Below are 57671 nucleotides of genomic sequence, written 5' to 3'. Positions count from 1 at the left end.
GCAGCGGTTAAATGATGCCTGCAAGGAGTGGAAAGAGAAAGAAAATATTGATTTCTCCGTATATGGAACACCGCTTGAGTCTACCACCTATAAATTTGCAAAATGTTTACAGAAACGTTTCGGAGTTATTCCGGGTGTTACCGATAAGAATTACATTACCAACAGCTATCATGTGCATGTAACCGAAAACATCGATGCATTTACCAAGCTGAAATTCGAATCCCAGTTCCAGGCACTTTCACCGGGTGGAGCAATCAGCTATGTGGAAGTTCCGAACATGCAGGATAATCTGGATGCTGTTTTATCTGTAATGAAATTCATCTATGAGAATATCATGTATGCAGAGTTAAATACCAAAAGCGATTACTGCCAGGTATGTGGCTATGATGGTGAGATTCAGATTGTAAAAGATGATGATGGAAAATTAGTATGGGAGTGCCCGCATTGCCACAACCGTGACCAGGATAAGATGAACGTGGCAAGACGTACCTGTGGTTATATTGGTTCCCAGTTCTGGAATCAGGGAAGAACCCAGGAAATCAAGGAGCGTGTACTTCACTTATAAAAAGAAAGTGAAAAGAAAATGCATTATTCAGCGATTAAATATAATGATATTGCGAACGGCACCGGTGTAAGAACGGTGCTGTTTGTATCCGGCTGCCGGAACCACTGTAAAGAGTGTTTTCAGCCGGAAACATGGGACTTTAAAAATGGAGAGGAATTTACAAAAGAAGTAGAAGATGAAATTCTTGCATCTTTGGAATCTCCCTATATCAAGGGACTGACTCTTTTGGGAGGAGACCCTTTTGAACCGGAAAACCAGCATGCACTGCTTCCATTTATCAAGCGGGTGCGGACGGAACATCCGGAAAAAGACATATGGGCATATACCGGATATGTACTGGATAAGGATTTGGTACCGGAGGGAAGAAGATATACCGAGGATACGAAAGAATTATTATCCTTAATCGATGTGCTGGTGGATGGCCCTTATGTGGCAGAGCTATATGATATTACATTAAAATTCAAAGGTTCTTCCAATCAGCGTGTCATTGACTGCAGAAAATACAATGAAACAGGAGTCATTGAAGAACTGATGTAAACTGCGTGAAAGATAAAGTAGAATCCGGAAGGATTCTATTTTACTTTATGGCATTTTTATATTAAAATAGAAATAACGTGATTGTTTTAAGGAAAGATATAGGAGAAGAACATGGAAATTAGTAAAGAGCGTAAAGAAGAATTATTAGAGACCCATCTTTTGAATTATGAAATGCCGGATGAACAGGAACTTGCAAAGCTTACTTTAGAGGAACTGGAATTTCTGATTCGTTCTGCAGAAGTACATCATAAGAAGAAAACCTTTGTGGCAGATAATTTTTTAAAGAAGATAGAAGTGTTTAACAAGATTCTGGCAGATAAAATAAAGGGATGCAAAGAGCTTTACTGCGCATGGGACAGGCACACCGGTTACCCGCGTGTTATGGGGGACGGAAGTGTATTAATCTTTTCAACGAAAGAATTTGCCCAAAAGGCAATAGAACATTATAAAGAGCAGAATGTAGAACTGGAATTAAAAGGAATCAGAGGAGACAAGCAGATGTTCTTCTGGGCAAACCTCCACTGGTGGGGTATGGAAGATCTGATACTGGATGTGGGAAGCTATTCCTGCAGATTAAAAAGAGATGACTTGCTTCCACCACCGGATTTTTCCGAGCTTTCCAAAGCACAGATTCCGGTTGTAAATCCGGCTCTGATTCTTGCAATGGCAAGACACAGACAGATTTTATTTGAAGAAAAGAAAGATGAACAGTGGAAACGTGCGGAGCAGTTCTTATGTGACCGTATGTTAAAAGAGGTAGTCCGCGGGGAATTCTTATGTCCGGTAAAAGTGGTAGAGGACCCGAAGGAAGAAAAGGATGCAGACGGAAAAAAGGGAACAGCCCTTCAGTTTGCATTGTTACAGGATAGCAATGGAGCACAGTGGATGCCGGTGTATACAGACTGGCAGAGTTTCCAGAAGATTTATAATGTAAAGGAATGGAAGGGACAGAAAGTCAGTTTTGACCAGCTGATGAAGATTGCAGGAGAGCGAGATTTTGTAATCAATCCGGGCAGTATGGAACTTCGGGTAGAAGAGAACCGGAAGAAAATTATTATAGGTTATTTCAAACGCTATAAGAGGCAGGAAGCTGAGATGGCATCTGGCAATCTTGTTGAAATGAAAACGGGTGTATTTGTTGGTGAGCCAATTGCAGAGGCGGATGAACTGAAACAGATACTCAGTGAATATATGAAGAAACAGAAGAATATTAAGAAAGCATATCTGGTAACGAAGATTGAACGTAAGGATGACATTAGTTATTTGCTGGTTGTAGAGTTTAAGGGTGAGAGAAAGAGCGTCTTTGAAGGAATTGCTGAAGCTGTAAAGCCGTCCCTTGGCTATATGCGTCTTGATATGCATGAAGCAGACGAAAAGGCAATGGAGCTGATTGGTGAGGTTGCACCATTTTATAAAAAGACTTTTCTGGGATTGTAAATTGCAGGAGGAAATATGGAACAAAAAGAATTAGATGGTAAAGTCTGGGAAGTAAGTGGATTCGTATTTGAAAATGAAGAACAGGCAAAATTGGCCAAAAAGGAAGTGGAAGGAATCCAGTACATACATGATAATATGAATATGGATAATCCACAGATGGTACAGGAAATCTACCAGAGAATCATGGCTCAGGAATTGTTCCATACACCGATAGGATATGCCTATCTAAAAGAACTGCAGGATTATCTGAAAGGACTGCCCGGGGTGGATGCATCCGAAATACCAGGTATTCCGGTGAAAGATATGGGCTTAGACCTTGACCATGTAGCTGGCAAAGAAAAATCTGGTGAGCACCAGAATGAAAATGCTGATAAAAATTCAGAGGAACAACAGGAAACGAAATTACAGAAGCGCTGCCGCATCTTACTTTCTGTGAATATTGTGTTGGTTATCATTATTATTGCCATGTTTGCCATCAGCCTTACCAGTGGCAGTACCACAATCTTAAATTATGAGACGAAAATCATTAATAAATATGAAGAGTGGGAACAGGAACTGGATGAAAGAGAAGCAGCACTGGATGCTTTGGAAAAACAGAATTAAATCGCAGAAGAACACAAATTTGACATATTTATCCGTTAAACTATAGAAAAAAGAAGAGGGAAGCAAATATGGAAAAACGTAAAATTCTGGTGGTAGACGATGAAAGCCGTATGCGTAAGCTGGTGCGGGATTTCCTGGTAAAACAGAACTTTGAAGTGTTAGAGGCAGGAGACGGAGAAGAAGCCTTAGACGTATTTTATAAAAATAAAGATATTGCATTGATTATTCTGGATGTTATGATGCCGAAGATGAACGGCTGGGATGTATGCCGGGAAATCAGGGAAAGTTCCAAGACACCGATTATCATGCTGACAGCCAAGAGTGAAGAAAGTGATGAACTTTTAGGATTTGAACTTGGTGTGGATGAATATATCAGTAAACCATTCAGCCCGAAGATCCTGGTGGCAAGGGTAGAGGCAATTTTGCGGAGAACCGGCAATTATACGGAAGATGATGTGCTGGAAGTAGGCGGCATTGTAATGGACAAGGCTGCCCATATGGTAACAATTGACGGCAAAAATATTGATTTGAGCTATAAAGAATTTGAGCTTCTGGCATATTTCATGGAGAATAAGGGAATTGCTTTATCCCGTGAGAAAATTCTGAATCATGTATGGAATTATGATTATTTCGGTGATGCCAGAACCATCGATACCCATGTGAAAAAGCTGCGCAGCAAGATGGGCGAAAAAGGTGATTATATCAAGACAATCTGGGGTATGGGCTATAAGCTGGACATTGATGCACCGCAATAAAATGTGATAAGGTGGAAGATATATGGCAAAGAATAAGAAAAAACAGCATTCCATTACAACGCAGATTACATTGACTATCGTTGGATTAGTGGCCGGCACGGTATTACTGTGCTGGCTTCTTAATGTTACCCTGCTGGAAGGCTATTATACCCGCTATAAGCAGGAAGTGCTGGAAAATGGGTTCCAGCAGATTAATGCGGCAAGTGAACAGGGAATCTTAAATACATCAGATTATGATATAGATTTTGAAAAAATCTGTTCCAATGGTAACCTGACGATTTTAATCATTACATCTGATGGTACAGTAGTGCGTTCTTCTACCAATGGTGTGGAAAATCTCAGGATGCAGTTTATGGAAATTATCATGGCAAGTGTGCAGAATGATGATATGCATCTTAATATGAAAGTACTGAAAGCAAACGACAATTATGTCATGGGAGAAAAAGAGGATACCAGGCTGGAATCGGATTATCTGATTCTCTGGGGAACCCTGGCAGATGGTAATCTTTTGCTGGCGAGAACTCCATTGGAAAGTATCAAGGAAAGTGCGCAGGTGTCTAATCGTCTGCTGATGGATGTAGGAGTTGTTGCGGTAATAGTGAGTGGTATTATCATTTTTTTTGTTACACGTCGTATTACTAACCCAATTCTGCAGCTTACAGATATATCCAAGAAAATGGCAGAATTCGACTTTGATGCGAAGTATGAGGTCAAGGGAGATAATGAGATTGAACAGTTGGGCGAGCATATGAACCAGCTATCGGAAATCTTAGAGCGGACCATATCGGAATTAAAGAGTGCCAATAATGAATTGAAGATAGATATCGAAAAGAAGGAACAGATTGACGAGATGAGAAAAGATTTCCTGTCAAATGTTTCGCATGAGCTAAAGACACCGCTGGCACTGATTCAGGGTTATGCAGAAGGCTTACAGGAATGTGTGCAGGACGATCCGGAGAGCAGAAATTTCTATTGTGAGGTCATTACAGATGAAGCAGAGAAGATGAACCGCATGGTAAAGAAACTTCTTACTTTGAATCAGCTGGAATTTGGGAATGATGCTATTGTGATGGAACGGTTTGATATCACCGAACTGATCCGTGGAGTAGCTGCCAGTAATGCCATTATCTTAGAACAGAAGGGAGCTATTCTGGAATTTGACGAGCAGCCGTTTTTTGTATGGGCGGATGAATTTAAGATAGAAGAAGTTATAACCAATTATCTGAGCAATGCAATCAACCATTTGGAAGGTGAAAACCGGATTAAAATTTCTTATGAATGTAAGCAGGATGTAGTAAGAGTCAGCGTGTTTAATACCGGAAAGCCGATTCCGGAAGAAGACATTGATAATATCTGGATTAAATTCTATAAGGTAGATAAAGCAAGAACCAGAGCTTATGGAGGCAGCGGAATTGGTCTGTCCATTGTAAAAGCAATTATGGATTCCATGCATCAGCAGTGCGGAGTCATTAACCATGAGGATGGTGTGGAATTCTGGATAGAATTAGACACCAGCAATCGCGATGATAACGAGGAAGAACGTGAAATAACTATTGCCTGAAAGCCGGAAAAATGCTAACATGGGAATAGATTGATAAGTTAAGGAGTGCCTATGAGAGACAGAAAGATAAAAACAACGGCATGTGTGCTGTTGGCTGCGTTATTATTAGGCGGATGCGGAGAGCAGCCGATTGAATTAACAGAGCAGGAAGAACAGACAATTGTAGATTATGCAGCACATGTAGTATCAAAGTATAATATAAAGCAGCAGGATGGAATTGTAAGACTATCGAAGAGTGAAGAGACAACAGAGACTGCAGATACCGAGGCTGTGGAACAGCCGGATTCCACTGAGCAGATGCCATCAGAAGGTGGAGATGCAACAGGAACTCCGGAGAATGCGGCATCGGACAACAGTGTGTCCTTAAACGATGCAGTGGCAATACCGGGCATTGATGTGCAGTATACTGGGGCAGAATTTGCTTCCGTCTATCAGCAGGATTCGTCTTATATCGTAGAGCCGACCGCTGGAAATAAGTATCTGGTTTTACATTTTCATTTAAACAATGCCGGAACCGAAGCAGTTGATTGTGATATGTTAAGCCGCAAGGTGTCATTCCGCATGACATTAAATGACAGCGTGGAAGCTGTTGCACAGGTCTCAATTCTGTTAAATGACCTTGGCACATATCAGGGGACTATTGAAGCAGGAAGTGGCACAGATACGGTTTTACTCTTTGAGGTGCCGGAAGGTACACCGGAAGATTTGAGTAAAATCTCTCTGGAAGTAGTCGAAAACACGGTACATAAGACCTGTAATCTATAAAATAGTAAAAATATCTAAAGAATTGTAAAAAAACGGTGCATTTTTATGTAATATTATGTTATAATTTGAAATAGAAATATTCTAAGAAATGACCTTGGGAGGAAAACATAAATGGAGACAAATATTCTGTTAGAAAATGGTACGAACGAACTGGAAGTGCTGGAGTTTACTTTAGGGGATAATCATTACGGAATTAACGTAGCGAAGATTCGTGAGATTTTATCCTATCAGCCGGTAACCCCGGTACCAAATGCACATCCGAGTGTGGAAGGAATCTTTATGCCACGAGATACCATGCTGACGGTAATCAGCCTGAGAAGATGTCTGGGTATGCAGGATGAAGAAGGAAAAGGTTTGTTTATTATCACAAACTTTAATAAATTAAATATTGCATTCCATGTAGATCAGGTTATTGGAATTCATCGTGTCTCCTGGTCAGAGATTATCAAACCGGATGCAACGATTAATGTCCAGGACAAGGGTGTATCAACCGGAGTCATTAAACTGGATGGACAGTTGATTGTTATTCTTGACTTTGAAAAAATTATTTCTGATATCAGCCCGGAAACAGGACTTAAGGTATCTGATGTAGAGCATCTGGAAAATCGTAACCGTAATGATTCCCCGATTATGATTGCAGAGGATTCCCCATTATTAAGTAAATTGATTACAGATTGTCTGAAGAAAGCAGGTTATACCAACCTGAATGTCAATATGAACGGACAGGAAGCATGGGACAAGCTTTGTGCTTATGAGAAAGCTGGCAATGTAAAAGATAAAGTACATTGTATTATTACCGATATCGAGATGCCATTGATGGACGGACACCGGTTAACAAAACTGGTAAAAGAGAACGATAACATGCATGATATTCCGGTAATCATTTTCTCTTCCCTGGTAAATGATGAAATGAGAAGAAAAGGTGAATCACTCGGAGCAGACGCCCAATTGACTAAACCGGAGATTGGAAGTCTGGTACAGGCTATCGACAGACTGATTGACCAGACTGGAAAGTAAGGAAAGAACGTAGACAAAGGGGTGTGATGTTACATCACATCCCTTTCCTTTACGCTGTCCGGCATCTGCTGGGAGATGTTGTGGCAGACCCTGTAAGCAGATATACAGGCAACTTGGATACATGGAGGTATAAATTTGAGTAAGAGTGAAGATTATCTGGACGATTTGCTGAATTCAGTTTCAGATGCTAACAGAAGAAATAATAAGAAGGATATCGAGAATTTGATTCAATCAATGAATGAAGAAGCTGCAAAGCCAAGAGAGCGGGAGAAAAAAACGGTAGAGAAGAAACACGAGGATTACTCCGGCACAGGTTTCCTGCGTGAATTTGAACAGGAGCTGGCAACAGGAGCAGCAGATGATTTCCTGCAGGAATTCGAAATGGAATTAGACGAAGAGGCATCAAATCAGGCAGATATTGATGTCAATGAAGACCAGACATCCGATATGGAGGCAGCTTTTGCAACAAAACAGCCGGAAGCAGCAAACCAGTCAGAAGAAACCAATCAGCTGCGGGATGCTTCAGAGCCAATCTCATCAGAGGGCACAGATATGGCAACAGATGGGTCTGCACCGTCAGATATGATGGAAGATGTGGATGACATCATGGACGCTGTCCGGAAGAAAGTGGGCGATTCTGGAGAGGAAGAACATATGGATACGTCGAAAACACCGGAAGATGATGCTTCCGAGGAAGAAGAGCCTCTGGGCTTTTTTGATACGCTGGATGAAGATTCGGCGGCAGAGATACCAGAAGCATCAAAGACAGAATCTGAGGAAGAGGAACCACTTCTTTCAGAAGATGATGATGCCATTAATCTTATGGATATGTTATCCGGAGATGCTGACTTATCCGATATCGGCGATTTGCTGAAAGCAGATGAAAATGGAGAAGAATTAGAGCATTCAGAAGATGAGGACAGTGAGGTCCAGGATGAATTTGAACGCCTTGGAAGTATCGAAGAATTAAAAGATTTAAAGGAAGCAAAGGAAAAGAGAAAAAAACAGGGATTCTTCAGTAAAATTATGTCCGTTTTATTTGGACCGGATGAAGAAGAGGATGATACAAAGATTGCAGAAGATGACAGCCTTGGCAGCATTTCATCGGAGAACAGAGAAATCTTAAAAGAGATGGATGCAGACGAGGGAGCCGGTAAGAAGGGAAAGAAAGAGAAAAAAGAAAAGAAGGAAAAGGCGAAGAAGGAGAAGGCGCCAAAGGTAAAGAAAGAGAAGCCTCCAAAAGAAATAGACCGTACGCCGCCTCTTCCGAAGAAGCCGGTTATTCTGATTTTTATTATGGCACTTTCCCTTCTAATCTTGATTTTGCTGGGAAGTTCCAATTTACAGTATGGACAGGATATGCAGCAGGCAAAGGATGATTTTGCAAGCGGCTCCTATGTAACAGCATTCCAGACCGTAGCCGGTTCTTATGTAAAGGGAAAAGACGAGAATTTCTATAAGAAGGCACAGGTGCTGGCTTCCATACAGAGCGAATATCAGTCTTATGAGAGCTTAAGCGGAATCAATGAAAATGAAATGGCTTTGGATGCGTTGATTCGTGGATATGGCAGATGCGTAGATGGTGCAGACCTGGCTCAGGAATATGAGATAACAGATGAAATGGCAGGACTGAAGAATCAGATTTTGCAGCAGTTATCAGACCATTTTGGTGTATCAGAGGAAAAAGCAGCAGAATTGCATGCCATGACAAAGAGAACAGATTATACAAAGGCAATTCAGGAGATACTTGCAGCAGCAGGACTGGAATAGGAGAACATGATGATAGCAATTATTGACTATGATGCAGGAAACTTAAAGAGTGTGGAAAAAGCATTGGCATATCTGGGCGAGGAAAGCGTAATTACAAGAGATTTTCATACCATTGAACAGGCAGATAAGGTGATTTTACCGGGCGTTGGTTCTTTTGGTGTGGCAATGGATAATCTGAAACGCTATGAACTGGACAAGGTCATCCATGAAGTATGCGAAAGAAAAGTGCCATTCCTTGGAATCTGCCTCGGACTTCAGCTGATGTTTGAAGGAAGCGAAGAGTCAGAAGGAGTAGAAGGACTTGGACTTTTAGAGGGAAAGATTATACGGATTCCGGATACCTATGGACTGAAAATTCCGCATATCGGCTGGAACTCCCTGCATTTACAGAATAATGGAAGACTGTTTCAGGACGTGCCGATGGATGCTTATGTATATTTCGTGCATTCTTATTATTTACAGGCAAAGCATGAAGAAATCGTAAAAGCAACTACAGAATATGGAGTCACTATTCATGCATCTGTGGAGCAGGACAACATCTTTGCCTGCCAGTTCCACCCGGAGAAGAGCAGCTCCGTTGGACTGAAGATACTTAAGAACTTTGCGTCATTACAGGGAGGTGTGAAATAATGTTTACCAAGAGAATTATTCCATGTCTGGATGTCAATGATGGAAGAGTTGTAAAAGGTGTGAACTTTGTGAATTTAAGAGATGCCGGTGACCCGGTGGAAATTGCAGCAGCCTATGATAAAGCCGGAGCAGATGAAGTGGTATTTCTGGATATTACAGCATCTTCGGATAACCGTAATACAGTAGTAGATATGGTAAGACGTGTAGCAGAAAATGTATTTATTCCATTTACCGTAGGCGGAGGAATCCGCTGTGTAGAAGATTTTAAAGTGCTGCTTAGGGAAGGTGCAGACAAGATTTCCATTAATTCTTCTGCAATTAATACACCACAGTTAATCAGTGATGCGGCAGACAAATTCGGAAGTCAGTGTGTGGTTGTTGCCATTGATGCGAGAAGAAGAGAAGATGGCAGCGGCTGGAACATTTATAAAAATGGCGGAAGAATTGATGTAGGTATTGATGCGGTAGAATGGGCAATGAAAGTCGAGAAGCTTGGAGCCGGAGAAATTCTTTTGACCAGTATGGACTGTGATGGCACGAAAGCCGGTTACGATTTGGAACTGACCAGACAGATTGCAGAAAATGTATCTATCCCGGTCATTGCTTCCGGTGGAGCCGGAACGAAAGAGCATTTCTATGAAGCTTTGACAGAGGGTAAAGCAGATGCAGCACTGGCAGCATCATTATTCCATTATAAAGAACTTGAAATTATGGACCTTAAGAATTATCTTGCAGGTCGCGGGGTATCAGTAAGGAGATAAAACTATGGCAATGATTACCAATGACTGGCTGGACAGTGTATCTGCCGAGTTTAAAAAGCCATATTACAGAGATTTATATGATTTTGTAAAAAAAGAATACAGCACCCATGTGGTATATCCACCGGCAGATGATATCTTTAATGCCTTGCACCTGACACCGCTTTCAGAAGTAAAGGTGCTGATTTTGGGACAGGATCCATACCATAATGAACATCAGGCACATGGCCTTAGTTTTTCCGTACTGCCGGATCAGAAAGAGATTCCACCATCTTTACAGAACATCTATAAAGAACTACAGGATGACCTTGGTTGCTATATCCCTGACAATGGTTATCTGGAAAAATGGGCAAAGCAGGGTGTATTATTATTGAACACGGTTCTGACTGTCCGTGCACATCAGGCGAACTCCCATCAGGGCAAAGGATGGGAGCATTTTACGGATGCCATTATCCAGGCGGTCAATGCCCAGGATCGACCAGTTGTCTATATGCTGTGGGGCAGACCGGCACAGAGCAAAATTCCAATGCTTACCAATCCGAAGCATCTGATATTAAAAGCACCTCATCCAAGCCCGCTTTCGGCATACCGTGGTTTCTTCGGATGCAAACATTTCTCACAGGCGAATGCATTTTTAGAAGAGCATGGAGTAGCACCGATAGACTGGCAGATTGAGAATTTATAGGATGGATTTTAATGTTGACTTGATACCAATAATGTTGAATAACAAAGCATTGCAGGATTTAATAGGTTTCTATGTCAGGCATAAAATACCGCAGTTCTAAATCACATATTTTTCTTTTTACAATATAAAGTGTCTTTCCAATGTTTGACAAACTATCCGCACGGTTCGTCAAAAGGACGGATGTATGACACAATTTATTAGGGGCACTTAGAATTTCGTATTGCAACCGGCAACGCCGGCACAGGATGTGCCGGCGAGGTGCAATCTGAACATGGATGTGAATTTGCACCGGTTGCCGGGCAAAACACAATATGTTTCGAAATTCTTAGTGCCCCTTATAAATCTTGTGTAACATCCGTCTTTGGCGGACAGTGCGGATAGTCAGTCAAAGCAACGGAAAGACATTTTGTAATCAAGAAAAATATGTGCTAAGAACTGCAGGTATTTCATGTCGAATCAACATAGAACCCCATGAAATCCTGTTATTCTTCGAATTGCCAACATGGTATCCAGCCAACATAAAAAATTATTCCTAAAATGAGGAGTGCCCCGACATCTTTCGGATGCCGAGGCTATTATGAAAAAATATATCTAAAAACATGAGTTTCTTTTGATGGTTCTATAGTATGCTATAAATATGACAAAACTATGAACAAACCATAAATACTTTGTGAAAAGTTACAATAGATGAAAAAAATCACATAAAAAGTTGTGAATTTTACACAATATTGCAATCCTGTGCCTAAAATGCTATAATAGCATTAACAATAGGCAGACGTGGGACAAGGATGTTACACATCAGATATCAAAGGAGTGATTATATGATAGGCATTTCAAATTATGATTTGAATTCAATTAACACATTGTTTTCCGGATTATCAAATGGAAGCAGAACTTCAAACAGCGGTTTGTTAGGAATTAATATTGCTGATTATTCTGCAATTCGTACCGGTTCCTATTTTAAACTGATGAAGGCATATTATGGTGGAAATGATTCTGCCAGCAAGATTGTAGAGACAAACAAGAAGACTTCAACGTCTACTGCAAAGGATGATACTAAGACATTAGCAAAAATTGAAGATGCTGCGGAAGAGTTGAAGGGTGCATCCGATGCTTTACTGGATAAGACCAAGAAGTCTGTATTTAACAAAGTAACAACAACCGATGCAAAGGGTAATACCACAACAGATTATGATAAAGACGCAATTTATAAGAAAGTAAGTGCTTTTGTAGACAGCTACAATAACCTGCTGAAGAAATCAGAAGATTCCAATACCAATGGAATTCTCAATGCAGTTTCTTCCATGGTTCGGACTACAGATTCCAATGAAAAGTTACTTTCTAAGGTTGGAATTACCGTTGGTGTAGATAACAAACTCAGTATTGATGAGGATACCTTTAAGAAGGCAGATATGTCTTTGGTAAAATCTTTGTTCAATGGAAATGGTTCCTATGGATATCAGGTATCTGCAAAAGCATCTTTGGCAGATTATTATGCAGAACGGGAAGCATCCAAGGGCAATACATATGGTAATACAGGTACATATACCTACAATTATAATACCGGAGAGATTTATAATACGACAACCTAAGTGACCGGTTAATAATTATGATTCGCATAATGACGGTGTAAATGTCAGGTATAAATAATATATGCAAATAACAAGAAATGTGTGTTACAGGAAAGCAATTTTCGGTAAAGCAAAAAAGCAGGTGTTCCGATTGGAACACCTGCTTTCTATCTTAAAAGCTATTTTTAGTTATCATTCTCGTCTTCTTCACTCATGGAGTAAACCTGACGTTTTCTTGCCATTTCATCACTTTCTAAGTATTCATCGTAAGTGGTAATCTTATCAATGAGTCCGCCATTTGGAAGAAGCTCCATAATGCGGTTGGCAGTGGTCTGTGTGAACTGGTGGTCTCGGGAAGCGAAGAGTACAACACCCGGGAATTTAATCAGACCGTTGTTTAATGCGGTAATGGACTCCATGTCTAAGTGGTCGGTAGGCTCATCTAAGATTAAGACATTGGAAGCCTGAATCATCATACGGGAGAGCAGTACACGCACTTTTTCTCCTCCGGAAAGGACTCTCATTTTCTTCATGCCGTCTTCACCGGCGAAAAGCATTCTTCCTAAGAAACCACGTACATAAGTAGCATCTTTGATTTCGGAATACTGGGTCAGCCAGTCTGTGATAACAAGGTCAGTATCAAAGATTTCGGTATTGTCCTTCGGAAAATAGGACTGGGAAGTCGTAACACCCCATTTGTAAGTTCCTTCATCCGGCTCCATTTCACCGGCAAGAATCTTAAAGAGGGTAGTCTTGGCAAGCTCGTTGCTTCCGACAAAAGCTACTTTATCATCATGTCCTAAGATAAAGGATACATTGTCTAATACTTTTACGCCATCGATAGTTTTGCTTAGCCCCTCTACGGTAAGAACCTCATTACCGATTTCACGCTGTGGGCGGAAATCAATGTAAGGATATTTACGGCTGGAAGGTTTGATTTCATCCAGCTCGATTTTTTCAAGGGCACGTTTTCTGGAAGTTGCCTGTTTGGATTTGGAAGCATTCGCAGAGAAACGGGAAATGAACTCCTGTAACTCTTTAATCTTTTCTTCCTTCTTTTTATTGGCTTCTTTCATCTGCTTAACAAGAAGCTGGCTGGACTCATACCAGAAATCGTAGTTACCGGCATATAACTGAATCTTGCCATAATCGATATCGGCAATATGAGTACATACCTTATTTAAGAAGTAACGGTCGTGGGATACGACGATTACAGTGTTGTTAAAGTTAATTAAGAATTCTTCCAGCCATGCAATGGCATCTAAGTCTAAGTGGTTGGTCGGCTCGTCTAAGAGCAGAATGTCCGGATTACCGAATAATGCTTGGGCTAAAAGCACCTTAACCTTGGTAGCACCCGGAAGGTCACGCATAGTGGTGTAGTGGTCTTCTGTCGGGATGCCAAGACCATTTAATAACATGGCAGCATCGGATTCTGCATTCCAGCCGTCCATTTCAGCAAATTCGCCTTCCAGTTCACTGGCACGGATACCATCTTCATCGGAAAAATCCTCTTTTGCATAGATAGCATCCTTCTCCTTCATGATATCATAGAGACGTTTGTTTCCCATGATAACGGTATCTAAAACGGAGTACTCATCATATTTGAAGTGGTCCTGCTGCAGGAAGGAAAGACGTTGTCCCGGTGTAATAACCACATCGCCGCTGGTGGAGTCTAATTGTCCGGATAAAATTTTTAAGAAAGTAGATTTACCGGCACCATTGGCACCAATCAGACCGTAGCAGTTGCCTTCCGTGAATTTAATATTTACATCTTCAAACAAGGCTTTCTTCCCGATTCGTAAAGTTACATTGTTTGCACTTATCATAATCAAATCTCCTGACTCTTTGAATTTACGGTGCTTTCATGCTTATGCACCAATTCGTATCATACTAGAAAAACAGTGGAAAAGCAACTAAAACTTCTTATAGAAGAAATTCGTGATTGTTCTTCATTTCGTACAGTCCATAATCTTGATAATCGACAAATAAAATGCTAAAATGTGATTTAGGTCGATAAGACATAAGTTTTTTATTTAAATAAGGAGGAATAAATAATGTCCAGAGCAAAACAATCAATGGACGGTAATACAGCAGCAGCTCATGTAGCTTATGCATACACAGACGTTGCAGCTATTTATCCTATTACCCCGTCCAGTCCAATGGCTGACTCCGTAGACCAGTGGTCCGCAGCAGGTCAGGAGAATATCTTTGGAAATCAGGTTAAAGTCGTAGAAATGGAATCAGAGGCAGGAGCAGCAGGTGCCGTACATGGTTCTCTTGCAGCAGGTGCTTTAACCACTACATTTACCGCATCCCAGGGTCTTTTATTAATGATCCCTAATATGTACAAAATCGCTGGAGAGCAGCTTCCATGTGTATTTGATGTATCAGCACGTACCGTTGCAACCCAGTCCTTAAATATTTTCGGTGATCACAGTGACGTATATGCTTGTCGTCAGACAGGTTTCGCTATGTTATGTGAGACAAACCCACAGGAAGTTATGGACTTAAGCCCAGTTGCTCATCTTGCAACAATTGAAGGAAAAGTTCCATTCATCAACTTCTTCGATGGATTCCGTACATCTCATGAGATTCAGAAAATCGAGAAATGGGATTACGCAGATTTGAAAGAAATGTGCAACATGGACGCTGTAAAAGCATTCCGTGAGCATGCATTAAACCCAGAGCATCCAGCAATGCGTGGTTCTCATGAAAACGGAGACGTTTTCTTCCAGCATCGTGAAGCTTGTAATACAGCTTACAATGAGTTACCGGCTATCGTTGAGAAATACATGGGCAAAATCAATGAAAAACTTGGTACAGATTATGACTTATTCAACTACTATGGAGCAGCAGATGCAGACCGTGTTATCGTAGCAATGGGATCTATCTGTGACGTAGCAGAAGAAGTAATCGACTACTTAACAGCAGCAGGAGAGAAAGTCGGATTAATCAAAGTTCGTCTGTATCGTCCTTGGGTATCTGCTTCCTTATTAAAAGTTCTTCCAAAGACTGCAAAGAAAGTTGCTGTTCTTGACAGAACAAAAGAGCCAGGAGCATTAGGCGACCCATTATACTTAGACGTAGCTACAACATTACGTGAAGCAGGATTAAACGACGTTGTATTATGTGGCGGCCGTTACGGATTAGGATCTAAGGATACTCCTCCTTCATCTGTATTCGCTATCTACAAAGAACTGGAAAAAGATGCTCCAAAGAGCAGATTTACAGTAGGTATCGTAGATGACGTTACAAACTTAAGCTTACCAGAGGTTAAGCCAGCACCTATCACATCTGCAGAAGGAACTGTAGAGTGTAAGTTCTGGGGTCTTGGTGGAGACGGTACTGTAGGTGCTAACAAGAACTCTACTAAGATTATCGGTGACCACACAGATAAATACATCCAGGCATACTTCCAGTATGACTCTAAGAAGACCGGTGGTGTAACAATTTCCCACTTAAGATTCGGTGACAAGCCAATCAAGAGCCCATATTACATCAACCAGGCTGACTTCGTAGCATGCCACAACCCATCTTATGTAACCAAAGGATTCAAGATGGCCCAGGATGTTAAACCAGGCGGAGTATTCATGATTAACTGCCAGTGGTCAGACGAAGAGTTAGCTCATCATCTGAATGCTGAAGCAAAGAAATACATTGCTGATAACAACATTCAGTTATATACAATCAATGCAATTGACAAAGCAATTGAAATTGGTATGGGTAAACGTACTAACACAATTTTACAGTCTGCATTCTTCAAACTTGCAAACGTTATGCCTATCGACGATGCAGTAGAATTCATGAAAGCAGCAGCTAAGAAATCCTACGGTAAGAAGGGTGATGCTGTCGTAGAAATGAACTACAAAGCTATCGACGCTGGTGTAGACGCAGTACATAAGGTTGAAGTTCCAGCATCCTGGTCTAACCCAGAAGCAGATCCAGCTCCGAAGGAATTAACCGGACGTCCTGAGACTGTTAAGATGGTAAGAGACTTAATGGAGCCAATCTCCAAGATGGACGGAGACAGCCTTCCAGTATCTGCATTTGCAAAGAATCCGGATGGACAGTTCGAACATGGCGCAGCAGCATATGAGAAACGTGGTACAGCCGTAACCGTTCCTACATGGGATGCTGAGAAATGTATTCAGTGTAACCAGTGTGCATTCGTATGTTCACATGCAACCATTCGTCCATTCATGTTAGACGAAGCAGAAGTAAAAGCTGCTCCAGAGCAGACAAAACTTGCTGATACAAAGCCAAAGGCTGGCGAGTACAAATATACAATGAGCGTATCTCCATTAGACTGTATGGGATGTGGTGAGTGTATTACTGTATGTCCAGTAGGCGCAATCGAAATGGTTCCTCAGGAATCACAGGCAGATCAGCAGCCAGTATTCGATTACTTAGTAGCAAACGTTGGAAAGAAACCTGGTATGCCGGCAGACAATACCGTTAAAGGTTCCCAGTTCAATCAGCCATTGCTTGAGTTCTCAGGCTCTTGTGCAGGTTGTGCAGAGACATCTTACGCTCGTTTGATTACTCAGTTATTTGGTGAGCATATGTATATTTCCAATGCAACAGGATGTTCTTCTATCTGGGGCGGTCCTGCAGCAACATCACCATATACAGTAAACAAAGATTCCAAGAAAGGTCCGGCTTGGGCAAACTCCTTATTCGAGGATAACGCTGAGCATGGTCTTGGTATGGAAATCGGACAGAAAGTTCTTCGTGAGCAGGCAATTGCAAGCGCTAAGAAATGTGCTGAGTCTGATAAAGCAAGCGCAGAATTAAAGGCTGCATTTGACAAGTTCGAAGAGACTAAGAATGATACAAAAGCTAATACACCTGCAACAGAAGCATTAGTTGCTGAGTTAGAGAAAGCTGCAGCAGCAGGATGCCCGGATGCTAAGGATGCATTAGATAAGAAGAATTACCTTGCTAAGAAGTCTGTATGGATCTTCGGTGGTGATGGATGGGCTTACGATATCGGCTTCGGCGGATTAGACCATGTACTTGCTTCCGGTGAGAACGTAAACGTAATGGTATTCGATACAGAGATGTACTCTAATACAGGTGGACAGGCTTCTAAAGCTTCTAACATCGGTGAGGTTTGTCAGTTCGCTGCTTCTGGTAAAGAGGTTGGCAAGAAGAGTCTTGCAGAAATCGCTATGAGCTACGGCTATGTATATGTAGCACAGATCGCTCTTGGTGCAAATATGGCAAATGCTGTTAAGGTAATTGCTGAAGCAGAAGCATACAACGGACCTTCACTTATCATCGGATATGCTCCATGTGAGTTACACGGTGTTAAGGGTGGAATGAACCACTGCCAGGATGAGATGAAGAAAGCAGTAGCAGCAGGTTACTGGAACTTATTCTCATACAACCCGGCATTGAAAGCAGAAGGAAAGAACCCATTCACATTGACTTCTAAGCCAGGTGATGGATCTTACCAGGATTTCTTAAATAACGAGACACGTTACAGCAGATTAACACGTTCCTTCCCAGACAGAGCAGAAAAACTGTTCAAAGCATCTGAGGAAGCTGCAAAGGCTCGTTATGAACATCTGTTAAGATTAGTTGAACTTTACAAATAAGATTAGCTGATTAGACAGAAGAATCTGACGATTAAGTAAAATAAAAGAGACGTAATTTACAGAAGTGTAAGTTACGTCTCTTTTTTTACTTTATAAGAACGATATCAAATTAAATTAGTCTGATTATTTCGTTAGAAAAAATCAAATCTATATGCCAGAATATGACATAATTCTATACAAAAAAAATATATACTTGCATTCAACACAAAAGAAAAATCACATGCATGAAAAGACAGGGGAAGGTCATAATAAGGGCAGCAAAAGAATAACAGGGGGTGCAGTTTGTGGCAGATAAGGATTTCCGCAAGCTGAAACGCTGGGAGTTGATTGAAATTATAGAGGGACTCCAGAAGGATTTGCAGGAAACTACAGAAGAAAATGACGGGAATAAGGACAAGAAAATAGAATTAGATGTGGCACTTCAAAGTATACGGGCGGAACAGGCTCACAGAGAGAAGAAGCAGCATCTTTTCAGTGCACTCGGAATACTGCTTGTGGTGGCAGCAATTTCAGTATTGATTGCAACAAGATTAGTACCGGTATTGCAGGTTTCGGGCAAGAGCATGGAACCGGCATTAGAGAATGGTGAACTGGTAGTAATAAAGAAAACCACAAAAATCAAACAGAGAGATATCATCGGCTTTTACTATCAGAGTAAGATTCTTGTAAAAAGGGTCATAGGAACTGCAGGTGATTACATAGATATAGACGAAGACGGCAATGTATATGTAAATGGTGAAAAATTAGATGAACCATATGCAATAAAGAAAGATTTAGGGGAATGTGATATTGATTTTCCTTATCAGGTGCCGGAGGGCAAATATTTTGTGATGGGAGACCATCGTTCAGTATCGGTTGACAGCCGGAGTTCAGCCATTGGGTGTGTGGCAGAAGATCAGATAATTGGAAAGGTGGCTTTTCGATTCTGGCCATTGAGTAAAATGGGATTCCTTAAATAGGGAGAGATAGGGATATGCAGGAAAATGTAAGAAAACATGTAAAGAAAGCAGAAGAAAAGAGAAAAATCCGCAGAAGAACAAAAATTTTACTGGGAATATGCTGCGTTCTTGTGGCAGTAGGTGTAGTCTGGGGACTGATTCTTCCGGGACTTGCAGCAACAGGAAATAAGGAAACAGAGCAGACGTCAGCCGGAGGCACGATTAGTGAGCGTATTAACTTGAGTGTTTCACAGAAGAGTCCGGATGATGGGAAAAATGGACAGACTTTATATGCAACTGTTAGTGCAACCAACTCAAATCCGACAGATACAGAGCTGGTACCGGTTCGTATCCGGATTAGTGATTTGCCGGAAGGAGTTACATTGACCGGTTTTGAAGAAAGTGATGTTATGCAGGTTACTTATAAAGCGGTCAGTGAAACAACAGAAGAAACACTGGAAGTAAAACTGGTAGAAGAGGATGATGAGACCTACATAGAGTTTGAACCACCTGCAGGTTCAACCGTTTCCTTCGATTTGCAGTTTAATTCCTTAAATGGAATTATGGAAAAGGATTCCAAGGTAACATTGACACCGGAGATTCCGGATCAGAAAGACAATGATGTGATTTCTGAACCGGCAGAATTAATCTGGCATGGAACAAATCTCTGGCAGGATTTGAAAAAAACTGTCAGCAAGGAAATTATTCCGGTGAATGGAAAGACCAATAAGCTGGAAGGAACATTGGATTATAGAATCACTGCAAACAGTATGAATCCATGCGGAGTTGGTGATACTGGGGCAATCTGGACAGATCATGTAGAGTTGAGTGATGTATTGACATTACCGGATGGAATCAGCTTTCCGGAAGGAACCAGGGTCAGTGAAGATGATGTTTCCATTGTGGATAGCAATGGAAATGTGATTTTCCAGTTTACTGATCTTCAGGGAGGAACCGTTACAAGCCTGACATTGGATGGAAAAACTGTTACATATAAGATTAGTGTGCCGAACCAGTATATGACAAATGGTGTGCCAACAAGAGAACAGGAGCATCTGAATGTAAGTGCAAGTCTGAATGTATCAAAATTAGTATTAACAGATAATTATATTACAGCAGCCGCAGAAAAAGTTAAAGAAGATGTAATTACAAATCATGTTGATTTTGAATCTGTTCCCTATAAAGAATATGAACACACAAAATTGTCTGCAGATGTAAAGTCAAGACCGGAAATAAAAGAGGACTTTAGGATTGTTAAGACGGCGGATAAGAAAGAAGTAATTGCCGGAGATACCATTAATTATACGATTACGCTAGAAAATACGGGAAACAATCCGATTAAAGGAGAAGCTTCAGATGGAAGCGTTTATAAGGTGACAGATAGATTGCCAGAGCATCTGACATTGACATCGGAGCAGATACAGGCAATCCGTGATAAAGGAGCAGAGTATGACGAAGCAGCAAGAACAATAAGTTTTACACCTGGTACATTAAAAGCTGGTGAAAAGGTTACATTTACTTTTGCAGCTAATGTAAAAAGCCAGGAAGAAATGGCAAAGTATAAAAATAATACTTCCATTCATAATAAAGCTTCTTATAAAGATAAGAGTTCAACAATGACGGTTGTTTATAAAAAACCGGAGCTCAATATTGTAAAGAAAGTGGAAGAACCAGGTGACGGGTTACATGTAAAGAATGGTGATTTAGTTACTTATACGATAACGATTGAAAATATGGAAGATTATAAAACCATTGAGCAGACGTTAGAAGATACTCTGCCAAAAGGACTTATTTTCCAGTATGTTATAGATAAGAATGGAGCACAGGTTCCGGAGGGCGAGACGGATTTTGTGGCAGAGTCAACCAATGCGACCGGTGGATGCCGCAATGTTGGCTTACAGATAAATGATAAAACACTGACATTTTCTCTTGGCAGGCTGAATGCAAAGGAGAAGGTGACCATTAAGTATGTATGTAAGGTTGATGTTAATGAACTGCCGGAGGCTTCTGATTATCATTTTAAGAATTATGTAGAGAGTACTTCAACCGGTGAGAATTCTGAAATTGTAATTGAGACTGAAAATCCGATTACAGTAGATAAGAAGGTAAATGGCGGGGAAGGTGGAGAAACCTTTAAAGCAGAGGAATTATTTAAATACAGCATAACGATTACAAACGCTGATGGAGATGCCGCATATAAGAAAGACGGACTGTCATTGACAGATGATATGCCATATCATGTTTTTCCTTCGGATGAATACAAGATTTATAAGGCAAAGCAGGCAGGAACGTTAAATTCCAGATATCCAAAAAATGATGAGGAACTGGTAGAGGCTGGTATCAGCTGGAAAGAGTATGTAGAAAATACATCTGACTGGGGAACTTATTATACAAAGATAAATGGTGAATATGTGCAGATAAGGAGATACTGGATTGGCAAGAGCAATGGAATGAATATCAGTGCACATAAAGGAATCCGTTTAATCTGGAAGATTGGCACCATGTCACCGGGTGAAGTAATTGAAAAAGAATTCAATGCTTACATTTATATGGATGATAAAGAGAATGAACAGACGGGAACTTTTACTTATACCAATAGTGCAACCGTAAACGGAATGAAGGATACAGTAACGGTAAAAGGGGAACCGGAAGGAAAACAGGAGCTGGATCAGGCGGTAGATGTGCAGAAGAGTGTGTGGGCAATTCTGGATCAGTTCCATCAGTGGAAGACCAGCCAGTTAAAAGATAAGTCCATATTCTCTAAGAGTGTAAATGAAGGAAATTATCTCGGAAATTATGTGATTTATAATATTACAGTAACAAATACAGGAGAAGATCCGGTTCATATTGATACATTGGAAGATCATATGGCGGATGGTCTGGAATATGTTGGAATACGTCCGGGCCTGGGATATACGCTTCCGGTTCAGATTGAAAAGAGTTATAGTGAACCAATTAAGTCAAACGACTGGAACATGGCGCAGGTAACCAATATCGATGGCAGAAGTCTGGTAAGGGATGTTACCATTGCAATGACCAATGATGATAAGGAAAATCATATGGTTACCTTTACGATTGGAGACGATGGCAAAGGTTATGATTTGCCGGCAGGAAAGAATCTTTCATTCTTTGTGATGTGCAAGGTAAGTAAAGACGTGGAATTAGATGTTCCAATTACCAATACCGTGGATTTACTGGTAGATAAGGATGTGGAATATCGTGAGAATCCGAATGACATTACAATGAGAGGAACAAGGGATGATTCCAGACAGAATAACGGCACATCGGAAGATAAAGGAATTGTAGGAGAAAAGCGTGTTATTTCGTCATCTGTAATGATAACACCGAAGGATGTAATTGTTCCGGGAATTACCAAGAAAGCAGTGTCCTATATACCATCTGGTAAAAATGTGGAAAATGCTGTTGAATTGGAAGAGAAGGACAATATACAGCCGAATGTAACGACAAAGTGGCTGTTGGAGTTACGCAACGATGGAACCATTCCGATCTGCGATTATACAATTAAAGATTCTGTTCAGTCTCCGTTCCATATATTGTCGAAAGAAGAGGCAACCAATAAAACCCTTCACCTGGGACTTGACAAAAATGCTTTTGTACTGACCATTTATGATGAGGATGATAATGTACTTCATAAGTATGATTTGTCTGAAGAAGTATGGAAGTTGATATCGGATAATGCGACCCACGAGTTTTCACTGTATCTGGAGGGAAAAGAATATCAGATTCCTGCAGGTGGAAAAGCGGAGTTTACGGTATATACCAGAAATACAGTATATGAGAACAGGATTTATGAAAATACTGCATATCTCCTGCCGGATGATCCGTTTGATGGTAACAGTGTAAAAACGGGAGAACTGGTGACGGATGACAGTGGAAAATATATTGGAGTAAAAGCTTCTGATTGCGTTTATGCATTGGGTGATTACGGTTCATTCTCATGGAAAACGGTAGAGGAAACCGGTAATTCAGATAACCGGGGAAGCGGCTATCTTGGACTGGAAGGAAAGAATTACATTTATCTGGATGAAGATGGAAAAGATGTGATTTACACCAACAATATTGAAAATGTCAGCAATAACTCCTTTACACAAATGGTTATTGTAGACAGTATGCCACATATAAATGATACCGGAGTACTGAACCAGAAAGAAAAACGAGGAAGTGAATTCTCTGTTGCATATGCCGAAGGACTGGAACTCTGGGTAACGGAGGAGAGCGGCACAAAACGGCAGCTGGAAGAAGGCGTGGATTATTTTGTGGAATTTTCAAATCTGGTAAGCTTTACTGAAGCTGATATGTCGGGTACTTCAACAGAACAGTGGCATTCCTTCTGGCAGTCAGATGATGTGTCCTTCCGTATAAAGATGGCAGATACCTTTGCATTAAAGAAGGGCTGTATTCTTACCATGAAATATAATGGAGTAGTAGGAGAGAATGCAAACCCGGGTGAGACTGCATGGAACAGCTTCGCATACCAGTATACGGCAGAAGTAAACGGAAATGAAAAAACACTGCGGGCAGAGCCTCCAAAGGTCGGAGTAAAGATTTATAAGAAACCGGTAATTGAGAAAGACGTTCTGGATGCGTATGGAAATGAACTTCCGTATGATCAGACAAAAACCTTTACTTTTGCATTATATAAGGGTGATTCAATGGAGGAATCTGATTATATTACAGAATTTACCGTATGCCAGGGTGGATCGGTTGCATTGAAGACCATTACAGACCAGAATGGCAATAAGGCGTTGGAAGATGGTCAGGTCTACACGGTGAAAGAAAAACTGGTAAATGGTTATGAGTTAGTTGGAATAGGTCAGAAGGGTACAGAATTAAGCAAAGAAAATAAATATACCTTTACCTATTATGATAATCTTGATAGTATTTCGATTCAGGTTAAGAATCAGGAATACGGTTATGAACTTCCGGCAACGGGGGGAACAGGTACTACTGTTTATACTATAGGTGGTGCAGCAATTATGCTTATGTCATCCCTGTTGTATGGATACCGGATGAGACGGAAAAGAGAAAGGGGTGCAGGCATATAAAGCCCCCTTTTGAGGAAATCCGTTTCAGGTATCAAATATATTAAAAGGTCAAAGAAGGAGAAAGAAGATGAAAAAATTGAAAAAACTTTTTGCAGCAATGGTTGCAATGGTTATGGCATTCGCAATGGGTGTTACTGTTTATGCAGCAGACATTACAATTACAAATGGCGCAGCAGGTTCTGAATATGCGGCATACAGATTGCTGAATGCTACAGATGGTGGTGAAGGAAAATTTGCATACACATTAAATGATAAGTATGCAGCAGCATTGAAAGAAGTAACAGGAAAAACAGAAGATAAGGATGTAATTAATTATATTTCAGGATTAGATGCAGATGGTATTCGTGCATTTGCAGATGAAGTATTTGCAAAAATCAAGACATTAGAGCCGGAAGCAAAAACATCCGATGATAAATTTAGCGGTGTTGATCAGGGTTATTACCTGATTGCAGAAACAAAAACAGGTGATGAAGGTGATACCTATTCCCTTGTTATGTTAGACACAGCTGGAAATGACAGCGTAACTGTAACAACAAAGGAAGACAGACCGGAACTTGAAAAGAAAGTAAAAGAGAAAAATGACTCTACCGGTGCAGAGAGTGACTGGCAGGATGCAGCAGATTATGATATCGGAGATAACGTACCATTCCAGTTAACCGGTACTGTAGATGCAAAATATGATAATTATGGAAGTTATTATTATGCATTCCATGATACCATGTCTGACGGACTTACTTTCAATGCAGATTCTGTAACTGTAACAGTGGACGGAACAGCAGTAACTAGCGGCTATGAAGTAGTTACAGAAGATTTAGATGATAGCTGCACTTTTGAAGTTCGTTTTGCAGATTTAAAGAATATCAAAGCAGTAAAAGCTGGAAGTAAAGTAGTTGTAAATTACACCGCAAAACTGAATGAAAATGCAGTAATCGGTGAAGGTGGAAACACCAACGTATCCAAACTGGAATACAGCAACAATCCTTATGGGGATGGCACAGGTGTAACTCCGGAAGATAAAGTTATTGTATTTACATATAATTTAATTGCAAATAAGGTAGACGGTAACAATGCTCCTCTTGAGGGTGCAGGATTTACCCTTTACAAATTAGACAGCACTACAGGTGATTATGTTGCAGTTGGAAATGAGATTACAGGAGTAACAACCTTCTATTTCAAAGGTGTAGATGCAGGCCAGTATAAATTGGTTGAGACAACTGTTCCGGCAGGATACAATAAAGCAGATGATCTTGTATTTTCAGTAGAAGCAACCTATGATACAACATCAGATAATCCGGAATTAAAGACATTAGTAGTAAAGGATGCTTCTGGAAAGGTTGTTTCAGAAGGAACAGAAGCAATCTTTACAGCAACTTTAAGAACAGGTGCTGTATCCACGGATGTACAGAACTTAAGTGGAACTGAACTTCCTGCAACCGGTGGTATCGGTACTAAGATTTTCTATACCGTAGGTGCAATTATCATGATTGTAGCAGCTGTATTGTTAATCGCAAGAAAACGTACTGCAAAAAACTAGAATTTTAAGATGAACGGCGGTAATTCACCGGGAATATCCGGTGAACCGCCGGTTTATACACGAACGAGACTGGAAGAAAATTCCCGCTCGCTGGGACTTTGACAGCATTAGGGAGAAATCTATGAAGAGGACATTAAAGAAATTATTTAAGAAAGATAAACTGAATGTAATGTTAGTGTTTGTTTTTATCATAGGTCTCTCCGTGATGCTGTATCCGCCAATTAGTTCTTACTGGAATTCAAAAGTCCAGTCAAGAGCCGTTGCGTCTTATAGTAATGCCGTAAAATCACTGACAGAAGAAGAAAAAGACACAATGTTAAAAAAAGCTGATACCTACAATGAAAAATTAAAGGATGTGAACCGGCCATTTCTGAATTATGCAGAGGCTGGCGATTATAACAGCATTCTTGATATTTCCGGCACCGGCATCATGGGTTATGTTACAATTGAAAAGCTAGGTGTGGAACTCCCGATTTATCATGGAACTTCGGAAGGAGTATTACAGGTTGCAGCAGGCCATTTAGAGGGCAGTAGTTTGCCGGTTGGAGGAGAAGGCACACATAGTGTTCTTTCTGCACACAGAGGACTTCCGTCTGCAAGACTTTTTACGAATCTGGATAAAATGGAAGCAGGAGATACCTTTACCGTTACCGTATTGGATCGTAAACTGACTTATCAGGTGAATCAGATTAAAATTGTAGAACCACAGGAAATTAATAATCTTACAATTGAAGATGGAAAAGATTATTGTACATTAATGACCTGCACTCCATATGGAATCAATTCTCATCGGCTGCTGGTAAGGGGTGAGCGGATTTCACAGGAGGAAAGCGGTAACTTTGTGACGGCAGATGGATATCTTGTTAATACTTCTGCAGTTGCAATTGTAGTTGCGATTATATTACTGTTCTGGATTTTACTGGGACTTTTGATTTGGCAGCGGTTTAGTTGGAAGAGGAAAAAGGAGTAGGGAATGAAACAGAAATGGAAGCAGAAATTACCTGGAATTCTGCTTGGACTGGTTTTCCTGGTCGGACTGGGAATCTTTGCATATCCGACTGTGGCAGATCAATGGAATAAATACCATCAGAGCAGGGCGATTGCCAGTTATGAAGAAACTGTTGCAGATATGGATGAAGTAGACTATCAGAAGCTTTGGGAGATGGCAGAGGAATATAATTCCCAGATAGGTAATAATACCTTCGATGGGGATGCGTTTTCGCAGGAAGAACAGAATATGAGAGGAAGTAAATACTGGTCCGTATTAAATCCGGGAGATAATGGGATAATGGGATATATTTCCATCCCGAAAATAGAACAGAGACTTCCGATTTATCATGGAACTTCGGAGGCAGTATTACAGATTGGCGCAGGTCATATGTCCGGAACCAGTCTTCCGGTTGGTGGTGAGGGAAAACATAGTGTACTGGCAGCACACCGCGGACTGCCAAGTGCGAAACTTTTTACCGATATTGACCAGCTTGTAAAAGGTGATAAATTCTATGTGCATGTATTGGATAAGGTGCTTGCATATGAAGTGGATCAGATTCTGCCGATGGTAGAAAAGGATGATACGGATACTTTGACAGATGCAATGAAGAATGTCGAAGGGGAAGATTATGTAACACTTTTCACCTGCACCCCATATGGTGTAAACAGCCATAGACTGCTGGTGCGTGGTCACAGTGTCCCGTATAATGGAGAGGATGATGAGAAGGCAATAGCCAATGAATCTATGCTTCAGACGGTGAAAGATTATTATATGTTATATGCAATACTGGCAGTTGCAGCAGCAATTCTGATTACAGTTTTGATAAAGATTATTCGAGATAGAAAAGCTTCAAGAGGTTCTAAGGAGGGTGGAAAATGAAAAAGTTAAAAATAAAGAAAGGGTATATTGCGGGATTACTGACGTTGTTTTTGGCAGCGGCAGGATTACATGTGGCATCTGCATATGCCACCAATGTAATAGATCCGGCAGAACCTTGTACTTTGACTTTATCTGTGCCGAAGGGCGAAGAATATACGGAAGAACTGAATGGGATGGAACTGCATGCTAAAATATATCAGGTAGCGACTGTGGATGCAGCAGGAGAGTACAGCGAAACATCAGAATTTAAATCCCTCTCTTTAAAAGATGCGGTAAATGGAGATGTTACATGGGAAGAGATGACAGCGAAGGCAGCGGAGCTCGCTTCGGATAAAACCCCGGATACAGAATGCACGATTACGGATGGAACAGGAGAGAAAGAACTGAATTCTGGGATATATCTTGTTGTGGTTGAATCTGCATCAACCGGTTTTTATGAGTATAATTTTAATCCAGGTCTGATTGCGTTGCCGGATAATCAGGCATTTCATTCTGCAGGCGCAGAAAACAAATGGATTTATGAGGTTACAGCAAATCTAAAACCGGAACGTTCTCCACGGTATGGAAGTCTTCTTATACAGAAAAATCTTGATAACTATAATGAGACAATGAAAGAGGTAACCTTTGTATTTTCGATAGAAGCAGTAGATGAAAATGGTAATACGGTATACAGTAATGTAGTATCGACCACACATTCATCGGCAGGAACGAAAGCGGCAATTGCAGATCATATTCCGGCAGGTGCAAAAGTTACTGTGACAGAGGTATATAGTGGGGCTGGTTATAGACTGGTAAGTGAGCCACAGCAGACAGCAGAAATCAGTGCGGATGAAATCGTAACAGTGGAGTTTGATAATACATATGACCATGGATTGAATCCGGGTTACGGAGTGACCAATCATTTCGATTATGATGAAGATGAGGGATGGCAGTGGACACAATTACCGGATAATAGTGTAAAGGAAGAATAAAGGAGGCTGGAATATAAGATGATGAAGAAAAAAACAAAAGTGTTCTGGCTGACTGCAGCAGCATTGGTATTCCTTGCAGGGGCAGCAGTGCCACCGGCAATGGCGTATTTTACAACTTATGTGGAAGCGGAAGGAGGATATCCGATTACACTTGGTAATGAAACTACAATAGAAGAAAAAGTTGAAAATATGGAGAAGCATATCGTACTTACAAATACAGGAGAAAGTGATTGCTTTGTCAGAGTAAAGGTATTCGCAGGAAGTCAGATTACATTAACTATGTCCGGCTCGTCCTGGATTCAGGGCGAAGATGGCTATTGGTATTATAGTGATATTGTTCCGGTAAGTGGCAATACAGAAGAACTTTTAGCCAAAATAGCAATACCGGAGGAATATAAAGAGAGTTTTAATGTAGTGGTCGTTCAGGAGTGTACACCGGTTCTCTATGAAGAGGATGGAACACCATATGCAGACTGGAACCGGATTGCAGATACCAGGACAGATATAGGAACTGCAGATGCAAGGGAGGCTGGTGAAGAATGAGCCGATTGAAAAAAGTAATGAAGGGAAGAAAAGGAACCTTTTTATTATTGGGTGCAGCAGTACTTCTTCTGGCAGGAAGTGCGGTTGGAAGTGCGAGAGCAGCACTTACTTACTATAGTGAGAATTATACTGCACAGATGGAAATGTATGATATCGGAGTGACTCTGGTGGAAGAATCTGTCAAGGGTTCTAAGAATATCAGCAGCCGTGATTATGCAGGAAGTGATGATGCCTGGAAGCAAAGTCAGGGAGCACTTCTTACAGATATGCTTGATGAGACCGATGGAAAGCTGGTAGCCGGAAGAAATTATAAGGAAGCACTTTCCGTAAAAAACAGTGGCAATATTGACGAATATGTCCGTGTGAGAATTTATAAGAGCTGGAAGAATGAGGATGGAAGCAAGGAAACAACACTTGCTCCGAGTTTGATTGAATTAAACCTGACCCAGAATGGCTGGATTGTGGATGAAAATGCATCTACGGAGGAGAGAACTGTTCTTTACTGGCCATCGGTATTGAAGGTGGGTGAGAGTACACCGGCATTTTCTGATACTTTAAAGATTGATAATTCCATTACGTCGAAGGTAACGGAGCATACAACGGAGGAAAATGGACTTAAGACCACTACTACAACATTTAATTATAATGGGGTTTCCTTTCATGTAGAGGCAGAAGTGGATGCCGTACAGACACACAATGCGCAGGATGCGATTAAGAGTGCCTGGGGAGTTGATGTTTCTGTTGATTCCAATGGAAATCTGACATTACTGCAGTAAGGAGGAGACTGAGATGAAGAGAAAATGGATTGGTATCATGGCAGCTCTGGCTCTGGTTGCAGCAGCCCCTGTTCAGGTACAGGCAGAAGAGTTTTCCGGCGGTGATGACTGGAACGTAACGTTTGATGGAGAAAAATTAAACAGCACATTTAAAAATGCAGATATTGATGATGCGATATATCAGCTTCAGCCGGGAGATACGGTAAATATCAGACTGGAGTTAAAGAATACCTATGATGGGGATACGCAGTGGTATATGACAAATCAGGTATTACAGAGCCTTGAGGATTCACAGAGTGTGGCTTCCGGAGGAGCGTATTCGTACATACTTTCTTTTACGGCTCCGGATGGAAGTAACCGTATTTTATACAGCAGTGAAAATGTAGGTGGAGATACGGTAGGAGAAAGTGGTGAAGGTCTTCACCAGGCAACCAATGCAATGAAAGATTATTTCTATCTGGATGAGCTTGCGAAAGGTGAAAAAGCAGAGATTGCACTAACCGTAAAGCTGGAAGGTGAGACACAGGGAAATACCTATCAGGATACCCTGGCAAAATTGCAGATGAATTTTGCGGTAGAATTATTATCCAGTGGTTCAACACCATTGTCGAATCATGTCGTTATTAAAACGGGTGACAATAATCAGGTGCTTCTTTTTTCGGCACTTGCTCTGGCGGCAGGACTTGTTTTAGTCGTACTTTTTGTTGTGAGAGTGAAGAGGACACGAAAAGAAGATGAGGCAGCTGAAAATCGGTTGGAAAAGGAGGAGTAAGGGATGAAGAATAAAATAAAAGAAAGAATGGAACGTATTCTTCGCGGAAGTATTTTATTTACAACATTACTTACACTGGCATTTCCGGTACAGGCATGGGCAAAAGTTGGTGGAAATGAAACAGAATATACCTATACAGTAACGTTATGCTCTGGAAATCAGGGATATTTTTCAGATACGAATGGAATTACAGTAGACAATCATATAACAGGTTCTTCTTATCAGATTGAAAAGGAAAGCCAGGGAGAAAAAATAAAAATCAGTGGACTGAAATATGGTGACCGGGTTATGGTTCGGGCACAGTCCTGTATTCAGCTAAAGGAAGATGGAAAATATTATATTGGTGGAATCCGGGAGAGCGGAAGGGATAATAATACTGTTGGAAAATCTGCCTTTGTGGTAGAATCTGATCAGGAGTATGTAGCAGCATATGCAATTGCGGGAAATATGGTAGCATATACTGTGAATTATCAGGATGCCAATGGAAATGCACTTTCAGACAGTGAAACCTTCTATGGTGCAGTGGGTGACCAGCCGGTGGTGGCGTTTAAATATTTTGAAAATTATCGTCCGCAGGCATATAATCTGACGAAAACCTTAAACAGCAATGAAGCGGAAAACATTTTTACGTTTGTATACACGGCGGATACACAGAGTGCGGCAAACAGTGCAAATGCCGGAAATGATGCAAATGCGGCAAACAATGCAAATGCAGCAAACAATGCAAATGCAGCAAACAATGCGAATGCAGCAGATGATGCCAATGCGGATAATAATCAAGGGGCAGATGGAAATGTAAATATTCCGGATGAAGAGACTCCGCAGGAACTGGTAAATCTTGATGATGAGGAAACTCCGTTAGCAGATATGCAGCAAAAGGATGAGAAGACCAAAAGACCGGCAGGAAATATGCCATTGCTGATTGGTGTAGCATCAGCGGCAGTTGCAGGACTTGTGGCTCTTACTGCTTTTGCATTACGAAGAAAGAAAATGAATGTCAGAGCAGAGGCATTAACGAATGGGAAAAACAAAAAGAAAAAAGAGGACAATAGCCAGAATCTGTAGTATGATAGGAGTATCTCTTCTGATATTGGTGATTCTGATTTGCATACCATTGACATTACCAAGGCTTACAGGGTTTGATATTTATACAGTTGTAACCGGAAGCATGGAACCGGCGATTCCGGTAGGAAGTCTTATTTATGTCAGGGAAGAAGCACCGGCAGAACTTACGGAAGGTGAAGTTGTGGCATATCGGAGCGATACAGATGCGGGAATTATCATTACCCATCGTGTGGTGAAGAATCAGGTGGTGTCCGGTCAGCTGATTACCAAAGGAGATGCAAATGAAGCGGAGGATATTTCCCCGGTTTCCTATGCACAGGTAATTGGAAAAGTAACCCTGACCATTCCGGTATTAGGAGGGATATTTGCAGCTATGGTAACCTTTTACGGTAAAATTGTAATCGTCTCAGTTGTATTACTGGCGGCAATTTTATTATATATAGGTACAGATAGCAGGAATATACAGGAAAAGGAATAGGTGTGTTGTCATGCAGAGGCAGAAGAGCCGGCACAGTAAGAAATATTACCTGATAGTATGGATGGCCGCAGGGCTATTGCTGATGAGCTGTGCATTGGGAGGTTGCGGCGGAGAGAAGAATTCTCCGGAACAAAGCAGCAATGATACCGCAAAGGGAAATCGTGATGCGACAGCAGAAGTATTACATCCGGAGGCTTCCGGGGAAGTGGCTTATGGGACAGATCAGATTGCCATTGATGCATCGCATGCATCCGATGGTTATGTGATGCTTAATTATACCGGAACCAATGAAAAAGTGAAATTCCAGATAGAGACACCGGAAGGGGAAGCATATACCTATCTGGTGACAAAGAATGGAACGTATATTGTATATCCACTGACACAGGGAAGCGGTACTTACCAGTTGACCTTATATGAAGCTGCATCAGTAGAAGAAAATTTGTATGCAACAGCATTTACCCAGAGTATTGATGTTACCATTACGGATGAATTTGTCCCATTTCTGGCACCTAACTGCTATGTGGATTTTGATGAGAATTTCAAGGCGGTAAAGAAAGGGGAAGAACTGGCAGCAGGCTGCGGCAGTGACCTTGATGTAGTAACCAACATTTATCATTATGTAATTGAAAATATTACATATGATGAAGAAAAAGCAGAGAATGTTGCATATGGATATGTGCCGGATGTAGATGAAACACTTTCGTCCGGAAAAGGAATCTGTTTTGATTATGCAGCATTGATGGCAGCGATGCTTCGTTCGCAGAGAATTCCAACCAAACTTCAGGTAGGATATGCGGGTGAGGCTTATCATGCGTGGATCAGCTGTTATGTGGATGAGATAGGCTGGGTAGATAATATAATATCTTTTGATGGAAAGGACTGGTCTCTTATGGATCCGACCCTGGCAGCCAATAATGATGATGATACCGTAAAAGATTATATTGGCGACGGAAGCCGTTATATTATAAAGTACACATATTAAGAGAGGAAGAAAAGTATGGGAAAAAGTAAAAAACAGCAAAAGCTGTCAAATCTTGAATGTGCATCTTTTTGCAGCCAGATGACAATGGTTCTGCATGCAGGCTTTCCGGCAGTTGAGGGGGTGTCATTATTACTGGAAGATGCAAAGGATGTGCAGGAAAAGGCAATACTTCAGGTAATGTATGATGAAATGATAAATACAGGACTGTTATATCCGGCACTGGAAAAGACCGGTGTATTTCCGGATTATCTTCTTCAGATGGTTAAGATAGGAGAAGAAACAGGTACACTGGATGATGTTATGAATGGGCTGACTCACCATTACGAGCGTGAGGATGAGATCGAGAAGAGTATTAAAAGTGCACTTACATATCCTTTGATTATGGTTGCTATGATGATAGCTGTAATTGTGATACTTTTGACAAAAGTAATGCCGGTATTTGAACAGGTATTTCACCAGTTAGGCAGACAGATGACCGGATTTTCCGGTGGTATGCTGGCATTGGGAAAAACAATTTCGAATTATGCAATTGTATTCATTGCAATAGCGACGGTAATCGTTGGAGTATTTGTTTATTTTGTAAAGAGCAGCAGAGGACGAAGAGCGTTTGCCGGTTTTAGCAGAAAAATGCACTTGTTTCATGGCTTATACGATAAAATCGCAGCATGCCGTTTCGCAGACAGCCTGTATCTGACTTTAAAGAGTGGACAAAATCCGCAAAAGGGACTGGAATTTGCAGACGAATTGATTGCAGATAAGAATTTTTCGAAGAAGATTAAGAAATGCAGCCAGAAAATGGAAGAGGGCGAGGATTTTGCAGCAGCAGTAGGCGGTGCCGGAATATTTGAGGGCTTGTATGAGAGGATGCTGGTGATTTCCGGGAAAACCGGAGAGACCGATGAAACATTAGAGACGATAGCAAGACAGTATGAAAGAGAAATTGATCAGAGAATGTCTTCTTATATTGCAATATTAGAACCGACACTTGTAATTATTTTGTCTGTTATTGTCGGAATGATACTGTTATCCGTGATTCTTCCGTTGATGGGAATTATGGCAGGACTGTAAGAAGGAGATGCATATGGAAGGATTTCGTCGAAAGAGGCTTTTTTTTCATGAAAAAAGGCATTCTGTCTGGGCAAAGATATTATTTACGGTGGCCATTTCCTGTTGTATTATTTTATTGACCTGCCATGGATTGAACCGATTGATGGCGGATAGTAAAGAGGAGGAAAAACGTTCTTTAGAAGAGGCTCTGCAGAGGGAAATCGTGCAGTGTTATGTGCTGGAAGGACATTACCCGGACAGTCTTTCGTATCTGGAAGAACAGTATGGTTTTTCCTATGATAAGGAGCAGTTTTTTGTGGACTACCAGCTGCTTGGAGCAAACATTATGCCGGATGTGACAGTAATTGAGCGCAAGAATTAGAGTGAAGAGGGATGAATATGGCAGAGAGTACCGCCAGAAAACATACAATTGATATATTATTTCCATGGGCATTGTTTGGGCTGCTGGCAATCTGCGGACTTCTGGTGCTTATCCTGGCAGCAGATATTTATCAGGATACGACGACTATGGCAGATGAAAATTATGAAAGCAGAACAGTATTGTCTTATCTTACGGAGAAGATTCATCAGAATGATAATGGGACAGTTACTATTGGTTCGGTAGATGGAACAGACAGTCTTATTATCCGTCAGGATTATGATGGAGAAGAATATTGCACCTATATTTTTGAAGAGGATGGCATGTTGAAAGAGCTTTTTGTCCGGTCCGGAACTGCTGTAAGTACAGCGGATGGAAAGGCAGTCATTCCGGTTGAAGATTTTAAAATGGAAGCTTTGGAAAATGGATTATTGCATTTTTCCTGTACGTCGGAAGATGGGAGAAAAATGGATACTGTGGTGGCTGTTGTCGGCAGAAGACAGGAATAGAGGAAGGCATATGATAGAAGGGCAGGCAAGACGTTCCGGGGTATTTTTACTGGAACTTATGATATCGATTTTATTTTTCTGTATTGCTGCAGCGGTGGGATTGCAGCTATTTGTAAAATCCCATTGCATCAGTGAAGATGCAGGAAATATGAATATGGCAGTACATAAGGCTGCAGCGGCAGCAGAAGTATTCCGCTCCGGAACAGATATGGAAGATTATCTGAAGGAAGAGTATTCTTATTATGAGAAAGAGGATAATACATTTTTGGTATCCTTTGCTGCTGACTGGGAGAACTGTAAGACGAAAGATGCGGAATATACCCTGTGGATTACACTGGGTGAAGCGAAGCAGCGGATGGTCGGTCATTTTGCAGTAAAGCAGAAGGACGGGGAGAAAGATAAGATTATTTATGAAGTGGAACTAAAGAGAGTAATCAGTCAGAGAGAGGCGGCAGAAGATGAGTAAGAGTGCATTATACGAAGAAAAACGCAGACCGCGTATAGCCAGTCCTTTTGGATACTCTTTTTTGTTAGTGGTAGTATTGATTCTGACTTTTTTATTATTCGCAGTGTTGTCATTATCTTCGTCCCTGCGGGATTATAAATACAGTAAACGGGCGGCAGATAAGATGAGTGCCTATTATGAAGCATGTAACAAGGCAAATGATGTCTTAGCAGAGATAGATGCTATTCTGGAAGAATCCGAAAATAAAGAAATGGCGCTGCAGGAAATTTCCGGATTGCCGGAGGTGAAGGATGCAGCTGATACCATAAGCTTTTGTGTGCCGGAGACGGACACCCAGGAGTTACGTGTAAAGCTTTCAATTACGGAAGAGACGGATAGAGAGACAGGAAAAATGCTGGAATGGAGCATATTAGAATGGAAAGAAACTGCTACTGATGTAAGACAGGAGGAAACCAGACTTCCGTTGATGGAGCAGCAGAAATAAAGAGATTGGTGGGAAAATTATGGATGTAAAAGAAGTATTACGAAAAGCAGTAGAGGAACACGCATCAGATATATTTATTATAGCCGGACTTCCGATATCATATCGTTCGAATAATGTAATTATAAAAGAAGAGGGGGAGCGGTTGATGCCTCCTGAGACAGAAAATTATTTAGAGCAGATATATGAACTTGCGGACCATCGTGATATTGACCGGTTGTTAAAGCATGGGGATGATGATTTCTCTTTTGCGGTGCAGGGACTGTCAAGATTCCGTGTCAGTGCTTATAAACAAAGAGGTGCTTTATCAGCAGTGGTTCGTGTGATTACCTTTGATTTGCCGAAGCCGGAGGACATTGGAATTCCACAGAATATCATTGACCTTGGTCTGCAGCCAAAGGGAATGGTATTAGTAACAGGACCGGCAGGAAGTGGTAAGTCTACCACGTTAGCCTGCATGGTAGATGCACTGAACCGCCGGTGTGCCAAGCATATTATTACGTTAGAGGATCCGATTGAATATCTGCACAGCCATCAGCATGGAATTATCAGCCAGCGTGAGATAAATGTAGATACTGAAAATTATGTAACGGCATTACGTGCATCCCTGCGGCAGAGTCCGGATGTGATTCTTCTTGGAGAAATGCGTGATTACGAGACGATTGGTGTTGCCATGACAGCGGCAGAGACAGGACATCTTATTATATCCACCTTACATACCATAGGAGCGGCTAATACCATTGACCGTATCATTGATGTGTTCCCGGCAAATCAGCAGCGGCAGATTGCAGTACAGCTTTCCATGGTGCTGCAGGCGATTGTTTCCCAGCAGCTTGTGCCGGATGTGAATGGCAATGTAATCCCGGCATTTGAAATTATGACTGTGACACCGGCAATCCGCAATATGATTCGTGAGAATAAAGTGCCACAGATTGACGGCGTTGTATATTCCTCGAACCGGGAAGATATGATATCTATGGACAGCAGTCTTTTGAAATTGTATCAGGAAGGAAAGATTACAAAAGAGACAGCACTGGTTTATGCATCCAATCCGGAAATGTTACAGAAACGCTTATAAAAATAGCTTGACGAGGCATAGAGAACATGATACAATACAACAGTTGTGAATAGGCGATGGTCCTCTGTTGCAAATGAATGCATTAAGAACATCAAAATATACAGGAGGTCACAAAATGAACGCAAGTGAAATTATTAAGAACATTGAAGCAGAGCAGTTAAAGGCAGATGCACCAGAGTTTCGTGTAGGAGATACCGTTAAGGTTTATGCGAAAATTAAAGAAGGAAACCGTGAAAGAATTCAGGTTTTCGAAGGTGTTGTATTAAAGAAACAGGGCGGAAGCAACCGTGAGACATTTACCGTTCGTAAATTCTCTAATGGTGTTGGCGTAGAGAAGACCTGGCCATTACATTCTCCTAACGTAGAGAAGGTTGAAGTAGTAAGAGCTGGTAAAGTAAGAAGAGCTAAGCTGAATTACTTAAGAGGTCGTATCGGTAAGAAAGCAAAAGTAAAAGAGTTAGTAAAATAAGAATCTGTCAGAGGGACGTGCCAATGTGTATCGTCCCTCTTGTTGTATTTACGCGAGTAGCGAGAGAAATCGCATGCTTGCATGCAGATTTGGCGAGCACCGCGATAACTCGAGAAACTCGCAAAGCGTGTTTCTTGTAGTTACCACGTATTCGTAAGAAGCTGCCGGTGGCAGTTTCTGCAGATATATCGAATGATATTCAGGTAAGAAGGAGAACATAAGATTATGCGTAGAGGAAGCGTTCGTGGTCTGAATTTTGGCAGACGCAGAAAGAAAATAAATGTACCACTGCTGAAGGAAATCGGCACCTGGGTAATTGAGATTGCAATTGTCCTGGTGATTTCATTTGTATTTGTATATTTTATCGGACTTCGGACCACTGTGGTAGGACAGTCCATGAACCCTACGATAGAGAACGGAGAAGAGATTCTGGTTAATCGTTTTGTTTATAAACTGAAGAAACCAAAAGCAAATGATGTTATTGTATTTCTTCCAAATGGAAATGAAAAGTCGCATTATTATGTAAAGCGTGTCATTGGGGTGCCGGGAGATAAGATACAGATAAAGAATGGAGCAGTCTATGTAAATGGAGAGCTGTTTGATGAAAAAGTAGATACAGCTGCCATTGAAGATGCAGGACTGGCATCCGAAGAGATTACGGTAGGGGAAGATGAGTATTTTGTATTGGGAGATAACCGCAACAGCAGTGAGGACAGCCGTTATGCCAATATTGGAAATGTAAAACGGGAATATATTATAGGAAAAGCATGGTTCCGGATTTCTCCGCTCCGGAAAATCGGTTTTATCAAATAGAAGAACAGTAAGGGAAGAGAGGAAAATAAGATGCAGTTTCAATGGTATCCGGGACATATGACGAAAGCAAAACGTCAGATGCAGGAAGATATAAAACTGGTAGATTTAGTAATAGAGCTGGTGGATGCAAGAATTCCGGTGAGCAGCAGAAATCCGGATATAGATACCCTGGGAAAAGGAAAAGCCCGTCTGATTTTGTTGAACAAATCTGACCTTGCAGATGAAAGAAAAAATGAAGGCTGGACAGAGTTTTTTAAGAAAAAGGGCTATTATGTAGTACGCATGGATGCCAGAAATAAAGGAAGCATGAAGCAGGTGTCTGCAATTATAGCAGAAGCCTGCAAGGAAAAGACGGAGCGTGATTTACGAAGAGGAATCAAGAACCGTCCGGTGCGGGCTATGGTAGTGGGAATCCCGAATGTGGGAAAATCCACCTTTATCAATACTTTTGCAGGAAAAGCCTGCGCCAAGACCGGAAATAAGCCGGGTGTAACCAAGGGCAAGCAGTGGATTCGCCTGAATAAGAATGTAGAACTTTTGGATACACCGGGTATTTTATGGCCAAAGTTTGAAGACCAGAGCGTTGGGTTAAGACTGGCACTGATAGGTTCTATCAAAGATGATATTTTAAATATTGATGAACTTTCACTGGAACTGATTCAGATTCTGCGGGAAGAGTATCCGGGTGTATTAAAGGAAAGATATGGAATGGAAGAAGAGGGAACACCGGCAGAGATGTTGGAGAAAATTGCCTTAAACCGTGGCTGTATCAAAAAAGGAAATGAAGTAGATTATGCCAAAGCCGCTGCACTGGTGCTGGATGAATTCCGTACTGGAAAGCTCGGTAAAATTTCACTTGAAAAACCGGAAGTGGAAGCATAAGATAAAAATAAGAATAGGAATCAAAAAGAGTTGGAGCAAGACGGAGATATGAAGGAAGAAGAACACGGCAAAAGAGGAAAGGCGGTAAGGGAAAGTGTCAGTTTCATACTATATCTCATTGTGATTGTGGTACTGACATTTTTGATGATACGTTATGTTGGACAGCGGACCAGAGTGGATGGTTCGTCCATGGAAAATACCCTTACCAATGGAGATAATCTGATTGTAGATAAGATATCCTATCGGTTTCATGAACCGGAACGTTTTGATATTATTGTATTTCCGTATCAGTATAAGGAAGACACTTATTTTATCAAACGGATTATCGGAATGCCGGGAGAAACGGTACAGATTACCGATAAGGGAGAGATATTGATTAACGGAGAAGAACTGGTAGAATCTTATGGAAGAGAGGTTATTAAAGACCCGGGACTTGCATCAGACCCGATTACATTAGGTGAGGATGAATATTTTGTGATGGGAGATAACCGCAATTACAGCAAGGACAGCAGGTTCCCGGATGTTGGAAATATCAAGCGGGCGGATATCATAGGAAAAGCATGGCTTAGAATCTATCCATTTGATAAAATTGGATTTATCCGGCATCAGTAATAAAAACGAAAGAGCAGTCAGAGGATAAAGTGATTATGGCAGAAGAGAAGAAAATCGGAGCAATCAAAGAAGAGTTACAGGCAGCAGAAGACAGTATGCTGCCTGATTTTATAGCAAGATATGAAAAAGATGAACGAAGCGGCGTAAAGACCCTTGTGGAAAAAGCACGAAAGCGGATACAGAAGCTTGAGACAGAGTATGCCCGGATTGAAAATCTGAAAAAGTATGAAAAAGAATATGCGGATGCCGGTTATATCTGCGGTATAGATGAAGTGGGAAGAGGTCCGCTGGCGGGGCCGGTTGTGGCAGGAGCTGTGATTCTGCCAAAGGATTGTGACATTTTATATATCAATGATTCCAAGAAACTCAGTGCATCCATGCGTGAAAAACTCTATGATGAAATTATGGAGAAGGCAGTGGCAACAGGAATTGGAATGGTAGGTCCGGGGCGGATTGATGAAATTAATATTTTGCAGGCTACTTATGAAGCTATGCGGCAGGCTATAACGAATTTGAAAGTAAAACCCGATATATTATTAAATGATGCGGTGACAATACCGGGAGTAGATATCCGTCAGGTTCCGATTATCAAAGGAGATGCAAAGAGCATTTCCATTGGAGCAGCCAGTATCATTGCAAAGGTAACAAGGGATCGCATGATGGAAGAATATGCGAAAATTATGCCGGAATATGGATTTGCGGATAACAAGGGTTATGGCTCCGCAGCCCATATTGCAGCAATCAAAGAATATGGACCAACACCAATTCACCGGAGAACCTTTATTAAGAATTTTTACAGTGAATAATTCCAAAGAAATTGGCAATGCAGAGTGGAGTGATTGATATGCAGATTTCAGACATGTTAGCACAATACAACAGAAGTTCGGCTACCGGAGCTACAGCAACAGCCCCGCAGCAAGGGGTTCAGCAGCTGGTATCAGCCGTACGGGAAATGACGGTAGGAAATGTATTTGAAGGAACCGTAAATGATATCAAAAACGGAACGGTTACGCTTGGACTGGCAAATGGTCAGACTGTTCAGGCGAGAATAGCAGCAGGCGTACAGTTAGCCGTTGGTCAGGCGATGTTTTTCCAGGTGAAATCCAATGATGGAACTACCGTTGAAATTCGACCTTATACCAATGGAAATCTCAATAATCCGACGTTGTTAAAGGCACTGGATGCAGCAGGCATTCCGGCAGAACCAAGAATGATAGATATGGTCAATTCCATGATGGAAGAGCAGATGTCCATTGGCAGGGAAAGCCTTATGGATATGGCACGCAGTATTTCTGCATATCCGGATGCGGATATTAAGTCACTGGTATTGATGCATAAGCTTGACATTCCGATGTCAGAAGAATTTATCCGGCAGTTTGAAAATTATAAATCTGATCAGGCGGCAATCACTTCACAGTTTGATGATGTCTTGGAAAGCATCGGAAAATTATATCAGAACGAAAACCTTTCCGAGACAGAGGCATTGGAACTGGGAAGCCGAATCTATCAGGTGTTGAAGCAGGATGGTTCTTTGGATATGTCTGTAATTGTAAAAGAGGGAGTACAGAAAGGAAGCTGGAGTCCGGTGGAACTTCAGGAAGGAGCCATACTGGAAGGAGCGTCAGAATTTGCTGCCACAGAAATCACAGGAACGGAATTAGCAGAAGCTGAAACGATAGCAGGATCCATAGAAGAAACATTAGATGGCGTGCAGTATTATGCCAGGGGCAGTGTCGGCGCATTGTTTACAGAGGGGCAGATGAAGGATTTTTCAAATCTTCTGAAAGAATTTCCACAGCTTGCAGGCAGTAAATTATTTACCGCAGAGGGGACTTTAAACGGAAATCTTTCTACAGGTGCATTTCTAAAAGAACTGCATCAGGCACTGGATGAGATAATGGGTTTAACCGGAGGTTCTGCAAAGAAACTGTTTTCCAGTAAAGAGTATCAGAAAGTGCTGGAATATGAGGTAAAACAGCAGTGGACACTAAAACCGGAAGAAATCAAAGGGGATGCTGTTAAGCATCTTTATGAGAAGATGGAAAATCAGATGCAGAAGATGCAGGAGCTGGTGCAGGAATCTGGTCAGAGCAATACTTCCCTTGCGAAAGCAGTAAGTAATCTGCAGGGGAATATTGAATTTATGAATCAGATTAATAATGCCTATCATTATGTGCAGATTCCCCTTCGGATGTCAAATCAGAATACCCACGGAGATTTATTTGTCTATACTAATAAGAGTGGTGTGGACAGACCGGATGGCGAACTGAGTGCTTTTTTACATCTTGATATGGATAACCTTGGTGCAACGGATGTGTCTGTGCGGATGAAGGATAGAAAGGTGCATACGAATTTTTATCTGGAGGATGAGAAATCCTATGATTTAATCGAAGAACATATGGCTGAGCTGATGCAGCGGCTGCAGGAGAAAGGATATTCCTGTACGGTACAGGTGGAGAACCAGTCCGGAAAGAAAAATCTGGTTGAAGATTTTATGCAGCAGGAGCATCCGTCAGTCGGAATCCTGCATCGGTATTCCTTTGATATGAGGGCGTAATTTATGAAAAATGGAATCTGGCATCCGGCAGACTTTGATGGGAAAAATGCCGGAGAAGCGAAAACAAAAGAAAAAGAGAAAACAAAAGAAAAAACAGCAGTTGCCATCGCATATGAGCCGGGAGAGAGGGCACCAAAGATACTGGCAACCGGTAAGGGGTATCTTGCGGATAAAATTATTGAGAAAGCCAAAGAGGAAGACGTTCCGCTGTATCAGGATAATCAGCTGGCAAATACCTTATCCAGGCTTGAAATTGGAGATATGATTCCGCCGGAATTATATGAAGTAGTGGCAGAGATACTTGTCTTTGTCGATGATATGGATAAGCTGCGCAGTAAATTGGAATAAAAATAGCTGTAACGGCAAACGGGATAGTGGAAATCCAAATAGCAGGAATAACAGAAAGGGGAGCAGGGATGGAAAATAAACGCAGCATGGGCAGTGAGTATGAAAAAAAGGCGGCAGAGTATTTAAAGGCATCCGGCTGCAGCATCTGTGAGATGAATTACCGCTGCAGGTTCGGAGAAATTGATATGATTGCAAGAGATGGAAAATATCTTGTTTTTGCAGAAGTAAAATACCGCAGTGATACCGGAAAGGGACTTCCACAGGAAGCGGTAGATTACCGCAAACAAAGGAAAATATCAAGAGTGGCAGATTATTACCTGATGTGTAAACATATGATGGGACTGCCCTGCAGGTTTGATGTGATTGCAATATTAGGAGAGGACATACAGTGGCTGAAGGATGCTTTCCCCTATATAGAGCCTTATTAGTGACAGATGAGACTTGATACAGGAAAAAGAATGCTGGAGAATTGAACCAGTTACAGCATGGAATCCGTTACAGCATGGAGTTGGAACTGGAAAAATAAGAACAGGAAAAGAAAAATGACAGAATTTCAGATAAAAGAGGATGGACGAACCATGATACCGTCCGTATTTTCCCATGCGGGGAAAAAAGAATTAGTGTTACTGCAGTATCCACAGTTGCAGGCACTTGATATGGTAAAACACTGCTTTACCACAAGAATGGGTGGAGTAAGTAAGAATGAATTTTCTTCGCTGGATTTAAGCTTTAACCGTGGAGATGACATAGAGGCAGTAAAGGAAAATTTCCGCAGGGTAGCTGAGGCAATGGAAGTTCCAGCAGGGCAGGTTGTCTGCTCTGACCAGACCCATACCACCAATGTAAGAAAAGTAACAGCAGAGGATGCAGGAAGCGGACTGACAAAGGAACGGCCGTATCATGATGTGGATGGATTGATTACCGATGTGCCGGGGCTGATGCTTGCAACCTTTTATGCAGACTGTGTGCCGCTTTACTTTGTGGATACAAAGCATAAGGCAATCGGACTGAGCCATTCCGGCTGGAGGGGCACGGTTAACAGAATGGGAAGAGCCACGCTGAAAGCAATGGCAGAAGCATATGGAACAGTACCGGAGGATGTATGGTGTGCGATAGGCCCATCTATCTGCCAGGACTGTTATGAAGTAAGTGAAGATGTGGCACTGGAATTTGAGCAGGAGTTTTCCGGTCATGGCAGTGAAATTATGTACCGGAAAGAAAATGGAAAGTATCAGTTAAATCTCTGGAAAGCCAATGAAAGAGTGCTTTTAGATGCGGGAATCCTGCCGGAAAAACTAATCTTGCCGAATGTGTGTACCTGTTGTAACAGTGAACTGTTGTTTTCGCACAGAGCAAGCCATGGAAGAAGAGGAAATCTTGGGGCATTTTTGTGCATTAAATAGAAAAATGTCAAAAAATGAAAAATTTTTTTGTTCACAAAGCAAACATGTGATATAATTAGGATAAATAATTTAGGAGGGCAGAAATATGCAGTTGAATGAGATATTTAATGCAGAAGATATAGAGGTACTTTTTGCACAATGGGAAAATGTAACAGGAGTAAAACCATTACTTCTGGATTCTGATGGAAGTGTAGCAATCGGGGAAGGTGAAGCATCTGAATACAGAGATGTGATCAAAGCCGGAATTGAAATTGCTGGATATCTTTCTTATGCGAAGAAGGAAGACGCAGAGGATGAAAACGAAGCTAAATCTAAGATAGCAGCTCTGACTATCGTTCTGACACAGCTTGCAGCATCTGAAGCGAAGAGAATGGATGAAGAGAAGAAGAATTCTGATATTCATGAGAATGTACAGAAGACCTCAGAATACATCCAGAAGATTAATGATATTACTAAACAGCTGGACAAGATTGAAAAGAACCAGAAGATTCTTGCATTAAACGCTTCTATTGAGGCTGCTCGTGCAGGAGAGGCTGGAAAAGGATTCGCAATTGTTGCAACCAATGTATCTGCGCTGGCTACAGACTTTGGTAATAACAACCGCGAAATCAAAGATGAATTACAGAAGTTAAATGAAGTAATTGCAGCAATAGAGAAATGTGAATAATATTTCCTGATGAAAGGAAGATAGAATCGTGTAAAAAGACGGAATCAGTGCAAACTGGTTTCGCTTTTTTGCTTTACAGGAAAATTGCTTTCCTGTAAAGTAAAAAACGCTCCGCGAGCAGCATTAAGGAATTATTAATAAAATCATACAGATATTTTTCTTGTGTCTCATCTGCTGGGATGTTATAGTGTGCGTATCAATTGAAGTAATACGGATAATACACCTACGATATTCCAAAAGGAGGAAGCGAAGTGATACAGCTTAATTACAGGGATGCAAAGCCTATTTACGAACAGATTAAAGATGGAATGCGTCATCTTGTGATTTCCAATGCATTGACAGCGGATGAAAAACTGCCATCTGTGCGTGAACTGGCAGCAACACTGGCAATTAATCCGAATACCATCCAGCGGGCATACCGGGATCTGGAGAAAGAAGGATATGTCTATACCATTTCCGGGAAAGGCACATTTGTGGCTTCCCAGAAGCATGTAAAGGATGCAAGAACTGTGGAATTAAAAGGACATTTTGATGAAATTGTATCAGAATTACTGTATCTGGCAGTAGAGCCGGAGCAGTTAAAACATCGGATAACGGAACTGGAAGGAGGAGAATATATTCATGATACGGGTAAATAATGTAGTGAAAACATTTGGAGATTTCCGGGCGTTAGACGGTGTAAACCTGCATGTAAAGGATGGGGCAATTTATGGACTGGTAGGACCAAACGGAGCCGGGAAATCTACGATAATAAGACATATTACCGGAATCTATAAGCCGGATGCCGGCAACATAGAAATAGCCGGGATGCCGGTGTATGAGAATCCTCAGGCAAAGGCCAGATTTGCATATATTCCGGATGATCTTTTCTATTTCCAGCAGGCAGATGTCATGGAAATGAAACGCTTTTATAAGGGAATCTATAAGACTTTTGATGAAGATTTGTTTTTCCGGATCCGGGATGCATTTTCCAACATTGATCCGAAGATGACCATTCGGAGAATGTCAAAGGGAATGCAGAAGCAGGCGGCTTTCTGGCTGGCAATCAGCTGCAGACCGGAGCTTATGATTTTAGATGAGCCGGTAGATGGACTAGACCCGGTAATGAGAAGGCAGATCTGGAGCATTATCATGTCTGATGTGGCAGAACATGGAACTACGGTGTTAGTATCTTCCCATAACTTAAGAGAGCTGGAGGATGTCTGTGACCATGTGGGCATTATGCATCATGGAAAAGTAATGTTAGAACGTTCCTTAAGCGAACTACAGGGAAGTGTCTGTAAGATTCAGGTGGCATATCAGGAAAGAATGCCGAAGCTTCCGGCTGATTTTGAAGTGTTACATATGTCCAGTACAGGAAGGGTATATACCATGATTGTAAAAGGCAATCCCAAAGAGGCAAAGCTGCGGTTAGAACAGACTTCGCCGATGCTGATTGATGTGCTGCCTCTGACATTGGAAGAAATTTTTATTTACGAATTAGGAGGTGCGGATTATGCGGTCAAAGACATCTTACTTTAATAAGACGGTATTTTGGAAAAATATTACGCATTTCTGGCCTGTCTGGCTGATTTATACGATATTGCTGCTATGTATGGTTCCTCTGCGGCTGTTAGTGAATTCCGGGATTTCTTATGAAGGTTATTCAGCACAGGAAATTAAAGAAATAAAAATGAATAATTTTATGCAGATTCTGTTTTCAGATGGAAGCGGTGCGCTTATTGCACTCCTTAGTCTGGCAATTGGAATTATTGCAGCAATGGCAGTATTTTATTATCTTTATAATAACAGAAGCTCACATCTGTTTCATTCACTGCCATTGAAAAGAACAGAACTTTTTATCAGTAATTTCCTGTCAGGATTCTGCATGATTGTGGTTCCTGTACTATTGGCGTTTATTATTGGAACAGTATGCTGCATTATGCAGGGAATTACAAGTCTGCAGTATCTGCTGGCGTGGGCACTGATGCTGACGGGAGAGGGCTTTTTCTTCTACAGTATGGCAATTTTCGTTGGCATGTTTACCGGTCAGTTATTGGCAATGCCGGTATTTACGATTATTCTGAACGTATTATATATAGGATGCCGCTATGTGATTACATGTATGATTAGTACAATTGGCTATGGTATGGCGAATTCTTATGCTGACCGTATGAATAGTATTTTATCACCGGTGATATATCTTTCAAATAAGGTGGGAGTAGAGTATGACTATTTAGAGGACAGGATAGAATACCATATGCTTGGCCTTTCGGTTGTAGGAATCTATGTACTGGTGGGTGTGGTGCTGATAGTGATATCCTGTCTGCTTTATCAGAAACGTAAACTGGAAACCACGGGAGATGTGCTTACAATTCCGGCAACCCGCCCGGTGTTCCGCTGGGGAATGGCTTTTTGTATGGCTTTTCTTACTGCAATTCTGCTGAGCGGACTGTTTGGCGTGCTGGTACATACATCACTGGGCAATTTCCTGATGGTTTTATTTACAACATTGATTGCAGGTTTTCTGGCATTTTTCATTGCGGAAATGATTTTGACGAAGAAGCTGCGTGTAGTGACCAAAAAGAGATTATTAGAATGCGGCGTCATGTTAGGAATTTCCGTCGTATTTCTTTTTTGCATCAAATGGAATGCTTTCGGACTGGAAAATAAAATCCCGGATAAGAAGGAAATTGTCGCAGCAAATATTAACTGCTATTTTGATATAGAAGAAAATTCAGAAAGCGGAATTGATGAAATTATGAGTATTCATCAGCAGATTATTGATTCAAAGAAGGAATTTCAGGCATATCAGGGCTCGTCTGATTTAGATAAGGCATTGCAGTGGGTGGAGATTGATTATCAGCTTGCGGACGGAAGCGTTATGGTAAGAAGCTATGATGTACCGGCTGCTAAAAATTATTATGAAAATGCAGATTCGGTTGTTTCAAGAATCTATGCTATGTCTATGGATCCGGAGAATTATCTCAAGGGGAATCTGATGGTGAATTATGATGACCCGAATAATCATATTATTTCAATGGAGTTTGATACCTATGACCAGAATTTAGAATATGGCAGCATTAATATACCTGATGAGCGGGCGCAGGAAATATATGATGCTTATCTTAAGGACATCCGGGCAGGACATATTTATCTGAATACAGTAAATGATAACTACTATAAACATACGTATATCAATGGACTGTATCTGCATGTCTATAACAGTCAGGGAATCCAGCTTACCAGGAGAGAACAACGGATGTGGGGAATGGAAAACAGTAAAGATTATTATTTGAATTTGAATTTGAATGATCGTTGTGTATACACGATTAACAAACTGCTGGAGTTACATATCATTGAGTCGGAGGATGAACTGATGACGTCACAGGAAATGGAAGACAGAAGCATGAGTATGGAGCAGGAATAAATGGAAGGGTGGAATAACTGTTGTTATTCTGCCCTTTTTATTGTAAACTAAAGAGGTATTATAATATAGAAAGATTGAGAAAATAATTTATGCATACAAAGAAACATGTCATCAGTGGAGTTAAACCGGACAGCATTGCCATGGAGCTTGAGCTGGAGCCGGGAGATGAGCTAATTTCCATTAATGGCAAAGAAATAGAAGATGTATTTGACTATCAGTTCCTGACAGAGGACGAGTATCTTCTGGTGGTAGTAAGAAAGAATAATGGCGAAGAGTGGGAACTGGAAATTGAAAAAGATTATGATGAAGACCTTGGAATCGAATTTGAAAACGGACTGATGGACGATTACAAATCCTGTTCCAATAAGTGTATGTTCTGTTTTATTGACCAGATGCCGCCGGGCATGCGTGAGACACTTTATTTTAAAGATGATGACTCCAGACTTTCCTTCTTACAGGGGAATTATGTAACGCTGACCAATATGAAGGATAAGGATATTGAACGTATCATATACTACAATCTTGGACCGATTAATGTGTCGGTGCATACCACGAATCCGAAGCTTCGCTGTACCATGTTGCACAACCGTTTCGCTGGAGAAGCCTTAAAGAAAATCAAACGCTTATCAGATGCCGGAATTGAAATGAATGGACAGGTTGTACTCTGCAAGGGCGTCAATGATGGCGAAGAGTTAGAGCGGACTATCCGTGACCTGACAGAGTATATTCCAAACATGCAGAGTCTTTCTATTGTACCGGTCGGCCTGACAAAATACCGGGAGGGCTTATATCCCTTGGAAGCTTTTGAAAAAGAGGATGCAGGAAAAGTCTTAGAGCAGATTCACCGCTGGCAGGATTATTGCATGGAGCATTTCGGTACACACTTTGTGCATGGAGGAGACGAGTGGTATCTTCTGGCAGAGCAGCCTCTTCCGTCCGCAGAAAATTATGATGGATATATCCAGCTGGAAAATGGCGTGGGAATGATTACACTGCTGCGGGATGAATTCCGGGAGGCACTTGCAGCAGAAAAAGGTGATGCCAATCTGAAAAGGACAGTTACGCTGGTAACCGGAAAGCTGGCAGGACCGATTTTGGAGGAACTGACAGGAGAAATGAAGGAGAAGTTTCCAAATGTAAAGATACGGGTCCGCGTGATCCGAAACGATTTCTTCGGAGAACGGATTACCGTTGCAGGACTTCTGACCGGACAGGATATTATCGCACAGCTTAAGGACGAAGATTTGGGAGATGAGATACTGCTGCCATGCAATGTATTGCGTATGGGAGAAGATGTTTTCTTAGATGACATCACATTGACGGAGCTGAAAAGAACTTTACAAGTACAGGCAGATATTGTAAAATCAAGCGGGCAGGATTTGCTGAATGCAGTCCTTGGAAGGAGACAGAATGAGTAAACCAGTAGTAGCTATTGTAGGCAGACCAAACGTAGGAAAATCAACACTTTTTAACGTGTTGGCAGGTGAAAGAATTTCTATCGTACAGGATACTCCGGGTGTAACCCGTGACCGTATATATGCCGAAGTATCCTGGCTTGACTATAACTTTACCTTAATTGATACCGGCGGTATTGAGCCGGACAGCGGAGATATTATTTTATCCCAGATGCGGGAGCAGGCACAGATAGCCATTGATACCGCAGATGTCATTATTTTTATTACGGATGTAAGACAGGGGCTTGTAGATGCAGACCAGAAAGTAGCTGACATGCTGCGCCGCTCCAGGAAGCCGGTTATTCTTGCAGTAAATAAAGTAGATGATTTTAAAAAATATATGCCGGATGTTTATGAATTTTATAATCTTGGAATTGGTGACCCGGTTCCGGTATCTGCAGCATCCAGACTTGGAATCGGTGATTTGTTAGATGAAGTGGCAAAGCATTTTACCCAGGAAATGTTAGAAGAAGCAGAAGATGACAGACCGCGTATTGCCATTGTAGGTAAGCCGAACGTAGGTAAGTCATCACTGATTAACAAGCTGACCGGTGAAAACCGTGTGATTGTTTCTGATATTGCCGGAACTACAAGAGATGCCATTGATACCGATATAAAATATAATGGCAGAGAATATGTATTTATTGATACGGCAGGACTCCGGAGAAAGAATAAGATTAAAGAAGAATTAGAGCGTTACAGTATCATCCGGGCAGTAACAGCAGTGGAACGTGCAGATGTGGTCATTATTGTAATTGATGCTACAGAAGGCGTAACGGAGCAGGATGCCAAGATTGCCGGAATTGCCCATGAAAGAGGCAAAGGAATTATCATTGCAGTGAATAAATGGGATGCCATTGAAAAGGATGATAAGACCATTTATAAGCATACAGAGAAAATCCGTCAGATTTTAAGCTTCATGCCATATGCAGAGATTTTATTTATTTCAGCCAAGACCGGACAGCGTACCGGCAGGATTTTTGAGACCATTGATGTAGTGCTTGAAAATAACAGCATGCGTGTGGCAACCGGTGTATTAAATGAGATTATGGCAGAGGCAGTTGCCATGCAGCAGCCACCGACCGATAAGGGAAAACGCTTAAAATTATATTATATTACACAGGCAGCGGTAAAACCGCCAACTTTTGTTATCTTTGTAAATGACAAGAACCTGATGCATTTTTCCTATACAAGATATCTGGAAAATAAGATTCGGGAAGCATTTGGCTTTAAGGGTACTTCCCTGAAATTCATTATAAGGGAAAGAAAGGAAGATTAATAAAATGTTATTCGGACGTGTAATATCAGTAGGAATCGGATATTTATGCGGTATGTTCTTATCCGGCTTCTTATATGGAAAGAAAGAAAATGTGGATTTACGTAAGGTGGGCAGTGGAAATGTAGGAACTACCAACACCATGCGTAACCTCGGCGTGAAGGCAGGCATTCTTACCTTGATTGGTGATGTGTGCAAGGTATTTATGGCAATGGTCATTGTATGGCTCATTTTCCGGAACCGTTATCCGGACAGTGTGAAGGTCTTAGAGCTTTATGCTGGTGTGGGCTGCATCTTAGGTCATGATTTTCCGGCTTATATGAAATTTAAAGGCGGAAAGGGAATTGCCTGTACCGGTGGTCTTCTGATTGGCTTCTGTCCGCTGGCAGTGCCAATAAGCCTTGGAATTTTTATTCTCGTGGTAGCAATCACACGGTATGTTTCCCTGGGTTCCATACTTGGTGTAATCAGTCTTGAAATACAGATTGTCGTATTTGGCCAGATGGGACTGCTTTCCGTACCGGAGCAGTATCTGACGGAGGTGTATATTGTATTCGGTTTTGTGGCGGGACTGGCAATCATTTTACATCATGCCAACATCGGAAGACTTCTTAAGGGAACCGAGAACAAATTCAGTTTCCATTCAAAGAAACAGGAAGCATAGGAAAGGAAAAAACAAATGTCTGATATCAGTATCATTGGAGCCGGAAGCTGGGGAACTGCTTTATCGGTGGTATTACATAAAAACGGTCATAAGATTACAATCTGGTCTGCACTTGCACCGGAAATTGAAATGTTAAAGGAAAAGCATGAGCAGGCAGAAAAACTTCCGGGCGTTATTTTACCGGATGATATTATGTTCACAACAGATTTAAAAGAAGCAATCGGGGGAAAAGACATGCTCGTCTTAGCAGTGCCTTCTCCATTTACCAGAAGCACAGCAAAAGCAATGAGCCCGTTCGTAGCAGAGGGACAGCTTATTGTCAGCGTGGCAAAGGGAATTGAAGAGAATACGTTAATGACTTTATCTGAAATTATTATGGAAGAGATTCCACAATGTGAGGTGGCGGTTTTATGTGGACCAAGCCATGCGGAAGAAGTAGGAAAAGAAATTCCGACCAGTCTGGTAGCAGGAGCAAAGAAGCGTGCCACAGCAGAACTGGTCCAGAACACCTTTATGAGTGAAGTATTACGTGTTTATACCAGCCCGGATGTACTGGGGATGGAAATCGGAGCATCCTTAAAGAATGTCATTGCACTGGCAGCAGGTATGGCAGACGGACTTGGTTATGGAGATAATACCAAGGCAGCACTCATAACCCGTGGAATATCCGAGATGGGAAGACTTGCCCTTGCCATGGGAGCGAAATATGAGACCTTAAGCGGACTGACCGGAATGGGTGATTTAATCGTAACCTGTGCCAGCAAGCACAGCAGAAACCGTCGTGCCGGATATCTGATGGGACAGGGATATACCATGCAGCAGGCAATGGATGAAGTAAAGATGGTAGTTGAGGGTGTCTATTCTGCCAAAGCAGCAATTGCTTTAGCGAAGAAATATCATGTAGATATGCCGATTATTGAACAGGTCAATGAAGTATTATTTGAAGATAAACCTGCGAAAGATGCAGTAAAAGAACTGATGCTCAGAGATAAAAAGGTAGAGCATGACGACCTGGAATGGCAGTAGGAGAAAAGGAGTTTTTAGCAGAATGGAAAAGATTCGTATCAAATATTTTACAGATAAAATCGAAAAGCTTACATATATCGATGGCAAATCTGACTGGATTGATCTTCGTGCATCCGAAGAAGTCGAAATGAAAGCAGGAGAATTTAAACTGATTCCTCTTGGTGTGGCAATGGAGCTGCCAAAGGGATATGAAGCACACATTATGCCAAGAAGTTCTTCTTATAAGAATTTCGGAATTATTCAGGCAAACAGCTGTGGAATCGTAGACGGTTCCTACTGTGGAGACAATGATATGTGGAGACTGCCTGCAATTGCAATGCGTGATACCGTGATTCATGTTAATGACCGTATCGCACAGTTCCGTATTGTAGAGAATCAGCCGCAGATTCATTTTGAAGAAGTAGAAAGCCTGGGCAACCAGGACAGAGGTGGTTTCGGAAGTACCGGAATCCAGTAAATTATCAAACAGGGGGTAAATCAAATGGAAGAACGTATGGTCAAATTTTATTCAAAGGAAAACAACAATCTTGCATTACATGCAATACCGGGGCATTTTGCCACCAGTCATTCGCACATCAATTACTATATTGATGTAACCAGTATGAAAGCCCGCGTGAAAGAGGCAAAAGAAGCTGTAAAAGTGCTTTACCAGAAGACCGGTAATCCATCCTATGTAGATACCGTTGTATGTATGGACAGAACAGAAATGATTGGCGGATTTTTAGCAGAGCGTTTTGAACAGGGAGATTTTATGTCAACCAATCTGCATGAGACTATTTATGTTATTTCTCCGGAGATGAACAGCAGCGGTCAGATGATTTTCCGTGATAATACCAAAAATATGATTACCGGAAAACATATCGTGCTTTTGCTGGATACAACAACAACCGGTGAGACAATCAGAAGATGCTTAGAGTGCATCCGGTATTACGGTGGAATTATTGAAGATGTAGTAGCAATCTTCTCCACTGTTAAGGAAGTAGACGGTCACAGAGTAGAAAGTCTCTTTACCGAGAAAGATGTACCAGGCTATCAGGCATATGAGCAGCATGACTGTCCGTATTGTGCAAAAGGCATGAAGTTAGAGGCCATGGTAAATGGTTACGGATACTCTAAATTATAAAGAAAAGATAAACATTTTCTAAAATGAAAACCCATTTCTTTCGTCGGATTGTACAAGAAAGAGATGGGTTTTCGTCACTCTGACGAAGAGATAAAAAAATGCACAGAATATCAGTCAGAACATACAAAAAAAAGAAAAATCTTTGTGGAATCCTCGCATAGCCAAAGTGAACAATATCCTGTATGATAAGGACAGTTAAAAACGAACAAAACATTAGGAGGTTAAACCAATGGCAAGTTTATCATTAAAAAACATTTGTAAAGTATATCCAAACGGCTTTGAAGCTGTTAAGGATTTCAACCTTGAAGTAGCAGATAAGGAATTCATCATCTTCGTAGGACCATCTGGATGTGGTAAATCTACTACACTTCGTATGATTGCAGGTCTTGAGGAGATTTCTTCCGGAGAATTATACATCGACGGAAAACTCGTTAACGACGTAGAGCCAAAAGACAGAGATATCGCAATGGTATTCCAGAACTACGCTCTGTATCCACATATGACTGTATTTGACAATATGGCATTCGGATTAAAATTAAGAAAAGTTCCGAAGGATGAAATCAAGAGAAAAGTTGAAGAAGCAGCTAAGATTCTTGACCTTGAGAAATTATTAGACCGTAAACCAAAGGCTCTTTCCGGTGGACAGAGACAGCGTGTTGCTATGGGTCGTGCAATCGTTCGTAATCCTAAGGTATTCCTTATGGACGAGCCTTTATCAAACCTGGATGCAAAATTAAGAGTACAGATGCGTTCTGAGATTTCTGCTCTGCATCATAGATTAGGTGCTACAATCATCTATGTAACACATGACCAGACAGAGGCTATGACATTAGGAACCAGAATCGTTGTATTAAAAGATGGTGTTATCATGCAGGTTGATTCTCCACAGAAATTATACAATGAGCCAGATAACTTATTTGTAGCTGGATTCATCGGATCCCCACAGATGAACTTCGTAGATGCTAAATGTAATATTGAAGGAGAGAAAGTTTCCCTTACATTTGACAATACAACTGTTGTATTACCACCAGCAAAAGCTAAGAAATTAATCGAAGGCAACTACAACGGAAAAACAGTTGTTATGGGTGTCAGACCAGAAGATATCGATGATTCCCAGATTACAATCGAAACCTTCAAAGACAGCATCATTGAGACAGATGTAACCGGATATGAGTTACTTGGTTCTGAAGTATTATTATACTTCGAAGCTGCAGGAGTTCAGATGACAGCTAAGGTTGATTCCAGAACACCGGCTCGTTTAGGCGACCATATCAAACTTGCTATCGATCCTGAGAAGGTTCATGTATTCGACAAAGAGACTGAATTGACAATTACTAACTAATTCGGTACAATCGAACTGAATATAGTGCAATAACCCGGGTGCTATATGCATCCGGGTGTTTTACTTTACAGGAAAGTAATTTCCTGTAAAGTAAAACACGCTCCGCGAGGATGCGCACTGCGGCGTATAAGGTAGATGTCGCAAGCGACCGCCGCAGGCGCGAGAATGTGCCAAGGCACATTCTTTGTTCTCAGTAAAAGTCTTTTCTCACATTATATATAAGTAAGGAGTGCGCAGAATGCTTTCAAATCATAAGCTACAGACAACATTAGAAGAAATCAGTGATATATCCAAAATCGGACTTGCCCTTTATGACGAAAACGGGAAGCAGGTTGCAGCAACATTTCAGATTGAAACAGATATGCGTGCAGAGGTTGTGAATTTTGCAGCATCCATGGCAGAAAGCCAGATGTTGACGGGCTATCATTTCTTTAAAGTAATTGCAGAACAGGAAGTAGAATATATTCTTCTGGCACGTTCCACTAATGATGAAGCATATATGGTGGGAAGACTTGCAGTATGCCAGATTCGGAATCTGATTGCCTCTAACCGGGAACAGTCGGATAAGAACAATTTTATGCAGAATATCCTTCTTGGAAATATGCTGGTTGTAGATATGTATAATAAAGCAAAGAAGCTGCATATTGAGCAGGCAAAGCGTCTGGTTTATGTCATAGAAGTGGATGGCAGAAAAGATTCTGTTATTGTAGAAATGGTGAAGAATCTTTTTGCAGACCGCAACCGGGATTTTGTGACAGAGTTAGACGAGCAGAACATTATCCTGATTAAGGATGCAACAGATTTGAAAACAGAAGAGGAAACACTGAATCTGGCGAAAACAATTGTAGACAATCTGCATGCAGAAGCGATGGTGCGTGTCCGCGTGGGTTATGGCAATACGGTAAATACCCTGCAGGATATTGCCAAATCTTATCAGGAAGCCAAGATGGCACTGGAAGTAGGAAGAATCTTTAATGTAGAAGAGGAAACCATTTCCTACGGAAAGCTTGGCATCGGCAGACTGATTTACCAGCTTCCGATGAGCCTTTGCGAAATGTTTATCAAAGAGATTTTTGGTGAGCGGAATATTGATTTAGATGATGAAACGATGGTGACAATCCAGAAATTTTTTGAGAACAGCCTGAATATTTCAGAAACAGCAAGGCAGCTATACATCCACCGGAATACGCTGGTATACCGTTTAGAACGTCTGGAAAAGATGATTGGACTTGATATCCGCAAATTCGAGGATGCCATGACTTTTAAGATTGCCATGATGGTCATTGCACATATGGATTACCAGAATTAGCTGCCAGGTTTTGCAGAACCATGAAAATTCAATTATGTAAATTATATGGGACAGTACCAATCGGTGCTGTCCTTTTTTCGAAAAAATTATCATGCGGAAATTGTGTAAAATGAATTGTAAAAATGAGCTTCAATACAGAAATTAGTTAAAATGCACAAAAAAGAATTTCTTTTTTAGTTTATTTGCGGATAGCGAAAGTAAAAAAATTAGAATATAATTAATTATCGAAAAACTGCGAAAACGTATTCAGAGGGAAAACGTAATCGCAGGAAAATATAAAATGAAACGACGAAAAGGAGAGGGAAAGATGAGAAAGTTAAAAGAACGCTTTCACAGGAAACATGGTATTGTAAGCAGAATCTTCAGTATGATACTTGCACTTGCCATGATTGTGACCATGGTTCCGGCAATCGGTGGTGCAACCACTGCATATGCTGCGAGCCCGACAATCCGGTTGTACCTGGACAAACCAAGTACATGGAATACACCGGTTGTCAATGTCTGGGCTGCCGGTGCTACGGTAGATAACCATGGCGCAGGGAATGCCGCCATTTCACAATGGGGGAATCAGGAAAAACCAAAGCTTGCATATGAGGAAAGTTCTGGACTCTATTATGTAGATGTACAGAGCAGTGAGTGGACAGGTTTTCAGTTTGTTGATGCAGGTTCTACTGAGAAGGCTGCACCGGAGATAAAGACAGAAGGAGCTGCAATTGAGCAGATTAAGACTTTTACTTCTGATACAAGCATTTATTGTTTATTGGATGATAAGGGAAAATATCAGTGGTATAAGGATTCTTCAAAGAATGAAACATTGATTCCAGAGTCTGTACCAACAGAATGTGATCTGACTATTAATTATAAGAGCACATTAGGCAATGATGTTGCTGCATATATATATCATGAGACCAATAAGCCGGCAGGTGAATGGCCGGGAAAAACCATGACTGCAGCAGAAGGTCATGAAGGCTGGTATACAATGCATCTGACATTAGATAACAGCACAGATTATGATCTCATTTTAAATGATGATGGACATGGAAACCAGTTAGACGGAGTAACACTTTCTACAAAAGGAAAGGCAGAAGCAGAGTACTGGTTCGATGGT

At 41.2% G+C, this 57671-nt stretch carries 55 protein-coding genes (2 of these 55 running past the window's edge); 54 read left to right on the top strand and 1 reads right to left on the bottom strand.

What is annotated here, in order from left to right; translation table 11 throughout:
• The 13 genes from nrdD to DWX65_RS03025 form a co-directional block, all read left to right on the top strand.
• Nucleotides 1-565: the end of an anaerobic ribonucleoside-triphosphate reductase gene (gene nrdD, locus DWX65_RS03085; protein WP_117840798.1), read on the top strand. Its footprint begins 1598 nt before the window's first position; the window shows 565 of its 2163 coding nt (coding positions 1599-2163); the start codon falls outside the window, past its left edge; the stop codon is at nt 563-565.
• A gap of 18 nt (nt 566-583) precedes the next feature.
• The gene (nrdG, locus tag DWX65_RS03080; protein WP_117698216.1) at nt 584-1102 is read left to right on the top strand and encodes an anaerobic ribonucleoside-triphosphate reductase activating protein; all 519 of its coding nucleotides are present in this window, start codon (nt 584-586) and stop codon (nt 1100-1102) included.
• A 111-nt stretch (nt 1103-1213) separates the two neighbouring features.
• Nucleotides 1214-2539, top strand: coding sequence for an enhanced serine sensitivity protein SseB (locus DWX65_RS03075; RefSeq protein ID WP_118087274.1), 1326 nt, complete (start codon nt 1214-1216; stop codon nt 2537-2539).
• Between the two features lie 15 nt (nt 2540-2554).
• Nucleotides 2555-3142 (top strand): hypothetical protein, encoded by a 588-nt coding sequence (locus DWX65_RS03070; protein ID WP_118172765.1) that lies wholly within the window; start codon nt 2555-2557, stop codon nt 3140-3142.
• A gap of 68 nt (nt 3143-3210) precedes the next feature.
• Complete coding sequence (locus DWX65_RS03065; RefSeq protein ID WP_022242424.1) at nt 3211-3897, top strand: response regulator transcription factor; 687 nt, start codon at nt 3211-3213, stop codon at nt 3895-3897.
• A gap of 22 nt (nt 3898-3919) precedes the next feature.
• Nucleotides 3920-5458, top strand: coding sequence for a sensor histidine kinase (locus DWX65_RS03060; protein ID WP_118172764.1), 1539 nt, complete (start codon nt 3920-3922; stop codon nt 5456-5458).
• Nucleotides 5459-5509: 51 nt separating this feature from the next.
• Nucleotides 5510-6223, top strand: a complete 714-nt coding sequence (locus DWX65_RS03055) for a DUF4352 domain-containing protein (protein WP_117698213.1) — start codon at nt 5510-5512, stop codon at nt 6221-6223.
• A 111-nt stretch (nt 6224-6334) separates the two neighbouring features.
• On the top strand, nt 6335-7240 hold the full coding sequence (locus DWX65_RS03050; RefSeq protein ID WP_117698212.1) for a chemotaxis protein: 906 nt from the start codon (nt 6335-6337) through the stop codon (nt 7238-7240).
• Between the two features lie 135 nt (nt 7241-7375).
• On the top strand, nt 7376-9010 hold the full coding sequence (locus DWX65_RS03045) for a hypothetical protein (RefSeq protein ID WP_118087277.1): 1635 nt from the start codon (nt 7376-7378) through the stop codon (nt 9008-9010).
• A gap of 9 nt (nt 9011-9019) precedes the next feature.
• A complete protein-coding gene (hisH, locus tag DWX65_RS03040; RefSeq protein ID WP_118087278.1) occupies nt 9020-9640 on the top strand; it encodes an imidazole glycerol phosphate synthase subunit HisH in 621 nt (206 codons plus the stop codon).
• Nucleotides 9640-10401: an imidazole glycerol phosphate synthase subunit HisF gene (gene hisF / locus DWX65_RS03035; protein WP_022242430.1), complete on the top strand. Its 762-nt coding sequence runs from the start codon at nt 9640-9642 to the stop codon at nt 10399-10401. The genes hisH and hisF overlap by 1 nt, the downstream gene beginning before the upstream one ends.
• A gap of 4 nt (nt 10402-10405) precedes the next feature.
• A complete protein-coding gene (locus DWX65_RS03030) occupies nt 10406-11083 on the top strand; it encodes a uracil-DNA glycosylase (RefSeq protein WP_022242431.1) in 678 nt (225 codons plus the stop codon).
• Between the two features lie 821 nt (nt 11084-11904).
• Nucleotides 11905-12675: a flagellar filament capping protein FliD gene (locus DWX65_RS03025; protein WP_117946706.1), complete on the top strand. Its 771-nt coding sequence runs from the start codon at nt 11905-11907 to the stop codon at nt 12673-12675.
• A 164-nt stretch (nt 12676-12839) separates the two neighbouring features.
• Here the strand turns inward: DWX65_RS03025 and DWX65_RS03020 are convergent, their stop codons facing one another.
• Nucleotides 12840-14480, bottom strand: a complete 1641-nt coding sequence (locus DWX65_RS03020) for an ABC-F family ATP-binding cassette domain-containing protein (RefSeq protein WP_022242433.1) — start codon at nt 14478-14480, stop codon at nt 12840-12842.
• Nucleotides 14481-14708: 228 nt separating this feature from the next.
• Here DWX65_RS03020 and nifJ point away from each other — a divergent pair, with 228 nt between their 5' ends.
• From nifJ to DWX65_RS02815, 41 genes are all read left to right on the top strand, one after another.
• Nucleotides 14709-18254 carry a pyruvate:ferredoxin (flavodoxin) oxidoreductase gene (gene nifJ / locus DWX65_RS03015; protein WP_117946704.1) on the top strand — a complete coding sequence of 1182 codons (3546 nt, stop codon included), beginning with the start codon at nt 14709-14711 and terminating at the stop codon, nt 18252-18254.
• Between the two features lie 284 nt (nt 18255-18538).
• Entirely contained in the window at nt 18539-19213 is a 675-nt protein-coding gene (gene lepB / locus DWX65_RS03010; protein ID WP_242997790.1) for a signal peptidase I, read from the top strand.
• 14 nt (nt 19214-19227) lie between these two features.
• Nucleotides 19228-24258 carry an LPXTG cell wall anchor domain-containing protein gene (locus tag DWX65_RS03005; RefSeq protein WP_118172763.1) on the top strand — a complete coding sequence of 1677 codons (5031 nt, stop codon included), beginning with the start codon at nt 19228-19230 and terminating at the stop codon, nt 24256-24258.
• Between the two features lie 67 nt (nt 24259-24325).
• Nucleotides 24326-25792: an isopeptide-forming domain-containing fimbrial protein gene (locus DWX65_RS03000; protein ID WP_118172911.1), complete on the top strand. Its 1467-nt coding sequence runs from the start codon at nt 24326-24328 to the stop codon at nt 25790-25792.
• A gap of 121 nt (nt 25793-25913) precedes the next feature.
• Nucleotides 25914-26762 (top strand): class C sortase, encoded by an 849-nt coding sequence (locus tag DWX65_RS02995; protein ID WP_117840807.1) that lies wholly within the window; start codon nt 25914-25916, stop codon nt 26760-26762.
• A 3-nt stretch (nt 26763-26765) separates the two neighbouring features.
• Entirely contained in the window at nt 26766-27662 is an 897-nt protein-coding gene (locus DWX65_RS02990; RefSeq protein ID WP_118172762.1) for a class C sortase, read from the top strand.
• Complete coding sequence (locus DWX65_RS02985) at nt 27659-28633, top strand: DUF5979 domain-containing protein (RefSeq protein ID WP_117698205.1); 975 nt, start codon at nt 27659-27661, stop codon at nt 28631-28633. The genes DWX65_RS02990 and DWX65_RS02985 overlap by 4 nt, the downstream gene beginning before the upstream one ends.
• An 18-nt stretch (nt 28634-28651) precedes the next feature.
• Entirely contained in the window at nt 28652-29176 is a 525-nt protein-coding gene (locus DWX65_RS02980; RefSeq protein WP_118056883.1) for a hypothetical protein, read from the top strand.
• A complete protein-coding gene (locus DWX65_RS02975; RefSeq protein WP_118172761.1) occupies nt 29173-29952 on the top strand; it encodes a hypothetical protein in 780 nt (259 codons plus the stop codon). The genes DWX65_RS02980 and DWX65_RS02975 overlap by 4 nt, the downstream gene beginning before the upstream one ends.
• A gap of 13 nt (nt 29953-29965) precedes the next feature.
• Complete coding sequence (locus tag DWX65_RS02970) at nt 29966-30724, top strand: hypothetical protein (protein ID WP_022242443.1); 759 nt, start codon at nt 29966-29968, stop codon at nt 30722-30724.
• A gap of 3 nt (nt 30725-30727) precedes the next feature.
• A complete protein-coding gene (locus tag DWX65_RS02965) occupies nt 30728-31789 on the top strand; it encodes a MucBP domain-containing protein (RefSeq protein WP_199535022.1) in 1062 nt (353 codons plus the stop codon).
• 1 nt (nt 31790) lies between these two features.
• Complete coding sequence (locus tag DWX65_RS02960; protein ID WP_242997789.1) at nt 31791-32267, top strand: signal peptidase I; 477 nt, start codon at nt 31791-31793, stop codon at nt 32265-32267.
• Between the two features lie 10 nt (nt 32268-32277).
• The gene (locus DWX65_RS02955; protein WP_242997788.1) at nt 32278-33249 is read left to right on the top strand and encodes a transglutaminase domain-containing protein; all 972 of its coding nucleotides are present in this window, start codon (nt 32278-32280) and stop codon (nt 33247-33249) included.
• Nucleotides 33250-33264: 15 nt separating this feature from the next.
• Nucleotides 33265-34317, top strand: a complete 1053-nt coding sequence (locus tag DWX65_RS02950) for a type II secretion system F family protein (RefSeq protein WP_117946686.1) — start codon at nt 33265-33267, stop codon at nt 34315-34317.
• A 13-nt stretch (nt 34318-34330) separates the two neighbouring features.
• Nucleotides 34331-34678 (top strand): hypothetical protein, encoded by a 348-nt coding sequence (locus DWX65_RS02945; protein ID WP_117840813.1) that lies wholly within the window; start codon nt 34331-34333, stop codon nt 34676-34678.
• 17 nt (nt 34679-34695) lie between these two features.
• A complete protein-coding gene (locus DWX65_RS02940; RefSeq protein ID WP_158552059.1) occupies nt 34696-35184 on the top strand; it encodes a DUF4860 domain-containing protein in 489 nt (162 codons plus the stop codon).
• 10 nt (nt 35185-35194) lie between these two features.
• Nucleotides 35195-35650, top strand: coding sequence for a hypothetical protein (locus tag DWX65_RS02935; protein WP_117698197.1), 456 nt, complete (start codon nt 35195-35197; stop codon nt 35648-35650).
• Nucleotides 35643-36134 (top strand): hypothetical protein, encoded by a 492-nt coding sequence (locus tag DWX65_RS02930; protein WP_117946684.1) that lies wholly within the window; start codon nt 35643-35645, stop codon nt 36132-36134. Before DWX65_RS02935 ends, DWX65_RS02930 begins: the two co-directional genes overlap by 8 nt.
• 19 nt (nt 36135-36153) lie before the next feature.
• A complete protein-coding gene (locus DWX65_RS02925; RefSeq protein ID WP_022242452.1) occupies nt 36154-37209 on the top strand; it encodes a type IV pilus twitching motility protein PilT in 1056 nt (351 codons plus the stop codon).
• A 115-nt stretch (nt 37210-37324) separates the two neighbouring features.
• Complete coding sequence (rplS, locus tag DWX65_RS02920) at nt 37325-37678, top strand: 50S ribosomal protein L19 (protein ID WP_022242453.1); 354 nt, start codon at nt 37325-37327, stop codon at nt 37676-37678.
• A gap of 225 nt (nt 37679-37903) precedes the next feature.
• Nucleotides 37904-38491 (top strand): signal peptidase I, encoded by a 588-nt coding sequence (gene lepB / locus DWX65_RS02915; protein ID WP_197420859.1) that lies wholly within the window; start codon nt 37904-37906, stop codon nt 38489-38491.
• Between the two features lie 30 nt (nt 38492-38521).
• Complete coding sequence (gene ylqF / locus DWX65_RS02910) at nt 38522-39373, top strand: ribosome biogenesis GTPase YlqF (protein WP_117840819.1); 852 nt, start codon at nt 38522-38524, stop codon at nt 39371-39373.
• A gap of 48 nt (nt 39374-39421) precedes the next feature.
• Nucleotides 39422-39985: a signal peptidase I gene (gene lepB, locus DWX65_RS02905; protein WP_117840820.1), complete on the top strand. Its 564-nt coding sequence runs from the start codon at nt 39422-39424 to the stop codon at nt 39983-39985.
• 35 nt (nt 39986-40020) lie between these two features.
• Nucleotides 40021-40791: a ribonuclease HII gene (locus tag DWX65_RS02900; protein ID WP_118172759.1), complete on the top strand. Its 771-nt coding sequence runs from the start codon at nt 40021-40023 to the stop codon at nt 40789-40791.
• 38 nt (nt 40792-40829) lie between these two features.
• Entirely contained in the window at nt 40830-42542 is a 1713-nt protein-coding gene (fliK, locus tag DWX65_RS02895) for a flagellar hook-length control protein FliK (protein ID WP_158564689.1), read from the top strand.
• A gap of 3 nt (nt 42543-42545) precedes the next feature.
• Nucleotides 42546-42890 (top strand): EscU/YscU/HrcU family type III secretion system export apparatus switch protein, encoded by a 345-nt coding sequence (locus tag DWX65_RS02890; RefSeq protein ID WP_117698192.1) that lies wholly within the window; start codon nt 42546-42548, stop codon nt 42888-42890.
• Between the two features lie 68 nt (nt 42891-42958).
• Complete coding sequence (locus DWX65_RS02885; RefSeq protein WP_022242460.1) at nt 42959-43318, top strand: YraN family protein; 360 nt, start codon at nt 42959-42961, stop codon at nt 43316-43318.
• Nucleotides 43319-43432: 114 nt separating this feature from the next.
• Nucleotides 43433-44293 carry a peptidoglycan editing factor PgeF gene (pgeF, locus tag DWX65_RS02880; protein WP_118172757.1) on the top strand — a complete coding sequence of 287 codons (861 nt, stop codon included), beginning with the start codon at nt 43433-43435 and terminating at the stop codon, nt 44291-44293.
• An 85-nt stretch (nt 44294-44378) separates the two neighbouring features.
• On the top strand, nt 44379-44960 hold the full coding sequence (locus tag DWX65_RS15470) for a methyl-accepting chemotaxis protein (RefSeq protein ID WP_118172756.1): 582 nt from the start codon (nt 44379-44381) through the stop codon (nt 44958-44960).
• Nucleotides 44961-45211: 251 nt separating this feature from the next.
• Nucleotides 45212-45598, top strand: a complete 387-nt coding sequence (locus DWX65_RS02870; protein WP_117698189.1) for a GntR family transcriptional regulator — start codon at nt 45212-45214, stop codon at nt 45596-45598.
• A complete protein-coding gene (locus tag DWX65_RS02865) occupies nt 45582-46481 on the top strand; it encodes an ABC transporter ATP-binding protein (RefSeq protein ID WP_117946676.1) in 900 nt (299 codons plus the stop codon). Before DWX65_RS02870 ends, DWX65_RS02865 begins: the two co-directional genes overlap by 17 nt.
• Complete coding sequence (locus DWX65_RS02860) at nt 46456-48369, top strand: ABC transporter permease (protein WP_118172755.1); 1914 nt, start codon at nt 46456-46458, stop codon at nt 48367-48369. The genes DWX65_RS02865 and DWX65_RS02860 overlap by 26 nt, the downstream gene beginning before the upstream one ends.
• 89 nt (nt 48370-48458) lie before the next feature.
• Nucleotides 48459-49787, top strand: coding sequence for a DUF512 domain-containing protein (locus DWX65_RS02855; RefSeq protein ID WP_022242466.1), 1329 nt, complete (start codon nt 48459-48461; stop codon nt 49785-49787).
• Nucleotides 49780-51102 carry a ribosome biogenesis GTPase Der gene (der, locus tag DWX65_RS02850; protein WP_118172754.1) on the top strand — a complete coding sequence of 441 codons (1323 nt, stop codon included), beginning with the start codon at nt 49780-49782 and terminating at the stop codon, nt 51100-51102. Before DWX65_RS02855 ends, der begins: the two co-directional genes overlap by 8 nt.
• 4 nt (nt 51103-51106) lie before the next feature.
• Complete coding sequence (gene plsY, locus DWX65_RS02845; protein ID WP_118172753.1) at nt 51107-51763, top strand: glycerol-3-phosphate 1-O-acyltransferase PlsY; 657 nt, start codon at nt 51107-51109, stop codon at nt 51761-51763.
• Between the two features lie 15 nt (nt 51764-51778).
• Nucleotides 51779-52789 carry an NAD(P)H-dependent glycerol-3-phosphate dehydrogenase gene (locus DWX65_RS02840; RefSeq protein WP_118172752.1) on the top strand — a complete coding sequence of 337 codons (1011 nt, stop codon included), beginning with the start codon at nt 51779-51781 and terminating at the stop codon, nt 52787-52789.
• 22 nt (nt 52790-52811) lie between these two features.
• Nucleotides 52812-53246 carry a dUTP diphosphatase gene (locus tag DWX65_RS02835; RefSeq protein ID WP_022242470.1) on the top strand — a complete coding sequence of 145 codons (435 nt, stop codon included), beginning with the start codon at nt 52812-52814 and terminating at the stop codon, nt 53244-53246.
• 24 nt (nt 53247-53270) lie between these two features.
• Complete coding sequence (locus tag DWX65_RS02830) at nt 53271-53912, top strand: phosphoribosyltransferase (RefSeq protein WP_118172751.1); 642 nt, start codon at nt 53271-53273, stop codon at nt 53910-53912.
• A gap of 229 nt (nt 53913-54141) precedes the next feature.
• On the top strand, nt 54142-55254 hold the full coding sequence (locus DWX65_RS02825) for an ABC transporter ATP-binding protein (RefSeq protein WP_117946670.1): 1113 nt from the start codon (nt 54142-54144) through the stop codon (nt 55252-55254).
• Nucleotides 55255-55492: 238 nt separating this feature from the next.
• A complete protein-coding gene (locus DWX65_RS02820; RefSeq protein ID WP_117946668.1) occupies nt 55493-56563 on the top strand; it encodes a PucR family transcriptional regulator in 1071 nt (356 codons plus the stop codon).
• Between the two features lie 307 nt (nt 56564-56870).
• A protein-coding gene (locus tag DWX65_RS02815; RefSeq protein ID WP_242997787.1) for an alpha-amylase family glycosyl hydrolase crosses the window boundary here: on the top strand, nt 56871-57671 show its beginning. Its footprint extends 3774 nt past the window's final position; only the first 801 of its 4575 coding nucleotides appear in the window; it begins with the start codon at nt 56871-56873; the stop codon falls past the right edge of the window.

Origin of the sequence: Roseburia sp. AF20-18LB, from assembly GCF_003461185.1 — a bacterium.
Lineage (GTDB): Bacteria > Bacillota > Clostridia > Lachnospirales > Lachnospiraceae > Roseburia_C > Roseburia_C amylophila.
The sequence above is the reverse complement of the archived record's forward strand: the minus strand, read 5'-3'. Positions and strand labels throughout refer to the sequence as shown.

Bases quoted from the DNA above. Each gene is read 5' to 3' on its own strand.
- DWX65_RS02990 (WP_118172762.1), top strand. From the start codon at position 26,766: ATGAAACAGAAATGGAAGCAGAAATTACCTGGAATTCTGCTTGGACTG.
- DWX65_RS03020 (WP_022242433.1), bottom strand. From the start codon at position 14,480: ATGATAAGTGCAAACAATGTAACTTTACGAATCGGGAAGAAAGCCTTG.
- DWX65_RS02825 (WP_117946670.1), top strand. From the start codon at position 54,142: ATGGCAAGTTTATCATTAAAAAACATTTGTAAAGTATATCCAAACGGC.
- nifJ (WP_117946704.1), top strand. From the start codon at position 14,709: ATGTCCAGAGCAAAACAATCAATGGACGGTAATACAGCAGCAGCTCAT.
- DWX65_RS02865 (WP_117946676.1), top strand. From the start codon at position 45,582: ATGATACGGGTAAATAATGTAGTGAAAACATTTGGAGATTTCCGGGCG.
- DWX65_RS02965 (WP_199535022.1), top strand. From the start codon at position 30,728: ATGAAGAATAAAATAAAAGAAAGAATGGAACGTATTCTTCGCGGAAGT.
- plsY (WP_118172753.1), top strand. From the start codon at position 51,107: ATGTTATTCGGACGTGTAATATCAGTAGGAATCGGATATTTATGCGGT.
- DWX65_RS02820 (WP_117946668.1), top strand. From the start codon at position 55,493: ATGCTTTCAAATCATAAGCTACAGACAACATTAGAAGAAATCAGTGAT.
- DWX65_RS03065 (WP_022242424.1), top strand. From the start codon at position 3,211: ATGGAAAAACGTAAAATTCTGGTGGTAGACGATGAAAGCCGTATGCGT.
- DWX65_RS02995 (WP_117840807.1), top strand. From the start codon at position 25,914: ATGAAGAGGACATTAAAGAAATTATTTAAGAAAGATAAACTGAATGTA.
- DWX65_RS02970 (WP_022242443.1), top strand. From the start codon at position 29,966: ATGAAGAGAAAATGGATTGGTATCATGGCAGCTCTGGCTCTGGTTGCA.
- DWX65_RS02955 (WP_242997788.1), top strand. From the start codon at position 32,278: ATGCAGAGGCAGAAGAGCCGGCACAGTAAGAAATATTACCTGATAGTA.
- DWX65_RS02940 (WP_158552059.1), top strand. From the start codon at position 34,696: ATGGCAGAGAGTACCGCCAGAAAACATACAATTGATATATTATTTCCA.
- DWX65_RS03030 (WP_022242431.1), top strand. From the start codon at position 10,406: ATGGCAATGATTACCAATGACTGGCTGGACAGTGTATCTGCCGAGTTT.
- DWX65_RS03060 (WP_118172764.1), top strand. From the start codon at position 3,920: ATGGCAAAGAATAAGAAAAAACAGCATTCCATTACAACGCAGATTACA.
- DWX65_RS02855 (WP_022242466.1), top strand. From the start codon at position 48,459: ATGCATACAAAGAAACATGTCATCAGTGGAGTTAAACCGGACAGCATT.
- nrdG (WP_117698216.1), top strand. From the start codon at position 584: ATGCATTATTCAGCGATTAAATATAATGATATTGCGAACGGCACCGGT.
- DWX65_RS02830 (WP_118172751.1), top strand. From the start codon at position 53,271: ATGGAAGAACGTATGGTCAAATTTTATTCAAAGGAAAACAACAATCTT.
- lepB (WP_197420859.1), top strand. From the start codon at position 37,904: ATGCGTAGAGGAAGCGTTCGTGGTCTGAATTTTGGCAGACGCAGAAAG.
- DWX65_RS02945 (WP_117840813.1), top strand. From the start codon at position 34,331: ATGGAAGGATTTCGTCGAAAGAGGCTTTTTTTTCATGAAAAAAGGCAT.
- DWX65_RS02900 (WP_118172759.1), top strand. From the start codon at position 40,021: ATGGCAGAAGAGAAGAAAATCGGAGCAATCAAAGAAGAGTTACAGGCA.
- rplS (WP_022242453.1), top strand. From the start codon at position 37,325: ATGAACGCAAGTGAAATTATTAAGAACATTGAAGCAGAGCAGTTAAAG.
- DWX65_RS02925 (WP_022242452.1), top strand. From the start codon at position 36,154: ATGGATGTAAAAGAAGTATTACGAAAAGCAGTAGAGGAACACGCATCA.
- DWX65_RS02840 (WP_118172752.1), top strand. From the start codon at position 51,779: ATGTCTGATATCAGTATCATTGGAGCCGGAAGCTGGGGAACTGCTTTA.
- DWX65_RS02975 (WP_118172761.1), top strand. From the start codon at position 29,173: ATGAGCCGATTGAAAAAAGTAATGAAGGGAAGAAAAGGAACCTTTTTA.
- der (WP_118172754.1), top strand. From the start codon at position 49,780: ATGAGTAAACCAGTAGTAGCTATTGTAGGCAGACCAAACGTAGGAAAA.
- pgeF (WP_118172757.1), top strand. From the start codon at position 43,433: ATGACAGAATTTCAGATAAAAGAGGATGGACGAACCATGATACCGTCC.
- lepB (WP_117840820.1), top strand. From the start codon at position 39,422: ATGAAGGAAGAAGAACACGGCAAAAGAGGAAAGGCGGTAAGGGAAAGT.
- DWX65_RS02860 (WP_118172755.1), top strand. From the start codon at position 46,456: ATGCGGTCAAAGACATCTTACTTTAATAAGACGGTATTTTGGAAAAAT.
- DWX65_RS02885 (WP_022242460.1), top strand. From the start codon at position 42,959: ATGGAAAATAAACGCAGCATGGGCAGTGAGTATGAAAAAAAGGCGGCA.
- DWX65_RS03050 (WP_117698212.1), top strand. From the start codon at position 6,335: ATGGAGACAAATATTCTGTTAGAAAATGGTACGAACGAACTGGAAGTG.
- DWX65_RS03025 (WP_117946706.1), top strand. From the start codon at position 11,905: ATGATAGGCATTTCAAATTATGATTTGAATTCAATTAACACATTGTTT.
- ylqF (WP_117840819.1), top strand. From the start codon at position 38,522: ATGCAGTTTCAATGGTATCCGGGACATATGACGAAAGCAAAACGTCAG.
- hisF (WP_022242430.1), top strand. From the start codon at position 9,640: ATGTTTACCAAGAGAATTATTCCATGTCTGGATGTCAATGATGGAAGA.
- DWX65_RS02950 (WP_117946686.1), top strand. From the start codon at position 33,265: ATGGGAAAAAGTAAAAAACAGCAAAAGCTGTCAAATCTTGAATGTGCA.
- DWX65_RS03075 (WP_118087274.1), top strand. From the start codon at position 1,214: ATGGAAATTAGTAAAGAGCGTAAAGAAGAATTATTAGAGACCCATCTT.
- DWX65_RS02930 (WP_117946684.1), top strand. From the start codon at position 35,643: ATGAGTAAGAGTGCATTATACGAAGAAAAACGCAGACCGCGTATAGCC.
- DWX65_RS15470 (WP_118172756.1), top strand. From the start codon at position 44,379: ATGCAGTTGAATGAGATATTTAATGCAGAAGATATAGAGGTACTTTTT.
- DWX65_RS02835 (WP_022242470.1), top strand. From the start codon at position 52,812: ATGGAAAAGATTCGTATCAAATATTTTACAGATAAAATCGAAAAGCTT.
- fliK (WP_158564689.1), top strand. From the start codon at position 40,830: ATGCAGATTTCAGACATGTTAGCACAATACAACAGAAGTTCGGCTACC.
- DWX65_RS03070 (WP_118172765.1), top strand. From the start codon at position 2,555: ATGGAACAAAAAGAATTAGATGGTAAAGTCTGGGAAGTAAGTGGATTC.
- DWX65_RS02980 (WP_118056883.1), top strand. From the start codon at position 28,652: ATGATGAAGAAAAAAACAAAAGTGTTCTGGCTGACTGCAGCAGCATTG.
- DWX65_RS02890 (WP_117698192.1), top strand. From the start codon at position 42,546: ATGAAAAATGGAATCTGGCATCCGGCAGACTTTGATGGGAAAAATGCC.
- DWX65_RS03005 (WP_118172763.1), top strand. From the start codon at position 19,228: ATGCAGGAAAATGTAAGAAAACATGTAAAGAAAGCAGAAGAAAAGAGA.
- DWX65_RS02985 (WP_117698205.1), top strand. From the start codon at position 27,659: ATGAAAAAGTTAAAAATAAAGAAAGGGTATATTGCGGGATTACTGACG.
- DWX65_RS02935 (WP_117698197.1), top strand. From the start codon at position 35,195: ATGATAGAAGGGCAGGCAAGACGTTCCGGGGTATTTTTACTGGAACTT.
- DWX65_RS03000 (WP_118172911.1), top strand. From the start codon at position 24,326: ATGAAAAAATTGAAAAAACTTTTTGCAGCAATGGTTGCAATGGTTATG.
- DWX65_RS03055 (WP_117698213.1), top strand. From the start codon at position 5,510: ATGAGAGACAGAAAGATAAAAACAACGGCATGTGTGCTGTTGGCTGCG.
- DWX65_RS02960 (WP_242997789.1), top strand. From the start codon at position 31,791: ATGATAGGAGTATCTCTTCTGATATTGGTGATTCTGATTTGCATACCA.
- hisH (WP_118087278.1), top strand. From the start codon at position 9,020: ATGATAGCAATTATTGACTATGATGCAGGAAACTTAAAGAGTGTGGAA.